At 40.5% G+C, this 52,500-nt stretch carries 43 protein-coding genes, 1 tRNA gene, 5 rRNA genes, 1 other RNA gene and 1 other annotated feature (2 of these 51 running past the window's edge); of the genes, 15 read left to right on the top strand and 35 right to left on the bottom strand.

Features of this window, described 5'->3' with window-relative positions:
- Positions 1–866, top strand: partial view of a DNA primase gene (locus MHH44_RS00810; protein ID WP_340797546.1) — the 3' portion only. The gene continues 67 nt to the left of window position 1, outside the view; only the last 866 of its 933 coding nucleotides appear in the window; the start codon falls outside the window, past its left edge; its stop codon occupies positions 864–866.
- Between the two features lie 394 nt (positions 867–1,260).
- On the opposite strand, the gene rrf (MHH44_RS00805) is transcribed toward MHH44_RS00810, so the two are convergent.
- From rrf (MHH44_RS00805) to MHH44_RS00740, 14 genes are all read right to left on the bottom strand, one after another.
- Positions 1,261–1,376, bottom strand: a 5S ribosomal RNA gene (gene rrf / locus MHH44_RS00805).
- 74 nt (positions 1,377–1,450) lie between these two features.
- Positions 1,451–4,379, bottom strand: a 23S ribosomal RNA gene (locus MHH44_RS00800).
- A gap of 235 nt (positions 4,380–4,614) precedes the next feature.
- Positions 4,615–6,171 (bottom strand): 16S ribosomal RNA (locus MHH44_RS00795).
- The 16S, 23S and 5S rRNA genes sit together here, the layout of an rRNA operon.
- A gap of 275 nt (positions 6,172–6,446) precedes the next feature.
- The gene (locus MHH44_RS00790) at positions 6,447–6,716 is read right to left on the bottom strand and encodes a pro-sigmaK processing inhibitor BofA family protein (protein WP_008408643.1); all 270 of its coding nucleotides are present in this window, start codon (positions 6,714–6,716) and stop codon (positions 6,447–6,449) included.
- Positions 6,717–6,779: 63 nt separating this feature from the next.
- On the bottom strand, positions 6,780–6,995 hold the full coding sequence (locus MHH44_RS00785; RefSeq protein ID WP_008408642.1) for a YaaL family protein: 216 nt from the start codon (positions 6,993–6,995) through the stop codon (positions 6,780–6,782).
- A gap of 16 nt (positions 6,996–7,011) precedes the next feature.
- On the bottom strand, positions 7,012–7,608 hold the full coding sequence (gene recR, locus MHH44_RS00780; RefSeq protein WP_008408641.1) for a recombination mediator RecR: 597 nt from the start codon (positions 7,606–7,608) through the stop codon (positions 7,012–7,014).
- A gap of 70 nt (positions 7,609–7,678) precedes the next feature.
- Entirely contained in the window at positions 7,679–7,993 is a 315-nt protein-coding gene (locus tag MHH44_RS00775; RefSeq protein ID WP_008408640.1) for a YbaB/EbfC family nucleoid-associated protein, read from the bottom strand.
- Positions 7,994–8,018: 25 nt separating this feature from the next.
- A complete protein-coding gene (gene dnaX, locus MHH44_RS00770) occupies positions 8,019–9,770 on the bottom strand; it encodes a DNA polymerase III subunit gamma/tau (protein ID WP_340797545.1) in 1,752 nt (583 codons plus the stop codon).
- 334 nt (positions 9,771–10,104) lie between these two features.
- Positions 10,105–10,372, bottom strand: an RNA gene (gene ffs, locus MHH44_RS00765) — signal recognition particle sRNA large type.
- Positions 10,373–10,489: 117 nt separating this feature from the next.
- Positions 10,490–11,278 carry a 2-keto-4-pentenoate hydratase gene (locus MHH44_RS00760; RefSeq protein WP_340797544.1) on the bottom strand — a complete coding sequence of 263 codons (789 nt, stop codon included), beginning with the start codon at positions 11,276–11,278 and terminating at the stop codon, positions 10,490–10,492.
- A gap of 18 nt (positions 11,279–11,296) precedes the next feature.
- Complete coding sequence (locus MHH44_RS00755) at positions 11,297–12,109, bottom strand: FAD synthetase family protein (RefSeq protein ID WP_340797543.1); 813 nt, start codon at positions 12,107–12,109, stop codon at positions 11,297–11,299.
- A gap of 43 nt (positions 12,110–12,152) precedes the next feature.
- Positions 12,153–12,623, bottom strand: coding sequence for a flavin reductase family protein (locus tag MHH44_RS00750; protein ID WP_008408636.1), 471 nt, complete (start codon positions 12,621–12,623; stop codon positions 12,153–12,155).
- 61 nt (positions 12,624–12,684) lie between these two features.
- Positions 12,685–13,686 carry a 4-hydroxy-2-oxovalerate aldolase gene (gene dmpG, locus MHH44_RS00745; RefSeq protein ID WP_340797542.1) on the bottom strand — a complete coding sequence of 334 codons (1,002 nt, stop codon included), beginning with the start codon at positions 13,684–13,686 and terminating at the stop codon, positions 12,685–12,687.
- 15 nt (positions 13,687–13,701) lie between these two features.
- On the bottom strand, positions 13,702–14,574 hold the full coding sequence (locus tag MHH44_RS00740) for an acetaldehyde dehydrogenase (acetylating) (RefSeq protein ID WP_340797541.1): 873 nt from the start codon (positions 14,572–14,574) through the stop codon (positions 13,702–13,704).
- 338 nt (positions 14,575–14,912) lie between these two features.
- Between MHH44_RS00740 and MHH44_RS00735 the strand changes: the two genes are divergently transcribed.
- From MHH44_RS00735 to MHH44_RS00695, 9 genes are all read left to right on the top strand, one after another.
- Positions 14,913–15,869, top strand: a complete 957-nt coding sequence (locus tag MHH44_RS00735; RefSeq protein WP_340797540.1) for a XylR N-terminal domain-containing protein — start codon at positions 14,913–14,915, stop codon at positions 15,867–15,869.
- 5 nt (positions 15,870–15,874) lie between these two features.
- Complete coding sequence (locus MHH44_RS00730; protein ID WP_340797539.1) at positions 15,875–16,735, top strand: PucR family transcriptional regulator; 861 nt, start codon at positions 15,875–15,877, stop codon at positions 16,733–16,735.
- A 297-nt stretch (positions 16,736–17,032) separates the two neighbouring features.
- Positions 17,033–18,238 carry an acyl-CoA dehydrogenase family protein gene (locus MHH44_RS00725; RefSeq protein WP_008408628.1) on the top strand — a complete coding sequence of 402 codons (1,206 nt, stop codon included), beginning with the start codon at positions 17,033–17,035 and terminating at the stop codon, positions 18,236–18,238.
- A gap of 60 nt (positions 18,239–18,298) precedes the next feature.
- Positions 18,299–19,273: a catechol 2,3-dioxygenase gene (locus MHH44_RS00720; protein WP_008408626.1), complete on the top strand. Its 975-nt coding sequence runs from the start codon at positions 18,299–18,301 to the stop codon at positions 19,271–19,273.
- Positions 19,274–19,357: 84 nt separating this feature from the next.
- Complete coding sequence (locus MHH44_RS00715; RefSeq protein ID WP_008408624.1) at positions 19,358–20,209, top strand: alpha/beta fold hydrolase; 852 nt, start codon at positions 19,358–19,360, stop codon at positions 20,207–20,209.
- A 145-nt stretch (positions 20,210–20,354) separates the two neighbouring features.
- Positions 20,355–20,447 (top strand) — tRNA-Ser (locus MHH44_RS00710).
- A gap of 166 nt (positions 20,448–20,613) precedes the next feature.
- Positions 20,614–21,876 (top strand): ATP-binding protein, encoded by a 1,263-nt coding sequence (locus MHH44_RS00705; protein WP_340797538.1) that lies wholly within the window; start codon positions 20,614–20,616, stop codon positions 21,874–21,876.
- On the top strand, positions 21,876–22,754 hold the full coding sequence (locus MHH44_RS00700) for a response regulator (protein WP_008408620.1): 879 nt from the start codon (positions 21,876–21,878) through the stop codon (positions 22,752–22,754). The genes MHH44_RS00705 and MHH44_RS00700 overlap by 1 nt, the downstream gene beginning before the upstream one ends.
- Positions 22,755–22,837: 83 nt before the next feature.
- Positions 22,838–24,103, top strand: a complete 1,266-nt coding sequence (locus tag MHH44_RS00695) for a cation:dicarboxylate symporter family transporter (RefSeq protein ID WP_008408618.1) — start codon at positions 22,838–22,840, stop codon at positions 24,101–24,103.
- Between the two features lie 42 nt (positions 24,104–24,145).
- Here MHH44_RS00695 and MHH44_RS00690 read toward each other — a convergent pair whose 3' ends face one another.
- On the bottom strand, positions 24,146–24,766 hold the full coding sequence (locus MHH44_RS00690) for an RraA family protein (protein WP_340797537.1): 621 nt from the start codon (positions 24,764–24,766) through the stop codon (positions 24,146–24,148).
- Positions 24,767–24,922: 156 nt separating this feature from the next.
- Here MHH44_RS00690 and MHH44_RS00685 point away from each other — a divergent pair, with 156 nt between their 5' ends.
- A complete protein-coding gene (locus tag MHH44_RS00685) occupies positions 24,923–25,300 on the top strand; it encodes a hypothetical protein (RefSeq protein WP_008408614.1) in 378 nt (125 codons plus the stop codon).
- A gap of 42 nt (positions 25,301–25,342) precedes the next feature.
- Here the strand turns inward: MHH44_RS00685 and MHH44_RS00680 are convergent, their stop codons facing one another.
- The 3 genes from MHH44_RS00680 to MHH44_RS00670 all read right to left on the bottom strand — a co-directional run bounded on the left by MHH44_RS00680 (position 25,343) and on the right by MHH44_RS00670 (position 27,571).
- A complete protein-coding gene (locus MHH44_RS00680; protein ID WP_008408612.1) occupies positions 25,343–26,011 on the bottom strand; it encodes a deoxynucleoside kinase in 669 nt (222 codons plus the stop codon).
- The gene (locus tag MHH44_RS00675) at positions 26,008–26,646 is read right to left on the bottom strand and encodes a deoxynucleoside kinase (RefSeq protein WP_008408611.1); all 639 of its coding nucleotides are present in this window, start codon (positions 26,644–26,646) and stop codon (positions 26,008–26,010) included. Before MHH44_RS00675 ends, MHH44_RS00680 begins: the two co-directional genes overlap by 4 nt.
- A gap of 109 nt (positions 26,647–26,755) precedes the next feature.
- Complete coding sequence (locus MHH44_RS00670) at positions 26,756–27,571, bottom strand: hypothetical protein (RefSeq protein WP_339263429.1); 816 nt, start codon at positions 27,569–27,571, stop codon at positions 26,756–26,758.
- A gap of 103 nt (positions 27,572–27,674) precedes the next feature.
- Between MHH44_RS00670 and tadA the strand changes: the two genes are divergently transcribed.
- Positions 27,675–28,178: a tRNA adenosine(34) deaminase TadA gene (tadA, locus tag MHH44_RS00665; protein WP_340797536.1), complete on the top strand. Its 504-nt coding sequence runs from the start codon at positions 27,675–27,677 to the stop codon at positions 28,176–28,178.
- A 9-nt stretch (positions 28,179–28,187) separates the two neighbouring features.
- The gene (locus tag MHH44_RS00660; protein WP_340797535.1) at positions 28,188–28,826 is read left to right on the top strand and encodes a YwaF family protein; all 639 of its coding nucleotides are present in this window, start codon (positions 28,188–28,190) and stop codon (positions 28,824–28,826) included.
- A gap of 103 nt (positions 28,827–28,929) precedes the next feature.
- Here the strand turns inward: MHH44_RS00660 and MHH44_RS00655 are convergent.
- The 11 genes from MHH44_RS00655 to MHH44_RS00605 all read right to left on the bottom strand — a co-directional run bounded on the left by MHH44_RS00655 (position 28,930) and on the right by MHH44_RS00605 (position 41,162).
- Positions 28,930–30,503 (bottom strand): IS3 family transposase gene (locus tag MHH44_RS00655; protein ID WP_340797534.1). Its coding sequence is split into 2 segments (ribosomal slippage): positions 28,930–29,864 and positions 29,864–30,503, totalling 1,575 coding nucleotides; the frame shifts between segments, so codons are not numbered across the junction.
- Between the two features lie 102 nt (positions 30,504–30,605).
- Complete coding sequence (locus tag MHH44_RS00650) at positions 30,606–31,733, bottom strand: zinc-dependent alcohol dehydrogenase family protein (protein WP_008408607.1); 1,128 nt, start codon at positions 31,731–31,733, stop codon at positions 30,606–30,608.
- A 13-nt stretch (positions 31,734–31,746) separates the two neighbouring features.
- On the bottom strand, positions 31,747–33,177 hold the full coding sequence (locus MHH44_RS00645) for an aldehyde dehydrogenase family protein (RefSeq protein WP_008408605.1): 1,431 nt from the start codon (positions 33,175–33,177) through the stop codon (positions 31,747–31,749).
- Between the two features lie 60 nt (positions 33,178–33,237).
- Entirely contained in the window at positions 33,238–34,071 is an 834-nt protein-coding gene (gene ahlS / locus MHH44_RS00640; RefSeq protein ID WP_340797533.1) for an AhlS family quorum-quenching N-acyl homoserine lactonase, read from the bottom strand.
- A 101-nt stretch (positions 34,072–34,172) separates the two neighbouring features.
- Positions 34,173–35,267 (bottom strand): zinc-binding dehydrogenase, encoded by a 1,095-nt coding sequence (locus tag MHH44_RS00635; protein WP_340797532.1) that lies wholly within the window; start codon positions 35,265–35,267, stop codon positions 34,173–34,175.
- Positions 35,268–35,308: 41 nt separating this feature from the next.
- Positions 35,309–36,673, bottom strand: a complete 1,365-nt coding sequence (locus tag MHH44_RS00630; protein ID WP_340797531.1) for an MmgE/PrpD family protein — start codon at positions 36,671–36,673, stop codon at positions 35,309–35,311.
- Positions 36,660–37,802, bottom strand: coding sequence for a CaiB/BaiF CoA transferase family protein (locus tag MHH44_RS00625; RefSeq protein ID WP_065216332.1), 1,143 nt, complete (start codon positions 37,800–37,802; stop codon positions 36,660–36,662). Before MHH44_RS00625 ends, MHH44_RS00630 begins: the two co-directional genes overlap by 14 nt.
- Before the next feature lie 11 nt (positions 37,803–37,813).
- Positions 37,814–38,665 (bottom strand): hydroxymethylglutaryl-CoA lyase, encoded by an 852-nt coding sequence (locus tag MHH44_RS00620; protein WP_065216331.1) that lies wholly within the window; start codon positions 38,663–38,665, stop codon positions 37,814–37,816.
- A 10-nt stretch (positions 38,666–38,675) separates the two neighbouring features.
- Positions 38,676–39,842, bottom strand: a complete 1,167-nt coding sequence (locus MHH44_RS00615; protein WP_065216330.1) for an acyl-CoA dehydrogenase family protein — start codon at positions 39,840–39,842, stop codon at positions 38,676–38,678.
- A gap of 11 nt (positions 39,843–39,853) precedes the next feature.
- Entirely contained in the window at positions 39,854–40,630 is a 777-nt protein-coding gene (locus MHH44_RS00610; protein WP_340797530.1) for an enoyl-CoA hydratase/isomerase family protein, read from the bottom strand.
- Between the two features lie 4 nt (positions 40,631–40,634).
- A complete protein-coding gene (locus MHH44_RS00605) occupies positions 40,635–41,162 on the bottom strand; it encodes a MaoC family dehydratase (RefSeq protein WP_340797529.1) in 528 nt (175 codons plus the stop codon).
- A gap of 84 nt (positions 41,163–41,246) precedes the next feature.
- On the opposite strand from MHH44_RS00605, the gene MHH44_RS00600 reads away from it, so the two are divergent.
- Positions 41,247–41,891 (top strand): GntR family transcriptional regulator, encoded by a 645-nt coding sequence (locus tag MHH44_RS00600; protein WP_014822335.1) that lies wholly within the window; start codon positions 41,247–41,249, stop codon positions 41,889–41,891.
- Between the two features lie 168 nt (positions 41,892–42,059).
- Here the strand turns inward: MHH44_RS00600 and serS are convergent, their stop codons facing one another.
- Complete coding sequence (gene serS / locus MHH44_RS00595) at positions 42,060–43,352, bottom strand: serine--tRNA ligase (protein WP_008408592.1); 1,293 nt, start codon at positions 43,350–43,352, stop codon at positions 42,060–42,062.
- A 97-nt stretch (positions 43,353–43,449) separates the two neighbouring features.
- Positions 43,450–43,664 (bottom strand) — a binding site (T-box leader).
- Positions 43,665–43,820: 156 nt separating this feature from the next.
- Between serS and pdxR the strand changes: the two genes are divergently transcribed.
- Positions 43,821–45,224, top strand: a complete 1,404-nt coding sequence (gene pdxR / locus MHH44_RS00590; protein WP_065216327.1) for a MocR-like pyridoxine biosynthesis transcription factor PdxR — start codon at positions 43,821–43,823, stop codon at positions 45,222–45,224.
- A gap of 40 nt (positions 45,225–45,264) precedes the next feature.
- Here pdxR and asnB read toward each other — a convergent pair whose 3' ends face one another.
- The 5 genes from asnB to MHH44_RS00565 form a co-directional block, all read right to left on the bottom strand.
- Positions 45,265–47,091, bottom strand: coding sequence for an asparagine synthase (glutamine-hydrolyzing) (gene asnB / locus MHH44_RS00585; protein WP_340797528.1), 1,827 nt, complete (start codon positions 47,089–47,091; stop codon positions 45,265–45,267).
- Positions 47,092–47,221: 130 nt separating this feature from the next.
- Positions 47,222–48,559, bottom strand: coding sequence for a D-alanyl-D-alanine carboxypeptidase family protein (locus MHH44_RS00580; protein ID WP_340797527.1), 1,338 nt, complete (start codon positions 48,557–48,559; stop codon positions 47,222–47,224).
- 135 nt (positions 48,560–48,694) lie between these two features.
- Positions 48,695–50,161, bottom strand: coding sequence for an IMP dehydrogenase (guaB, locus tag MHH44_RS00575; protein WP_008408586.1), 1,467 nt, complete (start codon positions 50,159–50,161; stop codon positions 48,695–48,697).
- A gap of 188 nt (positions 50,162–50,349) precedes the next feature.
- Positions 50,350–50,465 (bottom strand): 5S ribosomal RNA (rrf, locus tag MHH44_RS00570).
- 184 nt (positions 50,466–50,649) lie between these two features.
- A 23S ribosomal RNA gene (locus MHH44_RS00565) occupies positions 50,650–52,500 on the bottom strand (it continues 1,078 nt past the right edge of the window).

Here is a 52,500-nt window from a genome sequence, read left to right as displayed (position 1 = left end):
TTATTAAAGAAACACCGACTGAACAATTCTTTTTATCGGAAACTTATTTGTCCAACCTCATTGAGAAAAAATACTATTCCACACCTGAAGTAGCCAGCTGGTTTAATGTCACTGACGCACAGATACGTTACTATATTAAACCGTTTGAAGAATATCTTTTTGATGATGAAGCGTCAAATCCTACTACAGCATCTGTTATTCGTTTAGACTTTAAGGCCGTTATAAAACTACGTATGATTTTACTGTTAAAGGACGAATACCGTGTAAAAGGGTTAAAGCAGCTATTACGTATTAATAAAGATGGCCATATTATCAAAAAAAGAACTCCTTCCTCAACAGAAGTAGGAATGCCCGATAATATTGAGTACAGACTCAATGCCATGAGCCAAGCACTTGAGCAAATTATGAAAACAGGTTTGTTTAAAATGGAACAAGATGAAGAGAGCCAGCAAATGCAGCTAAGTTTGAACTATGATTTCTTTAAACAGGAGATCAAAGCCCTCCCTCCGGAACATTCACAAGAATTGACGGAGATCCAAGTGGCTACAAAAAAACTTGAAAAGGAAAATACCGAATTGAAAAAGAAAGTCGAGGAAATAATGGCTTCCAATAAAGAGGATATTGCTATTCGAATTAGAGAAAAGGCAATCGAACAAATTGTGCTCAACCGTTTGCAAAATGAAGCAGTGCAGCAGTATTCGCAACAAAGAAAAATAACCCTTTTCCAGAAACTTTTCCGTTCTGCGCAAATGGAAGTAGATAAGAAGCTGTATATCGCAGCTTATATCGAAGAAAAGTTTCCAAAACAATTAACCCAGGCACTACTTGAATACCATGAACAATCTATAAGTTACCAAAATGAATAATCTAAACGCTTCCTTCCATAAGGGAGCGTTTTTACTTTGAAAATGACATTTATATAAGTTTTATATTAAAATATAATCTATGTGTGTAATTAATAAATTACAAAGTAGAAATATTATTTCCATTCTACTATTCCCCGTATTCTCTAAGGTTTCTTATTGCAGCAAAATTTGAGAAAAAATGAATGCTGATAATTTTATTTTCTCTCTCAGGGAAATCACGGACTGATTTATATAGAGAACTAGGTGGGGAAAAGTTTATAAACGGAACCTCGGATTATAAAAGGAATTCATATTCCACACGATTCTAGATGTTAAATATTAAAATAAACAAGTCAAATTCCTATTTAATTTAAACGACAAAAAACCCACTGATTACTCAGTGGGTTTGCGTTGTGCGAAGCGACGTCCTACTCTCGCAGGGGGAAGCCCCCAACTACCATCGGCGCTAAAGAGCTTAACTTCCGTGTTCGGTATGGGAACGGGTGTGACCTCTTTGCCATCATCACTTCACTTAATTATTTAGTTAAAAGAAATTTCATTCTTTCAAAACTGGATAAACGTTTCATTGAATTGAGCAATAAAATGTGGTTAAGTCCTCGACCGATTAGTATTCGTCAGCTGCATGCGTCACCGCACTTCCACCTCGAACCTATCTACCTGATCGTCTTTCAGGGGTCTTACTTACTTGCGTAATGGGAAATCTCATCTTGAGGGGGGCTTCATGCTTAGATGCTTTCAGCACTTATCCCGTCCATACATAGCTACCCAGCGATGCCTTTGGCAAGACAACTGGTACACCAGCGGTATGTCCATCCCGGTCCTCTCGTACTAAGGACAGCTCCTCTCAAATTTCCTACGCCCACGACGGATAGGGACCGAACTGTCTCACGACGTTCTGAACCCAGCTCGCGTACCGCTTTAATGGGCGAACAGCCCAACCCTTGGGACCGACTACAGCCCCAGGATGCGATGAGCCGACATCGAGGTGCCAAACCTCCCCGTCGATGTGGACTCTTGGGGGAGATAAGCCTGTTATCCCCGGGGTAGCTTTTATCCGTTGAGCGATGGCCCTTCCATGCGGAACCACCGGATCACTAAGCCCGTCTTTCGACCCTGCTCGACTTGTAGGTCTCGCAGTCAAGCTCCCTTATGCCTTTACACTCTACGAATGATTTCCAACCATTCTGAGGGAACCTTTGGGCGCCTCCGTTACTCTTTAGGAGGCGACCGCCCCAGTCAAACTGTCCGCCTGACACTGTCTCCTACCCCGCTAAGGGGCATGGGTTAGAAGTTCAATACAACCAGGGTAGTATCCCACCGACGCCTCCTTCGAAGCTGGCGCTCCGAGATCTCTGGCTCCTACCTATCCTGTACAAGTTGTACCAAAATTCAATATCAGGCTACAGTAAAGCTCCACGGGGTCTTTCCGTCCTGTCGCGGGTAACCTGCATCTTCACAGGTACTATAATTTCACCGAGTCTCTCGTTGAGACAGTGCCCAGATCGTTACGCCTTTCGTGCGGGTCGGAACTTACCCGACAAGGAATTTCGCTACCTTAGGACCGTTATAGTTACGGCCGCCGTTTACTGGGGCTTCAATTCACAGCTTCGCTTGCGCTAACCGCTCCTCTTAACCTTCCAGCACCGGGCAGGCGTCAGCCCCTATACGTCACCTTACGGTTTTGCAGAGACCTGTGTTTTTGCTAAACAGTCGCCTGGGCCTATTCACTGCGGCTTCTCTAGGCTATGCACCCAAAGAAGCACCCCTTCTCCCGAAGTTACGGGGTCATTTTGCCGAGTTCCTTAACGAGAGTTCTCTCGCACACCTTAGGATTCTCTCCTCGACTACCTGTGTCGGTTTGCGGTACGGGCACCTCTCACCTCGATAGAGGCTTTTCTTGGCAGTGTGAAATCAGGAACTTCGCTCATACGAGCTCGTCATCACAGCTCAACGTTAAAGTATGCGGATTTGCCTACATACACGCCTTACTGCTTGAACACGCGCAACCAACGGCGTGCTTACCCTATCCTACTGCGTCCCCCCATTTCTCAAACGGTGAGGAGGTGGTACAGGAATATCAACCTGTTGTCCATCGCCTACGCCTATCGGCCTCGGCTTAGGTCCCGACTAACCCTGAGCGGACGAGCCTTCCTCAGGAAACCTTAGTCATACGGTGCATGGGATTCTCACCCATGTTTCGCTACTCATACCGGCATTCTCACTTCTAACCGCTCCACCAGTCCTTCCGGTCTGACTTCAACGCTGTTAGAACGCTCTCCTACCACGCATACTCAAAGTATGCATCCACAGCTTCGGTGAATCGTTTAGCCCCGATACATTTTCGGCGCAGCGTCACTCGACCAGTGAGCTATTACGCACTCTTTAAATGATGGCTGCTTCTAAGCCAACATCCTGGTTGTCTAAGCAACGCCACATCCTTTTCCACTTAACGATTACTTGGGGACCTTAGCTGGTGGTCTGGGCTGTTTCCCTCTTGACTACGGATCTTATCACTCGCAGTCTGACTCCCGTGTATAAATATCCGGCATTCGGAGTTTGTCTGAATTCGGTAAAGCGAGATGCCCCCCTAGTCCAAACAGTGCTCTACCTCCGGTATTCTCAATCACGAGGCTAGCCCTAAAGCTATTTCGGAGAGAACCAGCTATCTCCAGGTTCGATTGGAATTTCTCCGCTACCCACACCTCATCCCCGCACTTTTCAACGTGCGTGGGTTCGGGCCTCCAGTGAGTGTTACCTCACCTTCACCCTGGACATGGGTAGATCACCTGGTTTCGGGTCTACGACCACGTACTAATTCGCCCTATTCAGACTCGCTTTCGCTGCGGCTCCGTCTTCTCAACTTAACCTCGCACGTAATCGTAACTCGCCGGTTCATTCTACAAAAGGCACGCTATCACCCATTAACGGGCTCTAACTACTTGTAGGCACACGGTTTCAGGGTCTATTTCACTCCCCTTCCGGGGTGCTTTTCACCTTTCCCTCACGGTACTGGTTCACTATCGGTCACTAGGTAGTATTTAGCCTTGGGAGATGGTCCTCCCGGATTCCGACGGAATTTCACGTGTTCCGCCGTACTCAGGATCCACTCTGGAGGGAATGAACTTTTGACTACAGGGCTTTTACCTTGTTTCGCGGACCTTTCCAAGTCGCTTCGTCTAATTCATTCTTTTGTAACTCCGTATAGAGTGTCCTACAACCCCAAAGAGCAAGCTCTTTGGTTTGGGCTCTTCCCGTTTCGCTCGCCGCTACTCAGGGAATCGAATTTTCTTTCTGTTCCTGCAGGTACTTAGATGTTTCAGTTCCCTGCGTCTGTCTTCAACACGCTATGAATTCACGTGAAGATACTATCCGATTAAAGATAGTGGGTTCCCCCATTCGGAAATCCCCGGATCAAAGCTTACTTACAGCTCCCCGAGGCATATCGGTGTTAGTGCCGTCCTTCATCGACTCCTAGTGCCAAGGCATCCACCGTGCGCCCTTATTAACTTAACCAAAAGTTAACACTTAGATCAGAGATCTAAGATTTAAGTTTACACGTCAATTGCTTGACTTGTTTAAAAATCTATAAAATAGAAATTTGATTTATTGCTTTCAATGTCGTTTTATCCAGTTTTCAAAGAACGAAGTGTTTTGAAGTATTTCATTCATTTAAGAATGAACCTTCAAAACTGAACAGCAAACGTTAATGTTTCATTCCCCGAGGGAATGATTCCGAAATAATCCTTAGAAAGGAGGTGATCCAGCCGCACCTTCCGATACGGCTACCTTGTTACGACTTCACCCCAATCATCTATCCCACCTTCGGCGGCTGGCTCCATAAAGGTTACCTCACCGACTTCGGGTGTTACAAACTCTCGTGGTGTGACGGGCGGTGTGTACAAGGCCCGGGAACGTATTCACCGCGGCATGCTGATCCGCGATTACTAGCGATTCCGGCTTCATGTAGGCGAGTTGCAGCCTACAATCCGAACTGAGAACGGTTTTATCGGATTAGCTCCCCCTCGCGGGTTGGCAACCGTTTGTACCGTCCATTGTAGCACGTGTGTAGCCCAGGTCATAAGGGGCATGATGATTTGACGTCATCCCCACCTTCCTCCGGTTTATCACCGGCAGTCTCCTTAGAGTGCCCAACTGAATGATGGCAACTAAGAATAAGGGTTGCGCTCGTTGCGGGACTTAACCCAACATCTCACGACACGAGCTGACGACAACCATGCACCACCTGTCACCGTTGCCCCCGAAGGGGAAACTATGTCTCCATAGTGGTCACCGGGATGTCAAGACCTGGTAAGGTTCTTCGCGTTGCTTCGAATTAAACCACATGCTCCACCGCTTGTGCGGGCCCCCGTCAATTCCTTTGAGTTTCAGTCTTGCGACCGTACTCCCCAGGCGGAGTGCTTAATGCGTTAGCTGCAGCACTGAGGGGCGGAAACCCCCCAACACTTAGCACTCATCGTTTACGGCGTGGACTACCAGGGTATCTAATCCTGTTTGCTCCCCACGCTTTCGCGCCTCAGTGTCAGTTACAGACCAGACAGTCGCCTTCGCCACTGGTGTTCCTCCAAATCTCTACGCATTTCACCGCTACACTTGGAATTCCACTATCCTCTTCTGCACTCAAGTTCCCCAGTTTCCAATGACCCTCCCCGGTTGAGCCGGGGGCTTTCACATCAGACTTAAGGAACCACCTGCGCGCGCTTTACGCCCAATAATTCCGGACAACGCTTGCCACCTACGTATTACCGCGGCTGCTGGCACGTAGTTAGCCGTGGCTTTCTAACAAGGTACCGTCAAGGTAGCGCCAGTTACTACGCTACTTGTTCTTCCCTTGCAACAGAGTTTTACGAACCGAAATCCTTCTTCACTCACGCGGCGTTGCTCCATCAGACTTTCGTCCATTGTGGAAGATTCCCTACTGCTGCCTCCCGTAGGAGTCTGGGCCGTGTCTCAGTCCCAGTGTGGCCGATCACCCTCTCAGGTCGGCTACGCATCGTTGCCTTGGTGAGCCGTTACCTCACCAACTAGCTAATGCGCCGCGGGTCCATCTTATAGTGACAGCCGAAACCGTCTTTCAACTTTCAAACATGTGTTAAAAAGTATTATTCGGTATTAGCCCCGGTTTCCCGGAGTTATCCCAATCTATAAGGTAGGTTACCCACGTGTTACTCACCCGTCCGCCGCTAAAATTTTAAAGGTGCAAGCACCAATAAAATTTCCGCTCGACTTGCATGTATTAGGCACGCCGCCAGCGTTCGTCCTGAGCCAGGATCAAACTCTCCATAAAAGTAGTTTGAAAGCTCATTTGCTTTGCTAGCGATCCAACTTCGTTAGAAGTTGAAATCTATTGTTTGCTTCATTTAAGAAGCTTGTTTCATTAACGTTGCTTGTTCAGTTTTCAAGGTTCATTGCGTCGTTTAAGTGACAACTTTTATATCTTACCATTCTACGAATGTTATGTCAACATTTATTTTAAAATGTTTTTTCGATATTCGTTGTCGTCGTTGCGACTTATAATAATATATCATGATATTATTCACTTAGCAATAGTTTTTATTATTTTTATTTAAATAATATTAATAAAGTTACGCACATCATACCGGGAATGCCTAGAATAGCGATTGTAAGGACTGAAAAGAAATTGATCGGTACATAAAAAAGAAACCCTGCGGCTCCAATCATTAAGTTCCCTAAAAACAAGACAACGATAACTACCGCAATTTTAAACCAAAACCAGGCAAAGTACTCCCACACTTTTCCTCTTGCGTTCTTGTTTAATAAAAAAAGAAACAAGACAACAAAACAGACCATAGCTAAAACTATGTATTGCATAGCACCATCCTTTTTTATTTAGTGGTAACATATGCAACTGCTTCGCTTCTTATTTCTAAAAAATTATTTAATTAGCACATGACGTACACGTGCTTCTTTATATAAGTAGTAATGTATGCTCTCGGCTCTTTTTCGTTCGGCAATTACATTTAAGTTATAATCGGCGGTCAACTCTTCAATTACCTTCGCACTTTGTAAAGCTTCTTTAGTCTCTTTAATAGAAGAAACTAGTTTGTCATCAAATTCTTTTTTGAGTTTCCCTTTCCGAGAAAATAACATGGGGCTTCCTCCTAGATTACAACTCGCGTCTACCTTCCAGCGCTTTTGATAAGGTTACTTCATCCGCATATTCTAAATCTCCGCCAACAGGTAATCCGTGTGCGATACGTGTAGTGCGAATTCCTGATGGTTTAACAAGGCGGGAAATATACATTGCCGTTGCTTCCCCTTCTATTGTCGGGTTCGTCGCTAAAATTAACTCTTGTACACGCTCGTCATGTAAGCGCCCCAATAGCGAAGCTACATTAATATCTTCAGGTCCTACACCGTCCATCGGTGAAATTGCACCGTGTAACACATGATAGAGACCTTGATAGTCACGCATCTTCTCCATAGCTATTACATCTTTCGGATCCTGCACAACACAAATTGTTGAAACATCACGTTGTTTATCCGAACAAATATGACAAGGGTCGATATCCGTTATATGACCACATTGTGAGCAATACATTAAATTACGTTTTGCATCGACAAGCGCTTTCGCAAATGTCGATACAGTATCTTCCTTCATTGTTAGTACGTGAAATGCCAGTCGAGCTGCTGTTTTCGGACCAATGCCCGGCAGTTTCATAAAGCTGTCTATTAATCGAGATATCGGCTCTGGATAATGCATCCTGTTCCCCCTCCTTTAAAAAGGCACATCCCAATGCTTGAGATGTGCGCTACGTTCTACTTGATTCAAATTAGAAAGGAAGGTTCATTCCTTGTGTAAATTTGCCCATTGTAGAATTTGTTGTTTCTTCAACTTTTTTCAGTGCTTCGTTTGTTGCAATAACGATTAAATCTTGCAGCATTTCGATATCTTCCGGATCTACTACAGACTCATCTAAATTCACTTCAAGCATTTGACGTTGGCCGTTCATTACTACCTTCACCATACCGCCACCTGCTGCACCTTCGAATAACTGTGCATTTAAAGCTTCTTGTGCTTCCATCATTTCTTTTTGCATCTTTTGCATTTTTTTCATCATGCCTTGCATATTACCCATACCACGCATCTTATTTCCTCCTTAAAATGTGTATTTACTCTTCGATAACTTCAACAAAGTCTTTTCCAAAACGTTTTTCAGCTTCTGTAATAAGCGGATCTTGCGCTTCCATTACTTGAACATCGTCAAGGAAATGGGGCTCCTCTATTAAATCTTCCACCGCATTCATATCATCCGATGGTGATTTCTTTTGATTTAAGCCATTTTCATTTATAAAGTTTTCACGCAGACGAATCCAAGCCGGCTCCGGGATACATAAAAGTTCATATTGAATCCCTACTTCCGAAGCAATCTGCTGTGTAAACAACGAAACAAGTGCATTGTTGTCAGCTACCATTTGACAATGTATATCATACTTGAATTTTATCACAAAAGCACTTGCATTTGCGGCTACAGGCTCTGCATCCGCCAATAAAGCTGCATGTGATTTTTGTAAGCTTGCTAAACCGCCTGCCCATGCAGATTTCACTTTTTGCAGGTCTGGCTTTGTTGCAGTTTTTAGTACTTCCTGAATACGGCCAGTCGGGGCATTGTATTGATTCCCCTGCGGACGTACTCGCTGTCGGGCCTGTTCTTTTTGTTGAACAGGTGCTCCCCCTCCACCACTTTCAAGCTGTTGAGACAGTTGCCCTAACCTGCTTTCAAGTGACGCTACCTTACCTTCAATAGCCGGATCGACTGCAGCGGCCCCTTGTGGTGAAGCTTTATATTGTGCCATTTTTAAAAGGGCAGTTTCTAAATATATTTTCGTATGATGCGAAAAGCGCATTTCCTGCTGGGTCTTCGCTAAAATATCAATAAAGCCGTAAAGTGTATTAGCTTCAAACTGTTCCGCTAATGACAGAAACTTTTCATCCGGTGAAATAAACTCCAATAATTCCTCTAACGTACCATCCGTCTTTAATAGAAGCAGATCCCGGAAAAATGTAATAAAGTCTTCTGCAAGGCGTAATGGTTCTTTCCCATCCGCAATTAAATTTTCGACACTGCCTAATACTTGGGCAACATCCTTTTGCTGTAGTGAAATCGCAATATCGTAAAATGCATCCTGGCTTACAGAACCTGTTACAAGAAGTACATCGTCCAATTGGACATGCTCATTACTAAATGAAACAACCTGATCAAGTAAACTTAATGCATCACGCATACCTCCTGCTGCAGCTTGAGCAATTGCCTTAAGCGCCTGCTCATCATAACCCATACCGATATCTTCCAATACAACCTTCATACGCTCTACTATATCTATAGAAGAAAGTCGTTTAAAATCAAATCGCTGACAACGGGAAATAATTGTTGCTGGTAGCTTGTGAGGCTCAGTTGTCGCTAAAATAAATACCGCATGTTCAGGTGGTTCCTCAAGTGTTTTTAATAATGCATTAAATGCACTCGTAGAAAGCATATGCACCTCATCTATAATGTACACTTTGAAACGCGCATTTGCCGGGGCAAAACGAACTTTTTCGATAATATCACGCATTTCTTCCACTCTTGAATTGGAAGCAGCATCAAATTCGATTACATCTGTATGTGAACCTTCAGTAATACTTAGACATGTAGGGCATTCATTGCATGGCTCACTTGCCGGGGCATTTTCACAATTCAATGCTTTCGCGAAAATTTTAGCTGTACTCGTTTTCCCTGTTCCTCGAGGACCGGAAAATAAATAGGCATGTGTTGTCTTACTTGCGAGGAGAGCATTTTGAAGGGTCCTCTTTACATGTGTCTGACCTGACATTTCTCTAAATGACTGGGGTCTATAAACACGATAAAACGCTTGATATGTCAACCTTTCCCCTCTCCCTTCCATTTAAAAATACATACATTCAGTATAGCATAAAGTAAATATAAACTCTTTTGAAATAAGATGAATAAATTATGCCTCGGCGTAATTAAGTGGAGATTTTTCAGACCCACAGGATGTGGGTCAGTCAGCCGTTGTCACATGATGCGACGTTATTAGACTGACTTCTATTCCCTTAAAAAATCTGTGACATCCGCCAGGTGTTTATCTTCATTCGGCGGGCTCTTTAAAAGCTCGCCGAATGAGATAAACTCTCTTTTTCATATAAAAAACGCACCCACCAATAAATGATGGATGCGTTTGAAATGGTAATTTAATACCGTGCACCTTTCTTCGACTGCCGCACATAAGCGTTACTCTTGTCGCCAGCTCGGGTTAGGCTACCCCGCGGCACATAAGTGATACCACTTAATGCTGCTTCCTTCCGGACCTGACATGGTTCATGGGTACTTATTGCGCAGGACCCAACCGTCAACACTACGTGCAAAAGGCAGACCAAACAATACGGACAGCCTCAGAAAAGGAATTCAATCTTGCTAGAGCGGATTGCAAGTTACAGGGCACCGCTACCTCCCCATCTAGCACGGCAAGTATTAGTATACTAAGCAAGCTATTAAATTGCAATGAATTGCTTCAATTAAATTTTCCCAACGCTAGCAGAACTATACTCTAGAATGTCCTTTTAATATTTCACATCATCACTTTCACTTGATAAATTGGACTTTCACTTCACCAAGCGTATTAAATGATGCTGTAAATTTGTCACCAGGCTCTGCTACAACAGCAGCAGATAAAGCCCCAGATAAAATGACTTCACCAGATTTTAATGTAACGTTGTATTCATGTAATTTATTCGCTAACCAAGCAACACAGAATGCTGGATCCCCTAATACATCCGTCCCTTTTCCTTCATTAATTACTTCATTGTTTTTTATAAGTTCCATATGAATTGCTTTTAAATCAATATCGTTCACATTAACTTTCTTTGACCCTAGTACATATAATCCGCATGATGCATTATCCGCTACTGTATCTACAAGACTTATTTTCCAATCTTTAATTCGGCTATCTACAATTTCAATGGCCGCTATTACATAATCTGTCGCATCTAAAACATCCTCAACTGTAACATTTGGTCCTACTAAATCTTTTTTTAGTACAAAGGCAATTTCACCCTCAATTTTTGGTTGAAACAGTTTACTAAGTGAAACGATGCCTTCATTCGGAACTTCCATTGAGTGAAAAAGGTGCCCATAGTCTGGCTGGTCCACTCCTAGTAAATTTTGCATTGCTAAAGATGTTAAGCCAATTTTTTTCCCTGAAATCACTTCACCCTTGCTTGTAGCTGCTTCAACTCTCTGAATCTGAATGGCATAAGCCTCATCAATTGTCATCATAGGGTTTAATATAGAAAGAGGTTCTGAAACGGAAGTATGCTTTTCATAAGCCCTATCTAATAATTCTATAGCTTTTGACATCAATCCCTCTGTCATATTCACTACTCCTTTCATTTAAATTGCTTTTGATGGAACCGCTTTTTCAACTTGCTGCAACCAGTGAATAGAAAAAATCCCCTTTGGCAGACGTCTTTGCCGTTCCATTCGTTGGATTTGACCTGCTGCATCAATTGAAATATATGTTCTTAATTGTTTATTCGGCAGTTCTAAAATCACTTTATAAATACCTGCAGATGGCAACATTGTCTTTTCAATTTGCTGAAATTTATTACCGTCCCAATGCACCTTGGAATTAAAGTGATCTCCTAAGAAGTGTGGGATTTCATGAACAGCGGCCGCAAGTAAACGTTGACGAATCGCACTTGAGCTGATTTTTTCACCATCATAATCAATGCATTCTACTTTCGTAACCGTGATTTCCCCATTGGAATCAGCCACTATTTGCGAGAGTTTAGCTACACCCTTCACACCGTAGGAAAAATCAAATCCTGCTACTGCATGGACAACATCAAGTTTCATTAAATAATCTTCTACAAATTGACTAGATGTGAGCGCAGCAAACGCCAATGTAAAATCCACCAGATAAAATAAATCAACACCAAGCTGTTTAAGCCGTTTTTCTTTTTCACAAGGAGTTGTTAAGTGCGGTACTATGCTTTGCCCCTTAGATAAAACATTGATAGGATGTGGACGAAAACTCATTACTGCTAATGGTAGTCCGCGCTTATTCGCTTCTTCACGAGCTGTCTTTATCACTTGCTGATGTCCAAGGTGGATCCCATCAAAATAACCGAGTGCCATTACGCAAGAAGTTGCCTGTTTTTGAATCAAGTGCAAATTTTGACTATTAATAAAATGCGTCTTCATCCAACAACCTACCTTTCTACAATCTAAGTTTATTTTTAATAGATTAAGCCTCTACTAATGTACTTAAATTACGATATTTACCTGCAAAGTATAGCAATGGATCGCCATCTGTAATCGTAATATCATTTACCTTACCGATAAATAATGTATGATCACCTTCAATATACTCAGCTGATACCTCGCACGAAACTTGTGCTAATGCTCCTGGAATAACAGGAACATCTGCTAAACGTTCAAATGAAACTTGCTGGTCTTTAATTTGCCCAGCAAAGATTTTTGAAATATCTTCTTGATTTTCTGCCAAAATGTTAACAGAAAATTTCTTTGAATCTTGAATCTTAGCAAGCATACGTGCATTTTCCTTAATTGAAATAACAACTAATTTCGGTGTAAGTGAGACAGACATGAAAGCATTAGCTGTCATACCATGTGGCTCACCCTCTGTTTCTGTTAGAATTACTGTAACACCTGTCGCAAACTTCCCCATTGCATCTCTAAATAAACGATCATCCATTTTTGTAACCTCCTCATTTAAATTTAAGATTGTATATTTGAATATAATTTCCAACTTCTAATTAAGCTTTCTGTAACTCTGCTGCAACTTCCAAAATCATATCTTCCTGTCCACCTACAGCTTTCCGTCTACCGATTTCCATTAAAATATCCCGTGAATCAACACCGAACTTTTCGGCTGCTTTTTGGGCATGTAATAAGAAACTTGAATACACTCCAGCATAACCAAGTACAAGACTGCCTCTCGTAATCTCTTGTGGTTGCGGTAAAATAGGCGCAATGATTTCCTCTGCAACATCCATTATTTTATAAAGGTCCACCCCTGTTTGAATGGCCATTTTATCTAGTACGCTAACAAAAACTTCTGTTTGCGTATTACCGGCACCCGCACCTAAGCAACGAATACTACCATCAATACGTTCAGCACCGGCTTCAATTGCTGCCAATGAATTTGCAACAGCTAAAGATAAATTATTATGCGCGTGGAATCCTATCGGGACAGCAATTTCCTGTTTTAACGCCTGTACGCGATCCATTACTTGATTTGGTAATAAAGCACCCGCAGAATCTACAATATAAATGACATCTGCTCCGCCATTTACCATAATTTTTGCCTGTTCTACAATTTCCCTTGGCTCTGCCATATGCGACATCATTAAAAACCCCACTGTTTCCAAGCCTAACTCTTTCGCATAAGCAAGATGTTTTAAAGATACATCCGCCTCTGTGACATGTGTTGCTACACGTACCATCGAAACACCTAAATCGGCTGCTCGCTTAATATCTGGCTTCGTTGCAATACCAGGTAATGATAACACCGCAATTTTTGCATGCTTTGCTGTTTCTACTGCCGCTTCAATTAATTTGAATTCATCTGTTAAAGAGCGGCCATATTGAATCGTTGAGCCACCTAATCCATCACCATGTGCAACTTCGATATAAGGTATATTTGCTGCATCTAAACCAGCAACTGCAGCACGCACCTGGGCTTCTGTGAATTGGTGACGCATCGCATGACTGCCATCTCTTAAAGCGACCTCTGTTAGTATGACATCTCGTTTCATCAGTAATCCCTCCCGTTATAATAATGCTTTTGACTTCGCCCATTCCTCGGCAATTTTAATCGATGCCGCTGTAATAATATCTAAGTTTCCAGCAAAAGCAGGTAGGTAGTCTGCAGCACCCGCAACTTCTAAAAATACTGAAATTCGATTCCCCTCCACAAATGGGCGAGACTTAAGACGATAGCCGGGAACATACTGCTGAACGGCTTGTTCCGCTTGAACTAGCGCTTCATAAAGAGTATCTTCCTCTACAGGTCGATCCACTAATAAATGAATGGTGTCATTCATCATAATCGGCGGTTCCGCAGGGTTTAAAATCAGAACGGTTCTTCCTTTCTTAGCACCACCTACAAGCTCGATTGCCCGCGAAGTTGTCGCTATAAATTCATCGATGTTTGAACGAGTTGCAGGACCCGCACTTTTACTTGCAATAGTTGCCACGATTTCGGCATACTCGACATTATATAATTTGGAAACTGCATGAATAATCGGTATTGTCGCTTGCCCTCCACATGTCACCATATTTACATTGTCTGCATTTGGATGAGCATGAAGGTTAACAGTAGGTACAATTAGCGGACCAATTGCTGCAGGAGTTAAGTCAATGGCACGGATGTTACGTGCCCGTAATTGTTCAGCATGCTTTATATGTGTATAGGCGCTTGCCGCATCGAATACAGCATCAACTTGCACACCGGCATCCAAAAATCCGTCTAACCCTGTGTGAAAGGTTTGAAATCCAGCTTCACGCGCTTTGCGTAAACCATCTGATTCTGGATCAATACCAATTACTGCTACTAATTCTAAGTTGGATGAACGCATTATTTTTTTCATTAAATCCGTACCGATATTACCTGAGCCTAAAATAGCAACTTTTAAATTTGACATTCATTAATCCTCCTTTTGTCAAAACTATTAAGACATATCATTTGTAAACGCTCTCAAATTTAAGTTGAAAGTAGCATTTACGTGCCTTTTAATAGATGATATTATTTTAAATATTCAAAAATTTGAAATGGAAACAATTCTGGAAAATTAGTTTCCACACTTTACAGGTTAAAACTTTCAATACATAAATCCCCTAGGTCCAAAAAACTCAACGTTTAGAACTTCACAAATAAATGATAGCATAGCGAAAAGAAAGAATATTCACACATTAAATAGCTAATTCTGATTTTTTTTAGCGTAAATCGTTTAAAAAACTTAATTAAGCCAGGGGGATCATTATGAATTTAAAGCAAAAAAATTTAAATGATGTATTTCATTTACCTAAAGATGAGGCTTTAACAGCATTTTATGATCGAATGATAACAATTCCAACTACTGCAAGAACAGCATTAAAAAAAGAACTACTGTCAATTATAGGAGAAGATCGCTCGAAAGGCGTTTTTGTTCGATATGGTTGGCATTGTGGTGTTAGCGATGCTAGAAAAGCAAAGTTATACCACTACGAGGATGAGCTGGAATTGATTTTAGGCGGTACAAAATTTCATATGTTACACGGCTATGTTGATCGAGTAAGCGTATCTGACATTCATTATGATGAGAAGAATTATTTAAAAAAAATAGACGTTATTTGGGAGAATTCTTTTGAGGCCGATGAGTTTTTGGCAGATGGGAACTTAAGTGATCGTCCAATTTGCCATACACTATGTGGTTATGCAAGTGGCTATTTATCCACGGTATTAGAAAAGACCATTCTTGTAAAAGAGGTGGAGTGTCGTGCAATGGGGTATGAGCAATGTAAAGTAATTTGCATGCCTCTCGAAGAATGGGGTCATCAAGAACACGAATACAGCTATTACCAGTCAACTAGCATAATTCAAGAGCTAGATGAAATAACAGCAAAACTGAAAATAGAGCGTGATTATTTAAAACAAGCAAATGAAGTTCAACGAAAATTAACCCATGCACTTTTATCAAAGCAAGGGCTCCAAAAAATCGTCAATCTATTAAATGAATCAACCGGTTTACCAATATTCATTGAAAACGAGACGAATGAAGTAATTATAAAATCAGCAGATGTCATGATCGATTTTGAGTTGGAAAAAATTGAAATTGATACTACTGAATTTATAACTATTACACCTGAACTGGGAATAGAACCCCTATTTATTTTGAAGAGCAAATTAAAGGTTATTGTTCATTTATATATCAGACGGGGAAAAACCCAACGGAATTAGAATACATGATTATCGACAAAACTGCTTTAACAGCATCTGTCATTTTACTAAATGAAAATATTAAAATTGGTACGGAACAGAATATAAAGCGAAGTTTTTTAAGCGATGTATTGGATGGTAAATTAGAGCAAGATGAAATTTATAAAATTGCTCATTACCTCAATTTTCCGCCTACTGAATCGTATTGGTTGCTTACATTAGAAAGAACATTAAATCATTCTAATATCAGTGATGAAATAGAAGTAAACGAAGAGTTGATCAGACAAATTATCCTATTTTTAAATGAAAGAAATATTAATGCCCTTGTCTCGCAAAAGACCGATAAACTCATTATCTTAATTGAATATCCAACATTTAAAAGGTTAAATACAGTGCCCCACACATTTATAAACCAGTTACTAAAATACTGCTTACGTCGTTTTAAAAGTTACGAATTTTATATAGGAGCAAGTACGGTTATAGAAGATTTGAGCCAAATCAATATTTTATACAACGAGACATTGGCAGCGTTAAAGGCAAAAAACCCAGAAAAGCATATTTGTTTCTATGAAGATCTGGAAATTGAAGGCGTACTTTTCCAAATTAAAGACGAGGTTCTAATCGATCGCTTTGTAATGCAACAATTAGGTAAATTATTGGAGATAGACAAAGATTACGATTTAACAAAAACGATTTATACCTATATTGAGAATGGCATTAATATCAATAAAACAGCGAAAGCTCTTTCCATGTCTATTAGTGGATTAAGGTACCGCTTATCTAAAATCAGCGAAATTTTAAATATTGGCTTAGATGATACAAAGCGCCTTTTCTCTGTCTATATGGCATTAAAAGTATTAAAAGTTAAAAACCAAATTATATTTTAAAGTCCCCTTACAATTAATTTAAAAGTTCTTAAAGCCTTAGAAAGTAGCATTTTTTACTTTCTAAGGCTTTTTTTAAAAAATCAGTAAAGAATATTAACAGCATGAATAGAGCGTTAAATAACTATTATTACTCATTCCCCCAACCCCAATAAAACGCATTTAGTCTAAATATTCTAAAAAAAAGCGTTTTTCCGTATTTTAAATAGCTATCTCAATAAATTCAGATAATTATAATAATAGATAACCAGTACGACAAGATGCTGTGATAACGCTTACAAATCAAAAAGGAGGATTTATATGACAATTAATTCTTTGGCACTTCTTGAAAAGACATTGAATCGTGAAGAACTACTCCAAAAGGCAAAAGAAGTAGGTGAGTTAGCAGAGAAATATGCAGATCAAACTGATTTTGATAGAAAATTACCGGATGAAGTCATGGAAAAGGTAAAAGAAGCCGGCTTCCACAAGTTACTTAGACCAAAAGCATATGGTGGGCAAGATTTAGACTACTATACATTTGGGGATATTATCCGAACTGTAGCGAACTATAATGTTTCAGCAGCATGGTTAACATACTTTGCTATTATTCATGAAACTTGGCCAGCTTTTTTAGACAAACAAGGTCGGGAAGAGCTATTCGGCACTGGGGAATTAATGGCCGATGTATTTGCTCCGATTGGTAAGGTCGTAAATGATGGTGAAGGATATCGTATATCAGGAACATGGAACTTCTGCAGCGGCATTCCTTACTGCGACTGGGTTGCACTAGGCGCTATTCATCAATTGCACGATGGGACAGAACCAGAATTTGGCCTGTTTATTGTCCATAAAAAAGATTTTGAAATTGTTGAAAACTGGGATTCCCTAGGTTTACGGGGAACAGGTAGCAACGCTGTAAAGTTAGATAATGTCTACGTTCCAGCAAATTATGTTTTTCCGGTAACTCGAGTAGTGAATGGGGCAACTGCACCGGACGGTAATTACGAACCGGATTACCAAATTTTCAATGTTCCCTATCTTGCATTCTTCTTAGCTGGTTTCTCACATGTGGCAATTGGTGGTGTGGAACGCTTAATACGAAACTTTAAAGAAAAAACAGAACATCGTGTTCGTATTTTCAACAATAATACAAATGAAAAAAATGCAGGTACGGCACAGCGGACACTTGCAGAATTAAATATACAACTAACTGCTTTAAAAGCTTTAGCAAAAGATTATGCAGATCGCTTACACCGTTACCAGAATGAGGGCATCCGCGTTTTAGATGAGGAAGAACGCGAACAGTTATTTGCAATTCGCGGCTATATTGCAAAAACTTCTGCAGAAATGGCCACTCGTATTTTAATCACGCTTGGTGGTAACTCAGTCTACAAGAGTGATGGAACAGAAAGATTTGTTCGAGATATTCTTACCGTTGCTGCTCACCCAACACATCAATACGAAGATGCAATGGCCGGATACGGAAGCGCAATTCTTGGATTCAAAGGACATCCGACTTGGTAAATTCAAAACTATGAATTTTACTATAAAAAAATAAACTTATGAAAAGTGGAGGAATTTAATATGACAAAAGAGCCTATGTTTGACGTTGCACAACTTGCACACTTTGAAATTTACAGCCCTAAATTAGAGGAATCAGTAGAATTCTTCAAAAATATTCTTGGTATGGATGAAGTAGGTCGTCGAGGTAACTCAGTTTATATGCGTGCTTACGAGGATCATTACCATAACACGTTAATCATTACAGAAAATGATGAAGCTGGTTTAGGTCATATTGCTTTAAGAGCTACTTCTGCTCAAGCATTAGAGCGCCGTGTAGCTGAAATCGAAAAAACTGGATATGGGATTGGTTGGATTGAAGGAGATGTTGGTCACGGTCGTGCATACCAATTTACAACTCCAGACGGTCATAAAATTGAGCTTCTATGGGATGTTGAGTATTATGAAGCCCCTGAAGACCAAAAAACACCATTATTAAATCGCCCGCAAAAACGTCCAAATCGCGGTGTGCCGGTTCGTCGCTTAGACCATATCAACTTATTAGCAAGCGATACTGACAAAAACGTTGAGTTCTTAAAAGAGGTGCTTGGTTTTAACTTACGTGAACGCATTGTAGCGGACGACGATTCTTCCATAGCTGCATGGTTAAGTGTAAGTAATTTAGTACATGACATTGCAATTATGGGCGATGCATTAGGTGAATCAGGTCGCCTGCACCATATTTGCTATTGGTACGGATTCCCTCAGCATTTATCAGATGTTGCAGACCTATTAATTGAAGCTGGCTATAATATTGAAGCCGGTCCAGGTAAGCATGGCGTAACTCAAGCTGCATTCTTGTATGTAATGGAACCAGGTGGAAACCGTGTAGAATTATTCGGTGACCCAGGCTATCAAATTTTTGATCCTTCTTGGAGAACTGTGGAATGGAAAGGTAAAGATTTAGAAAAATCTATTATTTGGCATGGTTCTACCTTACCGCAGGAATTCTTCCAATATGGTACTCCTATTAAATCTGGAGAACTTGTTAAACCTTAGAAATATAACTTATTAGAAAGATGGAACTTGTTTTATTCTTTCTAATTAATTCTCAATACAATTAACAAAAAAGGAGTGGCTGAATTGAACATTAGTTCAAACTATTTAAATATCAATGGTGTTAACACACACTATCATGAAGAAGGTACTGGAAGTGAAACAATCATTTTAATACATGGATCAGGACCTGGTGTGTCTGCACTTGCAAACTGGCGTTTAGTTATCCCACGTCTTAGTGAATCGTATAGAGTTTTAGCGCCGGATGTTATCGGCTTTGGTGAAACAGATAAATTAGCAGACCAGAATTACAATATTGAGCTATGGGTGGAGCACTTAATTGGCTTTATTGAAAAGGTTGCTGATGAACCCGTTTATTTAGTTGGTAATTCATTTGGTGGTGCATTGTCTCTTCATATCGCATATCGCAGACCAGATTTAGTAAAAAAATTAATCTTAATGGGTAGTGTTGGCACAAAGCATCCAATTTCTGATGGTCTAGACCGTGTGTGGGGCTATGAACCAAGTTTAGAAACAATGAAAGAGCTTATTAAATTGTTCTCGTACGATCAAGCAGCTGCAAATAATGAGGAACTTGTTCGCATGCGCTATGAAGCGAGCATGCGCCCTGATGTAAGAGATGCGTTCTCGGCAATGTTCCCGGAACCACGTCAGAAAATGTTAGATGAAATGGCTTTAGAAGATGAGCAGATTAAGCAAATTGAAATTGAAACATTAATTTTCCATGGCCTGAATGACCAAGTGATTCCAATCGAAGAAACAAGCTATCGATTAATTCAATTACTACCTCACGCACAACTACATGTATTTAATGAATGTGGGCACTGGACTCAAATCGAAAAAACAGAACCATTCATTGAAAATATTTTAAGCTTTTTAAAAAATTCATCGAATAAAGTTTATGCCTCAAAAAAATAAATCAATAGTAAAACGAGACATCCTCTATAAATTTGGATATCTCGTTTTCTCTATTTAATCAGCTTATAATTTTCCCGAAAAAATTATTGACGCAAATCTCATTCCGTGGTAAATTAATCTTTGTCGAAAAGACATCTTATATTTTGGAGGTATACCCAAGTCTGGCTGAAGGGATCGGTCTTGAAAACCGACAGGCGGGTAACACCGCGCGGGGGTTCGAATCCCTCTACCTCCTCCATTTTTGAACTTTCATCCGCTGCATTAGTTAAGCGGTTTTTTTTATAGCAAAATTCACTTTAAAGTACTATTTCAATTCATTGGAAATAGTACTTTTTTGTATTTGTAGACGACTTTCTTGTACAATTAAGTACTATGTCATGTATGTAAAGGGCGGTATATTAAAATTGGAATCGACTCAGCCACATATTAAAACAATGAAACTTTTCTTATTTATGCTACTTGTCGGCTTATTGACCGCCATTGGTGGCGAAATTAAAATAATTCCGTTTGAAGAAGGACCTTTTCGTTTCGGATTAGGGAGCATTATTTTCTTTTTCGCTTTACTGATTCGTCCATTACCGATTGTATCTACAGGTTTATTGACTGCACTGATCGTCATTGTCGGTCGGTCGTTACTGGATATTTTTATTTATGGACAAAGCTTCGTTACTCATATTGTTGAACATTTGCCGGCAGGAGCTTTTTATACAGTCTTTGCACTATGTTTTAAATTAATTCCACTGGACGAATTAAAAAAACAGCCGCTTATGCTCGGTTTATTAGCAACAGCATTTGAAGTACTCTCCAACACGATCGAACATGTATTAACGGATATTCTGCTTGTTTCTGATCAGGAAACATTTACTTCTTTTCTACTGTTCATCCTCGTTGGATTGTTACGCAGCTTTTTTGTTGTCGGCATTTACAGCATGATAACAATGTCAGAACAGAAGAAACAGCTAAAACAGCTCATGACGATTCATTCGGAACTATATGTGGAAGCATTGTATCTTCAAAAAACGATGACCCAAATCGAACAGCTAACAGCAAAAAGTTATCAGCTTTACAAAAAACTGAAAACAAATGAAGAGCAGCTAGCTTCTGAAGCTTTACATATTGCCCAGGAAATCCATGAAGTAAAAAAAGATAATGAACGGATTCATGCCGGACTCTCTAAAATAACAAAGAGAAACTACCCGTCAAATTTTCTGTTGTCTGAGTTACTAAGTTTTATTATTGAGGCTAATGAAAATTATGCCGCCTATTTAAATAAATCGATTTCCATTACTCTTATTTGTCCAGATGATTATCAAACAAAAAACCACATTGCACTATTTGCTATTTTAAATAACCTAATGGCAAATGCTGTGGAGGCAATTGAAGAAAGCGGATTTATTACTTTGAATGTTGTAGCCGAACAGGATATGACTTCCTTTATCGTAGAAGATAATGGAGTTGGTATTGATCCGGCACTCATTCCAATTATTTTTGATGCAGGCTATACATCCAAGTTTAATGAACAGGGCCAAGGTTCTACAGGAATTGGTCTTTCCCATACAAAAACAATTGTTGAAAATCTTGAAGGGAATATTCACGTAACAAGTGATTCCTCAACTTGCTTTGTTGTGCAAATCCCTACAGAAAACATTCAAAAGGAGAATGACTAATGCGTTACTTTATAGTAGATGATGACCGGGCAAGCCGGATGATGCTCAGTAATATTATTAATGACTGTGAACTCGGAGCTGTCATTGGGGAGGCAAAAAACGGTCTGGATGCCATTCCCCAAATTTTAATGATGCAGCCGGAATTTGTTTTAATCGATTTACTCATGCCGAAGTTGGATGGAATTGAAACAATTGAACGACTACAACAAAATGGCTTTAAAGGCCAGTTTATTATGATTTCACAAGTTGTAAATAAGGAAATGGTCGCTGAAAGTTATTCGAAAGGAATTGAATTTTTCATTCATAAGCCTATCAATAAAGTTGAAGTACAAATGGTATTAAAACGGACAACTGAGCAATACTTATTAAGAAATTCTTTGCAAGTTATTCGCCAGTCCCTGACAAACTTTGATATTACAGATGTAACACATACAAAAAAGACGGCGCGAGAACATATTCAGTCCATCTTAAATGATATGGGAATTGTCGCTGAAGTTGGCAGTGAAGATATTATTAAAATTATAGAACAGCTATTAATCGAGAAGCATAAAATTGCACCGCTTCCTCCATTAAAGGAAGTATATGAACGTGTTGCAATGCTGACGAAAAATACGCCGGACGAAATTGTAAAAGAGAGTAAAGCAATTGAACAACGTGTACGCCGGACTATATTAGCTGCCATGATTAACTTGGCGAACTTAGGGATTGTCGATTACACGAATTCTGAATTTGAATACTATACCCCCCGCTATTTTGATTTAACGGACATTCGTTATTTAATGAATCAAATAGAGAATAATGATCAACGTAAAGCAAAAGTAAACATAAAAAAATTCATTCAAGTATTGTATTCAGAAATTATTAGTAAAGTTGATTAGTCGGATTTTGTCGGATTTTGTATGTATCTAATAAAATTAGTTTTAGGCTAGTCCTGAATCTAAATTTTTAGGGGGAACTATATTTGAAAAAGTTTAAAATTAGTTTAGCCGCGCAAATTTTAATCGGTCTTGTACTTGGTGTTATCGTAGGTGCTGTGTTCTTCGGTAACGAAAATGTACAATCATACTTACAGCCACTTGGCGATATTTTCTTAAACTTAATTAAGATGATCGTAGTACCGATTATTATTTCGACACTGATTGTTGGGGTTGCCGGAACTGGTGACATCAAACAGTTAGGTCGACTTGGCGGTAAAACACTTATTTACTTCGAAGTTATCACAACAGTCGCGATTGCTGTTGGTTTATTAGCAGCTAACCTATTCCAACCAGGTGCTGGTATCGATATGAACGAGTTACAGAAATCTGATATTTCTTCATATGTTGAAACAACGGAAGCTGAAGAGGACAAAGGAACTTTCCAAATTATTGTAGACATCGTTCCTAAAAACATTATAAATGCAATGGCAGAAGGCGACATGCTTGCAATTATTTTCTTCTCTGTAATTTTCGGTTTAGGTGTGGCAGCAATTGGAGAACGCGGAAAACCAGTGCTCGCATTCTTCCAAGGTACGGCAGACGCCATGTTCTGGGTCACAAACTTAGTAATGAAATTTGCACCAGTCGGCGTATTTGCACTTATCGGTGTAACCGTTTCCAAATTTGGTGTAGAATCCCTTATTCCATTAGGGAAACTGGCGATTTTAGTATATGCAACAATGATTTTCTTTGTAGTCGTTGTTTTAGGTCTTACAGCACGTATTTTCGGTATTAATATCTTCAAATTAATTCGTATGATCAAGGACGAGCTTTTACTGGCATTCTCTACTTCTTCATCAGAGACAGTATTACCTCGTATTATGTTAAAAACAGAAAAAATGGGTGCACCGAAGGATATCGTTTCATTCGTTATTCCAACAGGTTATTCATTCAACTTAGACGGTTCGACACTTTACCAGGCGATTGCGGCAATCTTCATTGCGCAAATGTACGGTATCGACCTTTCAATTGTGGAACAGATTACATTAATGCTTGTATTAATGGTAACATCTAAAGGAATCGCCGGCGTTCCAGGGGTATCTTTCGTGGTACTTCTTGCAACATTAGGCACTGTAGGTATTCCGCTTGAAGGTTTAGCATTTATCGCAGGTATTGACCGTATTTTAGATATGGCTCGTACAGCTGTAAACGTAGTAGGTAACACATTGGCAGCACTTGTAATGGCGAAATGGGAAAAACGTTTCGACGAGAAGCAATTTGCTGAGTATCAAGCTGCGAACTTAAAATAAAATTAGAAAATGGCGTAGTGAACGATTTCACTACGCCATTTTTTATTTTACTACTTTTGCTAAATATGCGCGGATTGATGCTTCCCCATTATGTAATGCTTCATGTGCCCGCTCTTCATCTTTTGCTACTTTAGCTTCCGCTGCCTCTATAATCTGCTCCATATCCTTCTGAGGGATAATAACGACCCCATCACTATCACCAATTACATAATCACCTGTTTGAACAGCAACATTTCCTACAGATACAGCTATACCTACTGTCCCGCCACCATGTTTATTGCCTGCTGCTACTGTTGTACCTAATGAAAAGACCGGAAAATCGATTTCTTTTGCAGCTGCTATATCGCGTATAACCCCGTCCACGACAAAACCTTGAACACCGACACCTTGTGCTAGCTGCATAACAAAGTCACCCGCTACAGCACGATTCGTATTGCCTTTAGCATCGATGACTAATATTTCCCCTTTTTCTGCCTGACTAATTGCTTCAAGTACCGCACCATTTTCCCCATCTGGCAGGCGGACCGTTCTCGCTTTCCCTGCAATTTTGAAGTGTTCGGCAAGCGGTTTAATTGCTGATGCCACATTCGTATGTCCCCCTGTTGCATCGGAAATTGCTGTCGTTGGTAATGCACGTAAGCGTTCTACCATTGATAAAGTCATATTCCCATCCCCTTTTCGCTATAATGTTACAAATCATTAAAATTTGTAATTACTGTTAGCATAAACGGTACAACTTATTGTTCGCAATATTTTTTAAAATCGTTAAAAACTTTTCTATGTTGGGAATACTGGAAATAAAAAAAAGGAGGAATATACATGAATAATCCGCTTATTGAAATAGTAACGGATGAAAGCGGGAACACAACTTATAAGATGAAGACCTTCGATATCAAAGTTATTGCCCGGCTGACAGGTGGTCTTGCTCCTACAATTACGTATATGCACCAGGATAAAGACGTTACAGATGATATACGGGCGATTCGCTTTCATTTTGAAAATCCGGCGTCATACATCGAAAATTATGCTTCTTTTCAGAGGATGCTTTATGAAAGGGAACAACGCGCAGTGAATGAGCTATACGAATCCATCAGTATGAAGCCTAAAAATATGACGACAGGTAAACAAGTTTTATGGAGCTTTTTTGTCTTTCTGCTCATTATGACACCCATTTTTGTTATTGTTTGGACGAAATAAAAAAGACTGATTTCCGTTACATATAGAAATCAGTCCTTTTTATTATTTTCGTAAATGGCTTGTTTGTTCTAGCATATATCCGATACGTGCAACGACATCCTCAACTTGTGCAGGATTTTTCATTAGATCGTAATCGTTAATATCAATACGCAATACTGGACATGCATTGAAATTGTTAATCCAGTCTTCATAACGTCCGTGCATTTCTTCCCAGTACGAATGAGGTGTTTGCTGCTCCATCTCGCGTCCACGTTCGTGGATACGACCAATCACATCATCAATCGGACCTTCCAAATATACAAGCAAATCCGGGTGCGGGAAATACGGTGTCATCACCATCGCATCAAACAAATTTGTATATGTTTCATAATCTGTCGGTGTCATTGTCCCTTTGTCATAATGCATCTTTGCAAAAATACCTGTATCTTCGTAAATAGAACGGTCTTGTATAAAGCCTCCGCCATATTCAAAAATACGCTTCTGTTCTTTAAAACGTTCAGCAAGGAAATAAACTTGCAAATGGAAGCTCCACTTTTCAAAATCGTCATAGAATTTATCTAAATAAGGGTTTGTATCAACCTTTTCATAAGATGTACGGAAATTTAAGCTCTGTGATAATGCTTTAGTCATTGTTGACTTTCCGACACCGACTGTTCCTGCTATTGTAATCACTGCATTCGCAGGAATATTGTACTTCTCTCTTAAGTTCATTTCTGATGCAAACTCCTTTGTTGTAACTTTTCCTCTACTAATCGTAGTACGTACTGTAAATCTTCTTCACTTTTCACAAAATCAAGCTCATCCCCATTTAATGAGATAACAGGAATTTCTGGATGCATCTTTTCAAAATGTCCGATAAATTGATGATAATCGCTTGAAAGTTGTTCCATATATTCACGGGAAATATTCTTTTCCACTTCACGACCGCGCATTGCGATTCGTTTCATTAATGTATCCAAGCTTGCATGTAAATAAATGACCATATTGGGCTTTGGCATATCAGCAGTTAAAATTCGGTAGATCGACTCGTACTTTTCATATTCTGTCGGCTTTAAAGTACGCTTTGCAAAGATCAAATTTTTAAATATATGATAATCAGCCACTACAGGCCCTTGTGCTTCAATAATTTCATGAATATCAGATAACTGTTTATAGCGATTGCACAGGAAAAACATTTCCGTTTGGAAGCTCCACTCACTAATATCTTCATAGAACTTACCGAGAAATGGATTTTCATCTACAATCTCTTTTAATAAATGATAGTCAAACGTTTGTGATACGGCCTTAGATAATGAGGTCTTCCCAACACCAATCGGACCTTCTACTGTTATAAATGGCACAGACATTAGAAGTGCTCCTTCTCTTTTTATAGTCAATGCTTTTAATTTTATCACAACGCTCTTTAGACAACAAAGCAAACAATTCTATTTTACCGAATTCATGCATAGCCAATTTCTAGTAATTAAATTGTGCTAGTGCTTCCTCTTGTAGTTCAAATAATTTTTCACGCTGTTTATCATAGTCTGCGGTAATTTTTTCTTGCTGAGCAAGTACCATTTCCTGAAGAGACTGTTCTTTTTCCAATAGGCTTTGTTCTATTTGCTCATATTGTTTATCTGTTTTTTCGGCTAAATCCTGTAACGCCTCGAATAACTGGTCGTCTAGCTGGCTTTGTGAAGCTGCTTCATTATCAATTAGGTTTTCGATTGCCTCATCACGTTGTAGAACCAGTTCATGGCAGCATTCTTCAAACTGTTGTTCGGCTTCCTCGAATTGCTGTTTATATTTAATCAAGATGTCGGTTAACTCCTGATATAAATTATCCATTGCCTGTTCCATTGCCTCTGTCAGATCTGGAGCTTGTTCAATTTGTGCTAATGGCGCTTGTTGCTGATCATGGTAAAATTGAAACTTCCTGCGTTCTTCCGTTTGTTTTTGCTCTAGTAGTTCAATTTTATTGACGTGATGGTTTTTTCTTTCTTCTTCATAAGTAATTTTATAGTTTTCCAATAGGACTTTTCTTTTATGGTCGAATAACTTTCTAATTTTTTCGATCGCTTGTTCACGATTATTGTTAAGTTTGTTTTCTTCGTTTTCATGCTGTTGTGCAATGGCTACCTTTTGCTGTTCATATTGCTTTTGCAATGTGTCAGTTACTTGTTGTTCATTTTTCTCAATCGTCAACAATTTTTGTTCATACTCTTTATGCAGATCAGCCAATGCATTATCAAAATACTCATCTACTTCTTCCTCTGTTTGAAATGACTTCATCGCAGTACTCCTTCAAACTTTTCTTTCATCATAGCATGATTTATTTCTTGTCGCCCAAGTATTCACCGGCATGCTAAACTAGGATTTAAGGAGTGATAGATGAATGCTCGAAAACAATGATCACCAATACATGCAGGAAGCATTGAAAGAAGCAAAAAAAGCAGCTGCCCTTGGGGAAGTACCGATCGGCGCAGTTATTGTATATAAAGATGAAATTATTGCACGTGCACATAATTTACGCGAAACAACCCAAAATGCACTGACACACGCAGAAAGCATGGCCATTCAAGAAGCCTGCAAAAAAGTTGGCAGCTGGCGTTTAGAAGAAACTACTTTGTACGTCACGCTTGAACCTTGCCCGATGTGTGCAGGGGCTATTTTACAGTCGCGCATACCTCGGGTTGTTTACGGGGCACGGGATATAAAGGCAGGCTGTGTCGACTCATTATACCGTCTGCTGAATGATGCGCGTTTTAATCATGAATGTACTGTAACAGAAGGTGTGATGGCAGAAGAATGCGGGCAAATTTTAACGGACTTTTTCAAGGCGCTACGCGAGCGTAAAAAAGCAGAGAAGTTGGCGAGAAAACAACAATCCGAAAAGTAAGGTGATGGAATGAATGGATTTACCATTTTCGATTCGATCCATATAATGTGGCTTATTTTTATTGCCGGTTTTTTAGTTGTTTCATTATATGTTTATCATTATTTCTCTCGTGAAAAACAATATGTTTTTCAAAAAACGGTATTCTGGCTGCTGTTGTTTTCAGAAATAGCAAAGCAACTTTATTTACTCATAACGGACCAATATTCGTATTGGAGTCCCCCGCTTCATTTATGCGGCTTTGGCATTTTCATTATTGGCTGGCATACGTATTTTCCAACACGGACAACAGCTACATTACTATACACGCTTACGTTGCCCGGAGCTGCAATTGCACTTTTATTCCCCGGGTGGACAATTGATCCGGTTGGCGGCTTTTTGCATTTTCACAGCTTTCTATTTCATGCACTGCTCGTCGTATTTGTTGCGGTTTTGATTTTGGAAAAACAGCTGATGACAACTTTTACGGATATTTGGCGAGCTCTCTTGTTTCTGCTTATCACAGTTCCGCCAATTTATATATACAATGCTCATTTCCGTACGAACTTTATGTTTTTAAATCGCCCTGTAAAAGGGAACGCCTCTTCAATGGCTATACGATGCATTTGGGGCAGCTGGCTATTTATTAAGTTTAGCCGGAGTTATAGTTAGTATTTGGATAGTGCTTTATGTACTTCTTGCTATACAAAAACGGCGAAACATTACAGAGTGAACTGCTCCCTGTCAAGTAGACAGTGGAAATAATAAAAATGCTTTAAGCGGCTTGAGACCTGAACTCTTTAGGACTCAAGCCGTTTAATGTTTCTTGATATCGTTCGTTGTTATAGAATTTTATATATGTATCAATCGCATGTTTTAACTCTTCGTACGTCTCAAACTTATGTAAATAATACTTCTCTACTTTTAGAGTCCCCCAAAACGCTTCTATCGGTCCATTATCAATACAGCGGCCGACTCTCGACATACTGTGTGTCAGATTTGCTTTCTCTATGATTCGCTTGAATTCTTTTGATGTATATTGATATCCTCGATCACTATGTAGGATAGGAAACTCCTTTTGATTTAACTGGCGTATAGCTGGTTTAACGGTCTTGAAAACTAAATCATTATTATTTAAATGTCCTAATTTGTAACTGACAATAGACTTGTCATATAGATCAATAATCGCACTTAAATAAGCCTTTTTACCATTTCCATACTGGAATTCAGTTACGTCTGTACACCATTTTTGATTTGGCTTTTTGGCCGTAAATTCGCGTGCTAATACGTTCTCAGCTGTGTAATCTGGTGTTACCTTACGGTACTTTTTTGGACGACATCGAATAACTGCCTGTAAATCGGAAATCTGCATCAGTCGATAAATACGTTTTTTATTTACTTTATTTAAGCCTTCTTTTTCGCGCTGACGATTGATTGTCATAGTGATTCTACGATAGCCGTAAATACCATTTACTTGTTTATATAAATGATTAATGGATGCTACTAACTGTCTGTTTTCCAATTCTTGCGATGTTGGCTGGCGGTTTAACCATTTATAATAAGCTGCTCGTGATACGTTAGCTAATTTACAAAGTAATAGAATCGGAAATTTTTCTTTTTCTGCTAATTCTTGAATAGCTAAATAATGACTCTGCGTACGAATTTTACTTAACGAAGCCTCCTTTCGATTTCCTCTAACTTTTTTAAAAGTAAATTTTCAGCACGTAATCTTTCATTTTCACGTTCTATTTGTTGGATTTTTAACCGTAATTTATCTTCTGGTGTACGTTCATCCGCTGATTTCATTCGCCCACGGCGATCTTCAAGAGATTCTTCGCCACCAACTTCAAACTTCCGTACCCACTGGTAAACTTGTTGGTAAGTCACATTATGTTGAGTTGCCGTTGTTTTATAATCCTTTTGATTCTTTATACAAGTTTTCGCAATTTCAATTCGTTCTTCTAGAGTAGTGTTTCTTCCCTTAGTCATAGTTTGGCTCACCCTTTTATTCGAGTCTTTTAAATCACTATGACTATTATATTTTTTTAACCACCTGTTGAATACATTTTGACCACTGATTCCATATTTGGCCATAATCTCGTGCTTTGAATACTTACCTGTTAAGTAATCTTCAATGGCATTTCTTTTCAACTCTTGAGGGTAAATTTTATTTTTCGCAGGACGAAGTAATGCGCTTGTGCCCCCAAATTGATATTTAGCTCGCCATTCGTATAATCTAGCTACATTCACATTAAACATGCGACAAATTTCTCTTACCGAGTAACGACCTTCCTCTAAATATTTAAGAGCCAAAATCTTAGTATCTATTGAAAATGTTTTATTAGACAAAAAAATGCCCCCATTCGACAAACAGATTTTATTTTTTATCTGTCTACCTAATGGGGAGCATATCAAGAGTAGATGTTTCACCGTTTTTATTATGTTTTTTCATTAATCCATTTTAATAATAATTCGAGAATTATCGCCTGTCGCTAATAGATCAAAGCCTTCATTTATTTCATCGAGCGTAATAATATTTGATAACAGCTGATCGACCGGCAGCTTTCCGGTTTTCATCATATGCAAATAATGCGGAATATCTCTTAATGGCACACAGCTTCCTATATATGAACCTTTTAGCGTTTTTTCTTCTGCTGTCAATGTTACATAAGGGAAAGAAAACTGATGTTCCGGATGTGGCAGTCCTGTTGTCGTTGTTGTACCGCCACGCTTTGTAATGGCATATGCCACTTCCATCGCTGGAACGACACCCGCAGTTTCAAAAGCATAATCAACCCCGCCATTTGTATAGGCTTTCACTTGTGCGACTACATCAGCATCCTTCGAATTAAAGACGGCTGTTGCCCCCAATTCCTTTGCCTGCTGCAGCTTCTTTTCATTAATATCAATTGCGATTACTTCACGGGCACCAGCTGCAATGGCCCCGAGCAGCGCACTTAAGCCAATTCCGCCTAAACCGACAACAGCAACTGTTTTTCCAAGCTGGACTTTCGCTGTATTTACGACAGCGCCTACCCCTGTAATAACTGCACAGCCAAAGAGCGCCAGTTTTTCAAACGGCAAGTCCTCTTCCACTTTTACGAGGGAATTCTGCGATACGACTGCATACTCCGAGAAGGCAGATACCCCAACGTGATGCCCAATCTTTTCAGTCCCTGCATGTAAACGGACCCCGCCACCGATCAATGTTCCGTCTCCATTTGCCTTTGCACCCGGTTCACATAATGCCGGACGTCCTTCTGCACAAGGTACACAATGCCCGCAACTTGGTACAAATACGCAGATTACTTTATCTCCTTGCTTAAAGTTCATAACACCAGGCCCTACTTCTTTAACGATTCCTGCTGCTTCATGACCAAGAGCCATTGGTAAAGGACGTGGACGACTCCCGTTAATGACTGACAAATCCGAATGGCAAAGGCTTGCCGCTTTTATTTGAATCAATACTTCCCCTTCTTGAGGAGCATCCAACTCAATTTCTTCGATATGGATCGGCTTGCTTTCCGCATAGGGCTTAGTTACACCGGATGAGCGTAATATGGCAGATCGAATTTTCATGATGATGTCCTCCTTAAATTAACTTAATTCCTATAAATTTTAAATCTGACATCCCTTCAATTGCATAACGTATTCCTTCTTTTCCAGTACCGCTCTCTTTTATCCCGCCATATGGCATATGGTCAAAGCGTCGTACCGAAGATTCATTAATCCAAACGCCTCCTGTTTCCAGCTCCTCTGCAAACTTTAAGGCACGGTTAATATCTGAAGTAAACACACCTGCCTGTAATCCGTAATCTGAATCATTGGCAGCGGCCAACACTTCGTCCTCTTCAGTAAATGGTATGAGTGCAACCATCGGGGCAAATACTTCCATACATACGACCTGCATCGACTTTGTAACATTTTCTAAAATGGTCGGCTCGAGTAATGTGCCGTTCCTCTTTCCGCCCGTACGAATTGTTGCCCCTTGTGATACTGCTTCTTCAATCCAGGTTGCTGCACGGATTGCCGCGTCTTCTGTAATCATTGGCCCCAGTTGTGTTTGTTCCTCAGCAGGATTCCCTATTACCAGCGCTTCCACTTTTTCCTGTAGTAATTGTGCAAACTGGTCATAAACAGATTGCTCGACATATATCCGCTGTGCAGAAACACATGCCTGACCGGCAAATGTAAAACCGGACATCGTAATGGCAGACGCTGCGTACTCTAAATCGGCATCCGCAAATATAATGTTCGGAGCATTGGAGCCAAGCTCAAGAGTTACCGGCTTCTTTCCTGCCAGTTCATGAATATGCCATCCTACTTTTCCGCTCCCCGTAAAGGTTACTTTTTTCACAAAAGGATGTTTTACCAGTGGCTCAACTAATTCCGTGCCTGGCCCTTGAAGGATATTTAAAGCTCCTTTTGGCAATCCCGCATCCTGCAATAATTCATACAGCAAAATAGAAGACAGCGGCGTTTTTTCGGCTGGTTTCAAAACAACTGTATTTCCAACAGCAATGGCCGGAGCAATTTTATGCAAAGCTAGGTTTAAAGGGAAATTAAATGGCGTAATGGCAGCAATTACTCCTAAAGGTACACGTTTTGCAATGCCAATTTGACGTTCGCCGCCAATTGCACTATCCATCGGAATCTGGTCTCCTGCCAGCCGCTTTGCCTCTTCACTTGCAAACAGCAGCACTTGAACCGCTCGTGTTACTTCTCCCCGTGCCTCATTAATCGGTTTCCCTGCTTCCAAAGAGATGGTTTTCGCAAACTGCTCGCTCCGTTCTTCAAGTAACAATGAAGCTTTACGTAAAATACGGCTACGTTCATGTGCAGGCATTTTGCGCATCGTTGCATTAAATGTTTGCTGTGCGACTTCAATTGCTTCATGTACATCTTCAATTGAGGCACAGGCAATTGTTGCAATCAGTTCCTGATTAAAAGGATTTAAAACATCCATCGTCTTTTCTTCTTGAAGACGGTGCTCTCCATTGAGTACAGATCCTATTTTTTGCATATTCTTCCCTCCGTTATGACAATGACACCCTAAGTAAGGCTTACTTAGGGTGCAAATTTATTATTCGTAATAGCCTTCTGTCGATTTGATAAACGATTTAAATTGCTTTGAATCATGTCCGAACCAAATTTCAGAGTCATTATGTGTAGCAAATTCTCGGATTCTTTCTACAGTAGAGTTGTAACCTACTGAATCATACAAAATTCCGGGCGGCTTAACTGGTGGACCATAGCTTTCTTCTGTGTATAATGCATCGGATGCAAGTAAAACATTTCCGTGACCCGGGAGTTCAATGTGCAAGCCCAACATACCGTAAGCATGCCCTGGACCAAAGTTTAAAATTTTAATGCCTTCTACTAGTGGCACTTCTTTTTCATGAGGTTTAATAGTACGCCAGCGCAGTTCTTTTTGAATCCAAGCCATGACATCGCCCCAAATATAGGCACCCATATTTCGTGTCATCGCAAATGTTTTCATGACATTTGACAATTCCGTATCATGAACGATAATTTCTGCGTTTGTAAATAACTCCAGGCAACCTGCATGGTCTAAATGCAAATGTGAGGCAATGACATATTTGATGTCTTCCGGGCGAACTTTCAATTGTTCAAGTCGATTGATCAAATAGCATTCTTCACTTTGGAAGGCAGGGAACAGTTGCTGAACCCCTTCCGGCCAACGCCCATCGTCTCCCATTCCTTCCGGGTTACAGCCTGTATCAAATAAAATTTTTCCTTCTGGGTGGTCAATCATTACTGCATAAACGGGAAACTCGACAAACTCGGCTGGCGGATTTGGATTAGTGATGCTTGCTGGATTGTGCATGGCAATCATATAGTTTTTATCCATTTTCATTGTCCCTGTATCAAGCACGTATACTTTTTTATTACACATCGTAATTCCTCCCATAATGTTTTTATTTTTTTACAAGACTTCTATTATTTTCAGCATTGCAAGCGTAAATCCACCGTCACCACCTTTCAAGATCCATACTTTTAAGTCGGAATGATCGTGGCACGTGTAACCGTACGTTTTGTGGATTCATCCAACGCTATTTTAATTTCCTCAAAACTAAAGCTTGCATCCAATAATGTTTCAAACGGGTAGCGGTCAATATTGCGCTCCAGGAAGTCGAGTGCCTTTTTTAAATACCATGGGTTGTAGCGCAGAACGGGAATAATTTGAATTGCTTTACGCGTTAAATAACCAGGATCAAATTCCACCGTTTGTCCAGGTGAGATATTGCCGATTACAATGTAACGGCCGCCAGTTCGAATATACTCCACACCTTCAGCAAAAGCCTGAGGAACACCTGCTACTTCGAGGGCAACATCCACTCCTTGATTTCCTGTCAGACGCATAATTTGTGCAACGCGCTGTTCAACTGTTGGAAAGTCCGATATTAAAATTACTTCATCTGCACCAAATGCCTTTGCCTGATCTAAACGGCTTTCAACACCATCTACTACAATGACTTTCAATTGCTTTTCTTTCGCAACAGCAATCGCATTCAATCCGAGTCCGCCCGCGCCTTGAATGAGAATTGTTTCCCCTGAGACAACATTTCCTTGCTCCAGCCCAAAATACACCTGGGATAATGCACAGTTTGCGCTTGCTGCGACACTGTTTGATATATTGTCTGGTACTTTATAAAAATACTGATCGGAATGAATATAATAATGCGTACCGAATGTCCCATGGAAATGCGGTGCTTCCTCTGTCGGTAAACGCCAATACTTATAAGCATTTTCACATAAGTTAAATTGTCCATGCTGACAAGGCGGACATTTACGGCAAGTCAAAAAGTAAGCACTTACAATTCGGTCCCCGACTTTTACAGGGGTACCCGCAAAATCAGTCTCGACTCCTTCACCTAACGCATGAATTTCACCTATCATTTCATGTCCTAAAGCCCCACTGCGAATGACCGGATGATGCCCTTTCCATATATGCAGTTCGGATCCGCAAATATTTGTTTGAATGATTTTTACAATTACCGCTCCTGGTGCCGGCTCCACCAATGGATACTCTTTAAAAACGAGTTCCATCGGGGATGTCATTTCGGCAACTCTTCCCTTCGTCTCACACATGCGCTCACTCACCCTTCATTTTTCTGAAAATTGAATAGCTACTACACAATCGAAATATGCTCTACGGGGTGTAATGTACGGATTAACTGCTGTACTTGGATCGTTTCTAAATGTAATAAGTCATGAATAATTTTTTCTTTATGTGCCTCTTCTAAAGGCACTAAACTATTGAACTTATTAATAAAGTCCTGAGCTGTTAATGCATTTTCCGGATCTCCTTTAGGAAATCTGCTTTGCACAACGTCACTTGAACCATCCTGCCAATGAATTTGAATTTTCGCTCCCCACTCTTGCGGATATTGACTGTTAATATTTTCATCTACAGATACGGTCAGCTTTTCCATCAGCTTTCGAATGGTTGGGTCTTGCAATGTATCTGCATTGAAGGCATCGAATCCTCCTTCACCGGTCAATAACGCTAAAGCAACACAAAATTGCATACTGAACTTTGCCGCATAGATTGTTTGCGGACTTTTTGCATCCGTAATATCCAGCGCCACCTGATATGCTCCTACTTCGACTGACTTTATAAAATCGATGCCACTTTTCTCTACTTTTTTATGCAGTTCAATCGCCAAGTCCATTGCGGCATGTGTATGACGACAAGATGCATGGACTTTGAAGGCATTTTCGGTAATTTTGTATTGCTGACCTAATTTTTCGGTCATACGTGTTACATCGTACTCGTCACTCATTGCTTCAAAAAATCCTCTACGCCCTTCCAAAATGGCTGTTGCTCCTGTAAAACCCTGCTGTGCTAACAGAGCACTTAAAATACCATTCATCGCTGCTTTACCAGGATGCAATTGCTTGCTCATGGCACCATCTTCGATAAATTCCCACAACCCTGCAGCTTGAGTGCCGGCAGAACCAAATGCTTGGACAATTTGTTCTTTGGATAAATCCAATAACTTTGCCACTGCTGCTGCCGCGCCGAATGTTCCGCAGGTTGCCGTATTATGAAAGTAGTAATAGTGGGAAGGCGTCACCGTTTCTCCTACGCGAAACGCCACTTCATATCCCACAATAATGGCCTCGATCAATTGTTTGCCGGATAATTTTTTCCATTCTGCAATGGCAATCGCTGCAGGCATAATAACAGTTGCCGCATGCACAATGGATGCTTTATGAATATCGTCGAGCTCTATTACGTGACTCGCGCCGCCATTAATGAACGCTGCATTTGTTATGCTCGTCTTCAACCCCGTTACTGCCGTTGCCTGTTGTTCTCCGCCTATTAATTGCGCTACTTGTTCCATCATCCGAACAGGTTCTGCTTCCTGACCTTTCAGTAAAGACGAATAATAATCGACAATGCATAGCTTCGTAAACTGTACAACATCCTGCGGTATATCCTCGAAACGTACATCCACAATATATTGTGCCAACTGCTCACTTAATGTCATGAACATAATCCCTCCCTAACAGTTCTTCATTATGCTCCCCTAACAATGGTGCAGGGGCGGTAGGTGTTATATCACAATTTGAAAACGTTAGAGGAATTCTCGTTGCATACATTTCCTTATCACGTATATGTGGTAGACGTACAATCAGTTTATTTTCTATTTGCTGCGGATCCACTATTACATCTTTCATTGTTTTCACTTGCGCTACTGGTACACCGCCAGCTTCCAGTGCTTGAATGAGTGCCTCGCTTTTTTCCGTCATTGTTATTTGTTCAATTTCCTTACTAAGAAGTAAACGGTTTTTAACTCGTTCTTCGTTCGTATGGTAGAGGCCATCTTCAATCCATTCGTGTTTTTGCAATACTTCGCAAAGTTTTTCGAATAATTTATTGTTCGAGATGCCGATCATGATGGCACCATCTGCAGTTTGAAATGCCCCATAAGGCGCAAATGCCCCATGATTGGAACCTAGTTTTTCGGGATTTTCACCTGTTAACTTTGTTGAAAGTAAATGATAGTTCGCCCAAAATACCCCGGTCTCATACAAAGAGGTCGACACAAGGCTGCCCTCATCTGTTTTATGACGTTGTAAAATGGCTGATACAATACCAAGCGCCCCCCACATGGCACTTCCCTGATCAATTAATGAAACCGGCACTCTTGCTAAATCAGTACTTCCTGTAATACTCATAATGCCTGTTTCAGCTTGCATAATGGCATCATAGCCCGGATATTTTTTCTTTGGACCGTTTTGGCCATAGGCGGATAGCGAACAATAGATTAGTTTCGGATTGATTTTCTTTACCGCTTCATAATCGATGCCTAGTTTTTGTGCTACACCCAACCGGTAATTTTCCACGAAGACATCTGCTGTTTTTATGAGTCCCATTAACTTTCCGCGGTCAGAATCTTCTTTCATGTTGAGGGTGACCGATTTTTTTTGCCTGTTAATGTTCAAAAAATACACGCCATCTTCCTGATATTTAGGCTCCATCTTCCTCGCTTCATCGCCGCTCAGCTTTTCTACTTTGATCACTTCGGCGCCTAAATCGGCTAAAATCATTGTTAACGTCGGCCCTGAAATATTTGTTGTCATATCGAGAACACGTATCCCTTGTAATGGTTTCATTTCAGCCCTCCTTAAACTAAACTGTAAGCGAAATTTGCCACGTCCTTTAATTTTTCCTGGTGGATATTTGTTTCTACTTCCATTGCTTCAAACAGCTCCACCACTTTCTCTGTTGCTACATTTCCAGTAGCCCCAGGTGAGAACGGACAACCGCCAAGACCAGCAATCGAACTATCAAACTTCTCAATTCCCGCATTTAATGCGGCAATAATATTTGCATAGGCAAAACCGTTTGTATCATGGAAATGAGCCACGAATGTTGTATCCGGAAAATCTTTTTTCAATGCGCTGAACCGTTCATACACAATGCGCGGATTTGCCTGTCCATTCGTATCACCAATTGAAATTTCATCAGCCCCGTCATTTACAAATTGCGCTACGACCCGCTTAACTTGCTCATAGGAAATGGCTCCTTCATACGGACAGCTAAAACACATCGACACATAGCCACGAATAAACTTTTTCTGAGCTTTTGCATGCCGGAACATTTCGCTGCATTCTGCCAAAGACTCTTCAATGGAACGTTTAATATTTTTTTGGTTGAATGTCTCACTTGCCCCGACGAATACCGCAATCTGCGGTACACCTGCATCTATGGCACGCTCCAGTGCTTTCATATTTGGGGTTAAAGCGATATATTCCATCCCCAGTTCATTGCAAAATGCCGTAATTTCCTGTGCGTCCGCCATTTGCGGGACAATTTTCGGATGAACAAACGATGCCGTTTCAATACGCTGAAAGCCCGCTTCATATAATTGCTTGATTAACTGTTTCTTTTCCTCTGTTGGCACAAAGCGTGATTCATTTTGCAAACCGTCGCGTGGACCTACTTCAATAATTTCAACTTGCTTTGGAAAGTGCATGATTTTCACCTCAATAAGATTTTGGAAGTTTTAATATATGTTCTCCGACGTATGATAAAATCAGGTTTGTTGAAATTGGAGCTACTTGATAGAGCCGCGTCTCTTTAAATTTCCGCTCAATATCATATTCTGCGGCAAAGCCAAAGCCGCCATATGTTTGAATGGCTACATTGGCTGCCTCCCATGATGCATCTGCAGCGAGTAACTTCGCCATATTGGCCTCTCCCCCGCAAGCTTGCCGGCGATCATAAAGTTCCGCAGCTTTTATGCGCATTAAGTCTGCCGCTTCAATATGGATATGCGCTTGGGCAATCGGAAATTGTATTCCTTGGTTTTGACCGATTGGACGATCAAAAACAACCCGTTCTTTTGCATAATTTGTTGCCCGTTCAATAAACCAGCGACCATCACCGATACATTCCGCAGCAATTAAAATCCGCTCGGCATTCATTCCGTCCAAAATATAGCGGAATCCTTTTCCTTCTTCACCAATCAAATTTTCTACCGGCACTCTTAAGTTGTCGATAAATAATTCTGTTGTCGCATGGTTCATCATTGTTTTGATTGGGCGTATTTCTAAACCATTTCCAACTGCTTCATTCAAATCAACAATTAACACAGACAAGCCATCACTCTTTTTAACGCATTGGTCTTTCGGTGTTGTACGAACTAGTAGAATCATTAAATCCGAATGCTCTGCACGGGAAATGAATACCTTTTGACCATTCACGATATAATGGTCGCCATCGCGTTTCGCAAACGTTTTTAAGTTTGTTGTGTCCGTGCCAGTATTAGGCTCTGTCACCCCAAATGCTTGTAAACGAAGCGATCCGTCCGCAATCTTCGGCAAATATTTTTCCTTTTGTGCCGAAGAACCATGCCGTAAAATTGTTCCCATCGTATACATTTGTGCATGACATGCGCCCGCATTCCCGCCTGAGCGGTTAATCTCTTCTAAAATTACGGATGCTTCCAGTATTCCTAAACCCGATCCACCATATTGTTCAGGTATTAAAGCTCCTAAAAAGCCCGCCTGCGTAATCGACTCCACAAATTCGGTCGGATATCCGTCGATCTCATCCAACTTCCGCCAGTATTCACCATCAAAACGTTTACAAACTGCTCTTACACCTTCACGAAGTTCTTCTAAAAAAGCCAGATTCTCTGTTAACATCATTTGAGTTCCTCCTACCGTCCGATAAAATTAGGCTTTCTTTTTTCGTTAAATGCTAAAATACCTTCCATTCGATCCTCAGAAGAAATAACCTCGTTGTAAGTTTCGATTTCAATACGGAATGCTTCAGATGCTTCCAATGAACTGACTTCTGCTACTTTCTTAACACCTTGAACTCCTAAAGGTGCATTGCCTGCAATTTTTTCGGCTAACTCAATTGCGGTATTCATCACATCTTCTGATTCGACAATTCGATTAAATAACCCTGCGTTCTGTGCTTCTTCTGCGGATACAATCCTTCCTGTAAATAGCCATTCTTTTGCGATATGAAGCGGTATACGTTTTGGCAGTAGACGTGCTCCCCCTCCGCCTGGCATAATACCTCGGCTGACCTCTGTTAGCCCTACTTTTGTATTTTTACCAGCAACGATTAAGTCCATATTCAATGCAAGTTCAAACCCTCCTGCAAGTGTATAGCCATTGATCGCAGCAATGGTAGGTTGCTTGCAATTGGCTACTGCCTGGAACATTTGTTCAAATAAATGATGCTGTTTTTTCCACTCTTCCTCACTCATCCCTTTCCGTTCTTTTAAATCCGCGCCTGAACAAAAGGCATCTTCAGTGGAGGAAGTTAAAATGACGACGTGTACCGGCTGCTCATTGAATGACTGAAATACAGTTAACAGCTGCTTCGCCATATCCGTGTTAAATGCATGGCGCATCTCCGGTCGGTTTAACGTAACAATCGCAATTTTCTCCTCATATTCATATGAAACTTGAATATATTCCATTCGCTCACTTCCCGTCCTGTGAGATTACTTGATCGATCAAAGGCTTCATGATATTTGGTGCATAGCCCTTTTTATAAATCATCATCGTGCGTTTAAAATGAATGACAATTTGCCCGTCCTGATTGTAGCCGGTTGTTTTCACTTCGATAATTCCGACGTTATTCCGCTTAGCACTCTCCCTTTTCGATAAGATTTCTGTATAGGAGTAAATAGTATCGCCTTCAAAAACTGGGTGCGGAAGCCGAACTTCATCCCATCCAAGATTGGCCATTACATTTTGGGAAATATCCGAAACAGATTGTCCCGTTACAAGAGCAATGGTAAATGCGGAATTCACAATTGCCTTTTGAAACTCTGTTTGCTTTGCGTAATGGTGATCAAAATGAATAGGGTTTGTATTTTGCGTCAGCTGTGTAAACCAGCCATTATCGGTCTGCGAAATTGTTCTGCCTAACACATGTGCAATTTTATCGCCTACTTCAAAGTCTTCATAAAACCGTCCTTGCCATCCAATTTGAATTTGTTGCTCCATCACAACATCCCCCTTTAAAGTTTGCATAGTTTTCCTGTATATTATATATTGGATCCAAAATACAACACACAATGAGGTGTTTTTATGAAATTTGATCATGATTTAACTGCTGAAACATTACCCTCGAAAATTTACCGGATTCTGCGTGAAGCAATTATTAAAGGTCAGCTACAACCTGGCGAACGCCTAGTCCAGGATGAATTGGCGAAGACATTAAACGTTAGCAGAATGCCAATCCGGGAAGCGATAAAACAGTTGGCTGCTGAAGGCTATGTCACAGTTGAGCCGCATAAAGGGGCTGTCGTTAAACAATTTACAATACACGAACTGGAAGAGATTTATTTTTTACGAGCAAAATTTGAGCCACTGGCGGCTGCCGAAAGTTTGAAAACGATGTCATCACAACTAGTAAATCAGTTGCGTAATCTTAACGAGAAAATGAAGAAAACGGATGATACAGATGAATATATTCAGCTTAATATTCAATTTCATCATCTGTTAATAAAAGACTGTCCTTGGGGGAAATTAAATAATATTATTGAAAATTTGTGGACCGGTTTCCCTCAGCAAACACCACATCTTTTACCTAACCAAATTGCTACTTCCATTAGTGAACACGATTTAATGGTGGAAGCTTTGGCTAACAATAACATCGAGCTTACATGCCAATTACTAGAGCAACATATTACACGTGCAAAATATGATGTCCTTAAAAACTTTATTCAATAAAATCTAGGAATCTTTAAATATTGTATCCAATATCCTATTTTCTCGAATATAACAAAATATTCTCGTTTTGTAAAACAAATTACTAAATATCACGAAATATCTTTACCGCAGAAAATAAAAAAAGTGTGTTGAAATTTTTATTTCAACACACTTTTTAATTTACTTAAATTATTTTGCAATAATGACTTCTACGCCACCCATGTATGGACGTAATACTTCCGGAATAACAACAGAACCATCTTCTTGCTGGTAATTTTCCAAAATTGCCGCTACTGTACGACCAATTGCTAGACCTGAACCGTTTAATGTATGAACGAATTCCGGTTTTGCTCCTGCTTCACGACGGAAACGGATATTGGCACGACGCGCTTGGAAATCTTCGAAGTTTGAACAAGAAGAAATTTCACGGTACATGTTTTGGGCTGGAATCCATACTTCTAAATCGTATTTTTTCGCAGCTGTGAACCCTAAATCAGCTGTACACATTTTTAATTTACGGTATGGTAATCCTAAAAGCTGTAATACTTTTTCAGCATGACCTGTTAAAATTTCAAGTTGCTCATAAGATTCTTCCGGTTTAACGAAGCGAACTAATTCTACTTTATTGAACTGATGCTGACGGATCAGTCCACGTGTATCACGACCTGCAGAGCCTGCTTCTGATCGGAAGTTAGCGCTGAATGCAGAGAACGCTTGCGGCAGCATATCCGCTGATAAAATTTCATCACGGTAATAGTTTGTTACCGGTACTTCAGCAGTTGGAATCAGGTAATAATCCATTTCATCTTCTTCACGAACTAATTTAAATACATCTTCTTCAAACTTCGGTAATTGGCCTGTACCTGTCAGTGAATCGCGGTTAACGATTTGCGGTGGCAACATTTCTGTATAGCCATGCTGGTCTGAATGAAGATCCATCATGAAGTTCAGTAAAGCACGCTCTAAACGTGCGCCTAAACCTTTATAGAACAAGAAACGGCTTCCCGTAACTTTAGCTCCGCGCTCAAAGTCTACGATATCTAAATCTTTGGCAATATCCCAATGTGCTTTTGCTTCAAAATTAAATGCCGGCACATCGCCCCAAGTGTACTCTTCCACATTATCATCTTCTTCTGTGCCAACAGGTACTGATTCATGCGGGATGTTCGGCAAACGCATCATCATATCTTTAAATTCATCTTCAATGGCATTTAACTCGGCATCCAATGCTTTAATTTCATCGCCTACTTCGCGCATACGTGCAATTACTTCTGATGCATCTTCTTTGTTGCGTTTCATAACGGAAATTTGCTCTGACACTTTATTGCGCTCTGCTTTCAATACTTCTGTTTTGGCGATTAATTCACGACGCTTCGTATCTAAGCTTTCGAAGTTGTCCAAATTCCCTAAATCTTCATTACGTGTAAGAAGCATACGTTTTACTTCTTCAAAATTGTCACGGACGCGTTTAATATCTAACATAGTTTTTTCCTCCTAAAATTTATGAAATGATGATCTTGAGCACTTTAATACATTAATGTACTAGCGGATTAAATACAAAAAAGCCCTCAATCCCTATGAAAGGGACGAGAGCTACCCGCGTTGCCACCCTAATTGAATAGAAAAAATCTATTCCTCTTAACAATTAACGACTTTGGTAAGCCGGCTTCCACCTACTATTATTTCGGAAAAAGCATCTCAAGGACGGATTCACAAGTGTATTTATCAGCTTCCACCAACCGCTGACTCTCTGAAAAAAACGGGCTTGTTACTACTTCCTATCATCGAATTCATTTATAAATTTAACCATACTGTACTATAAAACCATATACATTTGCAAGTTCCGATGAAAACATTCATTAATTTTCTACAACATGCTATACTTTTCTGACACCATCAATATTAGTTAAAATTGAAATTTCATTAAGGTTACATAAGGGGGATAAGAAAATGCTTTTCTTTCAGCTTCAAAAGGACCATACGATACCACTATATGAACAACTGTATATCGGCATAAAAAATGCGATTACTAACAACCAGCTGGCTGTAGGTGTGCGTTTGCCTTCTAAACGGGAACTGGCGGATTTTTTCAATATAAGTCAAACAACGGTCGAGCTCGCCTATTCGCAGCTGTTGGCGGAAGGCTATATTATATCAAAACCGCGTGTCGGTTACTTCGTTGAAGAAATAGATTCATTACCTTACCGCCAAAGTGATATCGCGAACAAAGAAATTAAAAAGACAACAGAAACTATGGAATATAAAATTGACTTCTCCTCTGCAAAAATTGATGAGGATGCTTTTCCTTTTACGATATGGCGTAAGTATGCAAAGGATGTTCTGGATAGACCTTTCAAACATTTACTGCAAACTGGGGAACGTCAAGGTGAGCATGCACTGCGTATTGAAATTGCAAATTATTTACACCAATCGCGCGGGATCGAGTGTGAGCCAGAGCAGATCGTCATTGGTTCCGGTACTGAGCAGTTACTGCCTATGATTTTAAAAATTTTAGATACTAATTCCCAGCTCGCCTTTGAAAATCCAGGTTATTCACCTATTCCACGTCATCAATTAGGGCAGCTCGCTATCCCGATTTCTGTTGATACGGATGGAATTGTTGTTGAACAATTGCAGAAAACGAATGCCAATGTCGTGTATATAACACCTTCGCATCAATTCCCGACTGGTGCGGTTCTTTCAGCTAACCGACGGACACAATTATTGAACTGGGCAGCAAAAGCGCCAGATCGTTTTATAATTGAAGATGATTACGATAGTGAATTTCGCTATATTGGAAAGCCAATTCCGGCTCTTAGAGGACTTGATGTAAATGATCGTGTCATTTATTTAAGTACCTTTACAAAATCATTGATGCCATCATTGCGCGTTGCTTTTTTTGTCTTGCCGCCGACACTTGTTCAACGCTATCAGGAGCATTTCAATTACTATTCTTCTACCGTTCCGCGGTTTGAACAGCACATTTTAGCGAAATTTATGAAAGACGGACACTTTGCCAAACATTTAAACCGTATGCGTAAAATTTATCGTAAAAAGCATGATAAATGCATTGAAGTCTTTTCAAATCATTACCCCCAAATCACGATTTCCGGGGATGCTGCCGGTACAAACATACTTGTTGCCTTCCGCCATGAGAAATCAGAACGGGAACTGCAACAGGTTGCACGCCAGAATGGTATTCATATTTTACCGTTATCGAATTATTATTTAACAGAGCAGCATTACTCCAAAAGAACGTTTTTATTAGGATTTGGCAATTTGCAGCTTCATGATATTGAGCCGGACATTCATCAGCTAATGGAAATTTGGGGGATTTCTAAAAAGTTAATATAAAAGGGATTTTTAAAGAGACGTTCCGTATGGGAACGTCTCTTTATGTTGTAATAATATTGATGCGGTATTGCTCGACCCATTCATGTAATTGTATAAAGTAGGCGATGAGCTGAGGCCCCGCCATTAACTGGCCAAACCAAGGAATTTGAAACGATTGGCCATTTGTAGCTAATAATTGCTCTAACTGCTCTTTTTCAAACAATTCATGGAGAACTGAGTGTTTCTGCCTTAAAATTTGCTGCAGTCGCTGATGAACGAGTTCTGTATATTTTGGGTGGTACGTTTTTGGATACGGATTTTTCTTACGTTCCACAACTTCCTTCGGTAAAATATCCTGAAATGCCTTTCGTAAAATCCCTTTTTCCATGCCGCCGCTATTTTTCATTTCCCAAGGAATATTCCATACATACTCAATTATCGTATGATCTGCAAACGGTACCCGGACTTCCATACTTGCGCCCATTGTCATCCGGTCATTTCTCTCCAATAACGTCTGCATAAAAAACTGGTTATTTAAATAAAACAGCTGCTGACGTTCCTGCTCTTCTTTACTTCCTAAAAATGCAGGCATTCCCTTAACTGCCTCTTCATAAGTACTTTGCATAAACTGCGGCAATTGCAGACGCTTTTGCCAATCTGCTTTAAATAACTGTTCACGTTCCTTAGTGGAGCGTAGCCACGGGAAGAGTGTTCCCTTTTTTCCTTCATAAAACCATGGGTAACCACCAAATACTTCGTCCGCACATTCACCGGATAACGCTACCGTATGTTCTTTTTTCATCTCTTTGCAGAATAAATAAAACGAGCTGTCAATATCCGCCATACTCGGCATATCTTTTAAACGCATCGCCTGTTCCAGAGCTTCTACTAATTCTTGTTGAGTCAATGTCACTTGTCGGTGTTTTGTCTGAAATGCCTGTTGCATTTTGCCGATCCAGTATTCATCCTGAGTCGTTTGAAATGAATTTTGCATAAAGTGTTGGTCATTTTCTTCAAATGCTACGGAATACGTTGATAATGTTTTCTGTTCTTTCGCTAGTTGCCGGGCAGCAACCGCCGTAATGATACTTGAATCAAGCCCGCCTGAAAGCATTGTACTGAGCGGCACATCACTTATTAATTGACGGATAATCGCATTTGTTACGAGTTCCCGGACATTCTCAATCGTTTCTGCCTCTGAGTGCTCATGTTGTTTACTTTCTATATCCCAATACTGCCAGCTTTTCCTGAAATCCTTCCGCGCTATCATTGCATATGCGGGTTTAACTTCCTTAATCCCTTTAAATATGGCATGCCCTACAATACGGGAAGGACCAAGACTGAATAATGCGGCAAGCCCTTCTGCATCAACTTCCGTCTTTACAGCAGGATGTGCCAGGATCCCTTTTATTTCAGAGCTGAACAATAGCCCATCCGGAAGCTCATAGTAAAATAGAGGCTTTACCCCTAGCCGGTCACGACATAGAAACAACGAGTGCTCCTGCTCATTCCATACAGCAAAAGCAAATATTCCATTTAAGTACTCCATACAGCGTTCTTTCCATTCAACATACGCCATTAAAATGACTTCTGTATCGGATGATGTATGAAAGGAATGGCCTAGACTTTTAAGCTGTTCGCGAAGCTCATTTGCATTGTAAACTTCGCCATTGTACACAATGGTCAACTCACCGCGTGTCATTGGCTGGCTTCCCGTCACTAAATCGATAATTGCAAGCCGTTTATGGCCTAATAAAGCATGTTTGCTTATAAAGTACCCTTCACTATCCGGACCTCGGTGTAAAAGCGTCCTCGTCATTTTTTTTATCATCGATTCCTCATTTACTAAATGAGTCGAGAAATCAATCCAACCTGATATTCCACACATGATTATTATCCCTCCATGTATCAATGTATGTTTTGTATGGATTATCGACAAATTGTCCCATTCGAAAAAATTCCTTCTGGTAAAAAAAAGAGCCTTTCTACAAGTGTTTACTTGTAAAAAAGCTCATTTATTATTTAATTAAATTACCTGCAAATCCGAATACACCATCCCATAGGTTACCAAAAAAGCTTCCGATACCTTGGAACATTAATGATATTTTCCCTGCACGTTCTACTGGTTCTGTCGTCACAACATCTGCAACAATACCATTGCCGTCAATATAGCCAAAATCTACACCTTCTGTAGGTGCAAGTACAGCCTGTCCGACAACTTGGTCTTTCTCAATACCTGCTTCAATTTCTTTCTTGTCCAATGTTAATGTCGGAACGTATGAATCTTTTTCGCTTGTTTTCACCATTACAGAAACTGGCTCTTTTACAGCAATTTTGACAGAGTCCTCTTTCCCTTTTATAACAGGAATTGATTTTTGCTCTTCAAATACATAGTTTCCTGGAAGAAGTTCTACTTTTGAAAATTGACCAAATCCATAATCGAATAACTTCGCTGTCGCATCAAAACGTGCTTTATAAGAACCTACACCATTTGAATCCACTGCCTTCATAACAACAGCAATTAAACGTGTATCTCCGCGTTTAGCCGTACCTGTAAACGTATGACCAGCAAAATCTGTCGTACCCGTTTTTAACCCGTCTACGCCTTCATATTCATATACAAGGCCTGGTAGCATGAAGTTCCAGTTGGACATACTAATTGCATCCGAAGTTCCTTCACGGAATACTTTCTTCGGAATCTTTGCTGTTTCTAACATTTCAGGATGATCTTTTAATAAGTTGTATGCTAACTTTGCTACAGAACGAGCAGGCATAACGTTTTCATCCTTTTCTCCAGTACCTTCTGGATGCATGCCTTGTAAGTCAGCATTATTTAAGCCTGTTGCGTTTACAAACTTGTAATTTTCCAAACCAAGTTCTTCTGCTTTTTTATCCATCAATTTCAGGAATTCTTTTTCTGTACCTGCAATTGTTTCTGCAATCGCAATTGTAGCAGCATTTGCAGAATAGATTGCCATCGCTTCATATAATTCTTTAATCGTATACGTACCATCCGCACGTAACGGCACATTACTCAATAAACGATTTTGGGAAACTTTATATGTATACTCTGTTACATTATATTCCTGATCCCATGAAATTGAGCCTTCTTTGATTGCATCAAGTAATAGATATTCTGTCATCATTTTCGTCATACTTGCAATACCTAAAGCTGTTTCCACATTTTGCTCATATAAAATTTTTCCTGTATCTGCGTCAATCAAAATTGCTGCATCTACCGTTAATCCTAAATCCGTTGCTGCATTTGTCTTAGCAGGTGTCATCGCCAGCATGCTAAGTATTAAAATCGGGATTAAGGCAATACTTAAAACCGTTTGCTTTTTTACCTTCTTCACAAAGCTACCTCCAAATTTTTAATCTTGTCTAACGTCATTTTATCATACATAAGTAGTTGTATGTGACCTTCTGTTAATAAAAAAACGTTACTATCTTCAATTTGACGATAGTAACGTTTGAAAGTTTCCTAGCAATTATTGTAAAGAGTAGTTTGGTGATTCTTTTGTGATTTGTACATCATGTGGATGTGATTCACGTAGTCCTGCACCTGACATTTTGATGAACTGTGATTTTTCACGTAATTGTTCTAAATTCGGTGCACCGCAGTAACCCATTCCGGCACGTACACCACCAACTAATTGATGAATTGTATCTGCTAAAGGCCCTTTGTATGGTAAACGTCCTTCAATTCCTTCTGGAACGAGCTTTTTCGCATCTTCTTGGAAGTAACGGTCTTTAGAACCTTTTTCCATTGCACCAAGTGAACCCATTCCACGGTATACTTTAAAGCGACGTCCTTGGAAGATTTCTGTCTCACCAGGAGATTCAGACGTTCCGGCTAATAATGAACCTAACATTACAGTATGTCCACCTGCAGCTAAAGCTTTTACGATATCTCCTGAATACTTGATACCACCATCAGCAATAATTGTTTTACCTAATTCACGTGCAACTGATGCTGCATCGTAAACAGCTGTAATTTGTGGTACACCAACACCTGCAACAACTCGAGTTGTACAAATAGAACCAGGTCCGATACCTACTTTTACAACATCGGCACCAGCTTCAAACAGTGCACGTGTCCCTTCAGCAGTTGCAACATTGCCTGCGATAATATCCAAGTCCGGATAAGCTGCACGAATATCTTTGATTGTATTTAAAACTCCCTGAGAATGACCATGTGCTGTATCAATAACAACGATATCCACCTGTGCTTCCACTAACTTAGCAATACGCATCATTGTATCTTTTGAAACACCAACCGCCGCTCCTACAACTAATCGGCCGTGGCTATCTTTCGCCGCATTTGGAAACTCAATTACTTTTTCGATATCTTTAATTGTGATTAAGCCTGTTAACTTCCCAGCTTCATCAACTAGCGGTAACTTTTCGATCTTATATTGCTGAAGGATTTTTTCTGCATCTTCTAAAGTTGTCCCTACAGGAGCAATGATTAAATCTTCTTTTGTCATTACATCATCAATTTTTAATGAGTAATCTGAAATGAAGCGTAAATCACGGTTTGTAATAATACCCACTAACTTCTGATCTTCCATGTTATTTACAATAGGGACACCTGAAATGCGGTATTTGCCCATCAAATGCTCTGCATCGAATACTTGATGTTCTGGAGTAAGGAAGAAAGGATTTGTAATAACGCCATTTTCAGAACGTTTTACTTTTTCGACTTCTTCTGCTTGTTCATCAATACTCATATTTTTATGAATAATACCAATTCCACCTTGACGAGCCATGGCAATTGCCATTTTTGATTCGGTTACAGTATCCATACCTGCAGAGATCAGCGGAATGTTTAACTTAATGTTGTCAGTTAGATTTACAGATAAATTAACATCTTTCGGTAACACTTCAGAGTGTCCTGGCACTAATAGTACATCATCAAAAGTTAAACCTTCTTTAGCAAATTTTGTTTCCCACATTGTTAAGAATGCCTCCTATTTATAAAAGAATATTATTGTAAGGTTACCTCCGAGGGACATCACTGTCAAGAATCTTTAAAAAATAAAATAATTCGGAATATTATATTATTTGGTTTTTTCTTCGTATGTACGGAAATTAAGTAGTTTATAACAAAAAACCCACTGATTTCTCAGCGGGTTTGCGTTGTGCGAAGCGACGTCCTACTCTCACAGGGGGAAGCCCCCAACTACCATCGGCGCTAAAGAGCTTAACTTCCGTGTTCGGTATGGGAACGGGTGTGACCTCTTTGCCATCATCACTTCACTATTTTCGGCTTCCAATTCACGCCGCTATCCTTCGTCAACTTCCTTCGTTCTTTCAGTCACGTACTTAAGTACGCTCCTTCAATCACTCAGTCGTTTCCTCGACTAGCTTGTGTCTTGAAACCCTTAGAAAGATCATTCTTTCAAAACTGGATAAACGTTTCATTGAATTTGTGCAATAAAATGTGGTTAAGTCCTCGACCGATTAGTATTCGTCAGCTGCATGCGTCACCGCACTTCCACCTCGAACCTATCTACCTGATCGTCTTTCAGGGGTCTTACTTACTTGCGTAATGGGAAATCTCATCTTGAGGGGGGCTTCATGCTTAGATGCTTTCAGCACTTATCCCGTCCATACATAGCTACCCAGCGATGCCTTTGGCAAGACAACTGGTACACCAGCGGTATGTCCATCCCGGTCCTCTCGTACTAAGGACAGCTCCTCTCAAATTTCCTACGCCCACGACGGATAGGGACCGAACTGTCTCACGACGTTCTGAACCCAGCTCGCGTACCGCTTTAATGGGCGAACAGCCCAACCCTTGGGACCGACTACAGCCCCAGGATGCGATGAGCCGACATCGAGGTGCCAAACCTCCCCGTCGATGTGGACTCTTGGGGGAGATAAGCCTGTTATCCCCGGGGTAGCTTTTATCCGTTGAGCGATGGCCCTTCCATGCGGAACCACCGGATCACTAAGCCCGTCTTTCGACCCTGCTCGACTTGTAGGTCTCGCAGTCAAGCTCCCTTATGCCTTTACACTCTACGAATGATTTCCAACCATTCTGAGGGAACCTTTGGGCGCCTCCGTTACTCTTTAGGAGGCGACCGCCCCAGTCAAACTGTCCGCCTGACACTGTCTCCTACCCCGCTAAGGGGCATGGGTTAGAAGTTCAATACAACCAGGGTAGTATCCCACCGACGCCTCCTTCGAAGCTGGCGCTCCGAGATCTCTGGCTCCTACCTATCCTGTACAAGTTGTACCAAAATTCAATATCAGGCTACAGTAAAGCTCCACGGGGTCTTTCCGTCCTGTCGCGGGTAACCTGCATCTTCACAGGTACTATAATTTCACCGAGTCTCTCGTTGAGACAGTGCCCAGATCGTTACGCCTTTCGTGCGGGTCGGAACTTACCCGACAAGGAATTTCGCTACCTTAGGACCGTTATAGTTACGGCCGCCGTTTACTGGGGCTTCAATTCACAGCTTCGCTTGCGCTAACCGCTCCTCTTAACCTTCCAGCACCGGGCAGGCGTCAGCCCCTATACGTCACCTTACGGTTTTGCAGAGACCTGTGTTTTTGCTAAACAGTCGCCTGGGCCTATTCACTGCGGCTTCTCTAGGCTATGCACCCAAAGAAGCACCCCTTCTCCCGAAGTTACGGGGTCATTTTGCCGAGTTCCTTAACGAGAGTTCTCTCGCACACCTTAGGATTCTCTCCTCGACTACCTGTGTCGGTTTGCGGTACGGGCACCTCTCACCTCGATAGAGGCTTTTCTTGGCAGTGTGAAATCAGGAACTTCGCTCATACGAGCTCGTCATCACAGCTCAACGTTAAAGTATGCGGATTTGCCTACATACACGCCTTACTGCTTGAACACGCGCAACCAACGGCGTGCTTACCCTATCCTACTGCGTCCCCCCATTTCTCAAACGGTGAGGAGGTGGTACAGGAATATCAACCTGTTGTCCATCGCCTACGCCTATCGGCCTCGGCTTAGGTCCCGACTAACCCTGAGCGGACGAGCCTTCCTCAGGAAACCTTAGTCATACGGTGCATGGGATTCTCACCCATGTTTCGCTACTCATACCGGCATTCTCACTTCTAACCGCTCCACCAGTCCTTCCGGTCTGACTTCAACGCTGTTAGAACGCTCTCCTACCACGCATACTCTAAGTATGCATCCACAGCTTCGGTGAATCGTTTAGCCCCGATACATTTTCGGCGCAGCGTCACTCGACCAGTGAGCTATTACGCACTCTTTAAATGATGGCTGCTTCTAAGCCAACATCCTGGTTGTCTAAGCAACGCCACA

Origin of the sequence: Solibacillus sp. FSL K6-1126 (assembly GCF_038003445.1) — a bacterium.
GTDB lineage: Bacteria > Bacillota > Bacilli > Bacillales_A > Planococcaceae > Solibacillus > Solibacillus silvestris.
Note: the sequence above shows the minus strand (reverse complement) of the source record. Positions and strands in the feature narration are given on the sequence as shown.

What these genes read in the sequence shown, in the direction of transcription:
- MHH44_RS00700 (WP_008408620.1), top strand. Translation starts at nt 21,876, where the DNA reads ATGCGTTACTTTATAGTAGATGATGACCGGGCAAGCCGGATGATGCTC.
- MHH44_RS00785 (WP_008408642.1), bottom strand. Translation starts at nt 6,995, where the DNA reads ATGTTATTTTCTCGGAAAGGGAAACTCAAAAAAGAATTTGATGACAAA.
- MHH44_RS00725 (WP_008408628.1), top strand. Translation starts at nt 17,033, where the DNA reads ATGACAATTAATTCTTTGGCACTTCTTGAAAAGACATTGAATCGTGAA.
- recR (WP_008408641.1), bottom strand. Translation starts at nt 7,608, where the DNA reads ATGCATTATCCAGAGCCGATATCTCGATTAATAGACAGCTTTATGAAA.
- tadA (WP_340797536.1), top strand. Translation starts at nt 27,675, where the DNA reads ATGCTCGAAAACAATGATCACCAATACATGCAGGAAGCATTGAAAGAA.
- MHH44_RS00625 (WP_065216332.1), bottom strand. Translation starts at nt 37,802, where the DNA reads ATGAAACCATTACAAGGGATACGTGTTCTCGATATGACAACAAATATT.
- serS (WP_008408592.1), bottom strand. Translation starts at nt 43,352, where the DNA reads ATGTTAGATATTAAACGCGTCCGTGACAATTTTGAAGAAGTAAAACGT.
- MHH44_RS00630 (WP_340797531.1), bottom strand. Translation starts at nt 36,673, where the DNA reads ATGACATTAAGTGAGCAGTTGGCACAATATATTGTGGATGTACGTTTC.
- MHH44_RS00680 (WP_008408612.1), bottom strand. Translation starts at nt 26,011, where the DNA reads ATGAACTTAAGAGAGAAGTACAATATTCCTGCGAATGCAGTGATTACA.
- MHH44_RS00600 (WP_014822335.1), top strand. Translation starts at nt 41,247, where the DNA reads ATGAAATTTGATCATGATTTAACTGCTGAAACATTACCCTCGAAAATT.
- MHH44_RS00775 (WP_008408640.1), bottom strand. Translation starts at nt 7,993, where the DNA reads ATGCGTGGTATGGGTAATATGCAAGGCATGATGAAAAAAATGCAAAAG.
- pdxR (WP_065216327.1), top strand. Translation starts at nt 43,821, where the DNA reads ATGCTTTTCTTTCAGCTTCAAAAGGACCATACGATACCACTATATGAA.
- MHH44_RS00685 (WP_008408614.1), top strand. Translation starts at nt 24,923, where the DNA reads ATGAATAATCCGCTTATTGAAATAGTAACGGATGAAAGCGGGAACACA.
- MHH44_RS00635 (WP_340797532.1), bottom strand. Translation starts at nt 35,267, where the DNA reads ATGTGTGAGACGAAGGGAAGAGTTGCCGAAATGACATCCCCGATGGAA.
- MHH44_RS00645 (WP_008408605.1), bottom strand. Translation starts at nt 33,177, where the DNA reads ATGCAAAAAATAGGATCTGTACTCAATGGAGAGCACCGTCTTCAAGAA.
- MHH44_RS00750 (WP_008408636.1), bottom strand. Translation starts at nt 12,623, where the DNA reads ATGGATGATCGTTTATTTAGAGATGCAATGGGGAAGTTTGCGACAGGT.
- MHH44_RS00610 (WP_340797530.1), bottom strand. Translation starts at nt 40,630, where the DNA reads ATGGAATATATTCAAGTTTCATATGAATATGAGGAGAAAATTGCGATT.
- MHH44_RS00730 (WP_340797539.1), top strand. Translation starts at nt 15,875, where the DNA reads ATGATTATCGACAAAACTGCTTTAACAGCATCTGTCATTTTACTAAAT.
- asnB (WP_340797528.1), bottom strand. Translation starts at nt 47,091, where the DNA reads ATGTGTGGAATATCAGGTTGGATTGATTTCTCGACTCATTTAGTAAAT.
- MHH44_RS00650 (WP_008408607.1), bottom strand. Translation starts at nt 31,733, where the DNA reads ATGAAAATTCGATCTGCCATATTACGCTCATCCGGTGTAACTAAGCCC.
- MHH44_RS00670 (WP_339263429.1), bottom strand. Translation starts at nt 27,571, where the DNA reads ATGAAGTCATTTCAAACAGAGGAAGAAGTAGATGAGTATTTTGATAAT.
- ahlS (WP_340797533.1), bottom strand. Translation starts at nt 34,071, where the DNA reads ATGTGTAATAAAAAAGTATACGTGCTTGATACAGGGACAATGAAAATG.
- MHH44_RS00675 (WP_008408611.1), bottom strand. Translation starts at nt 26,646, where the DNA reads ATGTCTGTGCCATTTATAACAGTAGAAGGTCCGATTGGTGTTGGGAAG.
- MHH44_RS00690 (WP_340797537.1), bottom strand. Translation starts at nt 24,766, where the DNA reads ATGACTTTATCAATGGTAGAACGCTTACGTGCATTACCAACGACAGCA.
- dmpG (WP_340797542.1), bottom strand. Translation starts at nt 13,686, where the DNA reads ATGAAACGAGATGTCATACTAACAGAGGTCGCTTTAAGAGATGGCAGT.
- guaB (WP_008408586.1), bottom strand. Translation starts at nt 50,161, where the DNA reads ATGTGGGAAACAAAATTTGCTAAAGAAGGTTTAACTTTTGATGATGTA.
- MHH44_RS00620 (WP_065216331.1), bottom strand. Translation starts at nt 38,665, where the DNA reads ATGCACTTTCCAAAGCAAGTTGAAATTATTGAAGTAGGTCCACGCGAC.
- MHH44_RS00760 (WP_340797544.1), bottom strand. Translation starts at nt 11,278, where the DNA reads ATGACAGAGGGATTGATGTCAAAAGCTATAGAATTATTAGATAGGGCT.
- MHH44_RS00740 (WP_340797541.1), bottom strand. Translation starts at nt 14,574, where the DNA reads ATGTCAAATTTAAAAGTTGCTATTTTAGGCTCAGGTAATATCGGTACG.
- MHH44_RS00615 (WP_065216330.1), bottom strand. Translation starts at nt 39,842, where the DNA reads ATGATGTTAACAGAGAATCTGGCTTTTTTAGAAGAACTTCGTGAAGGT.
- MHH44_RS00720 (WP_008408626.1), top strand. Translation starts at nt 18,299, where the DNA reads ATGACAAAAGAGCCTATGTTTGACGTTGCACAACTTGCACACTTTGAA.
- MHH44_RS00660 (WP_340797535.1), top strand. Translation starts at nt 28,188, where the DNA reads ATGAATGGATTTACCATTTTCGATTCGATCCATATAATGTGGCTTATT.
- MHH44_RS00605 (WP_340797529.1), bottom strand. Translation starts at nt 41,162, where the DNA reads ATGGAGCAACAAATTCAAATTGGATGGCAAGGACGGTTTTATGAAGAC.
- MHH44_RS00735 (WP_340797540.1), top strand. Translation starts at nt 14,913, where the DNA reads ATGAATTTAAAGCAAAAAAATTTAAATGATGTATTTCATTTACCTAAA.
- MHH44_RS00755 (WP_340797543.1), bottom strand. Translation starts at nt 12,109, where the DNA reads ATGAAGACGCATTTTATTAATAGTCAAAATTTGCACTTGATTCAAAAA.
- MHH44_RS00790 (WP_008408643.1), bottom strand. Translation starts at nt 6,716, where the DNA reads ATGCAATACATAGTTTTAGCTATGGTCTGTTTTGTTGTCTTGTTTCTT.